Source organism: Paenarthrobacter sp. NPDC091669, from assembly GCF_044756725.1.
Classification (GTDB): Bacteria; Actinomycetota; Actinomycetes; order Actinomycetales; family Micrococcaceae; genus Arthrobacter; species Arthrobacter bambusae_C.
Genome location: NZ_JBIVTK010000002.1, coordinates 287,295 through 343,668, shown reverse-complemented (window position 1 = coordinate 343,668; position 56,374 = coordinate 287,295). Strand labels below are relative to the sequence as shown.

Annotated in this window: 52 protein-coding genes and 2 tRNA genes (2 of these 54 only partly in view); 24 read left to right on the top strand and 30 right to left on the bottom strand. The window is 63.5% G+C overall.

The annotated features are described in order from the left end of the window. The 6 genes from ACIQLI_RS04520 to ACIQLI_RS04495 all read right to left on the bottom strand — a co-directional run. Positions 1 to 534, bottom strand: partial view of a PadR family transcriptional regulator gene (locus tag ACIQLI_RS04520; RefSeq protein ID WP_400385477.1) — the 5' portion only. 96 nt of this gene lie to the left of the window's left edge; only the first 534 of its 630 coding nucleotides appear in the window; it begins with the start codon at positions 532 to 534; the stop codon falls past the left edge of the window. A gap of 114 nt (positions 535 to 648) precedes the next feature. Further along, complete coding sequence (locus tag ACIQLI_RS04515) at positions 649 to 1,077, bottom strand: ankyrin repeat domain-containing protein (protein ID WP_400385475.1); 429 nt, start codon at positions 1,075 to 1,077, stop codon at positions 649 to 651. After that, positions 1,074 to 2,159 carry a YgfZ/GcvT domain-containing protein gene (locus ACIQLI_RS04510; RefSeq protein ID WP_400385473.1) on the bottom strand — a complete coding sequence of 362 codons (1,086 nt, stop codon included), beginning with the start codon at positions 2,157 to 2,159 and terminating at the stop codon, positions 1,074 to 1,076. The genes ACIQLI_RS04515 and ACIQLI_RS04510 overlap by 4 nt, the downstream gene beginning before the upstream one ends. A 55-nt stretch (positions 2,160 to 2,214) precedes the next feature. After that, a complete protein-coding gene (locus tag ACIQLI_RS04505) occupies positions 2,215 to 2,937 on the bottom strand; it encodes a flavodoxin family protein (RefSeq protein WP_400385470.1) in 723 nt (240 codons plus the stop codon). A gap of 51 nt (positions 2,938 to 2,988) precedes the next feature. Next, positions 2,989 to 3,588, bottom strand: a complete 600-nt coding sequence (locus ACIQLI_RS04500; RefSeq protein WP_207594258.1) for an FABP family protein — start codon at positions 3,586 to 3,588, stop codon at positions 2,989 to 2,991. Between the two features lie 166 nt (positions 3,589 to 3,754). Next, positions 3,755 to 4,489 carry a permease gene (locus ACIQLI_RS04495; protein WP_089595825.1) on the bottom strand — a complete coding sequence of 245 codons (735 nt, stop codon included), beginning with the start codon at positions 4,487 to 4,489 and terminating at the stop codon, positions 3,755 to 3,757. Between the two features lie 260 nt (positions 4,490 to 4,749). On the opposite strand from ACIQLI_RS04495, the gene ACIQLI_RS04490 reads away from it, so the two are divergent. From ACIQLI_RS04490 to asd, 10 genes are all read left to right on the top strand, one after another. After that, complete coding sequence (locus tag ACIQLI_RS04490; protein ID WP_018776718.1) at positions 4,750 to 5,448, top strand: response regulator transcription factor; 699 nt, start codon at positions 4,750 to 4,752, stop codon at positions 5,446 to 5,448. A 235-nt stretch (positions 5,449 to 5,683) separates the two neighbouring features. After that, positions 5,684 to 6,655: a mycothiol synthase gene (gene mshD / locus ACIQLI_RS04485; RefSeq protein ID WP_354230457.1), complete on the top strand. Its 972-nt coding sequence runs from the start codon at positions 5,684 to 5,686 to the stop codon at positions 6,653 to 6,655. Between the two features lie 103 nt (positions 6,656 to 6,758). After that, positions 6,759 to 9,008: an RNA degradosome polyphosphate kinase gene (locus ACIQLI_RS04480; protein ID WP_354230455.1), complete on the top strand. Its 2,250-nt coding sequence runs from the start codon at positions 6,759 to 6,761 to the stop codon at positions 9,006 to 9,008. Between the two features lie 9 nt (positions 9,009 to 9,017). Further along, positions 9,018 to 9,986, top strand: coding sequence for an NUDIX hydrolase (locus ACIQLI_RS04475; protein WP_354230453.1), 969 nt, complete (start codon positions 9,018 to 9,020; stop codon positions 9,984 to 9,986). 78 nt (positions 9,987 to 10,064) lie between these two features. Continuing rightward, a complete protein-coding gene (locus ACIQLI_RS04470) occupies positions 10,065 to 11,735 on the top strand; it encodes a hypothetical protein (RefSeq protein ID WP_400385464.1) in 1,671 nt (556 codons plus the stop codon). Then, positions 11,732 to 12,124 carry a GntR family transcriptional regulator gene (locus ACIQLI_RS04465; RefSeq protein WP_400385461.1) on the top strand — a complete coding sequence of 131 codons (393 nt, stop codon included), beginning with the start codon at positions 11,732 to 11,734 and terminating at the stop codon, positions 12,122 to 12,124. Before ACIQLI_RS04470 ends, ACIQLI_RS04465 begins: the two co-directional genes overlap by 4 nt. Further along, entirely contained in the window at positions 12,121 to 12,924 is an 804-nt protein-coding gene (locus tag ACIQLI_RS04460) for a thymidylate synthase (protein ID WP_400385459.1), read from the top strand. The genes ACIQLI_RS04465 and ACIQLI_RS04460 overlap by 4 nt, the downstream gene beginning before the upstream one ends. Further along, on the top strand, positions 12,921 to 13,538 hold the full coding sequence (locus tag ACIQLI_RS04455) for a dihydrofolate reductase (protein ID WP_400385456.1): 618 nt from the start codon (positions 12,921 to 12,923) through the stop codon (positions 13,536 to 13,538). The genes ACIQLI_RS04460 and ACIQLI_RS04455 overlap by 4 nt, the downstream gene beginning before the upstream one ends. Before the next feature lie 2 nt (positions 13,539 to 13,540). Beyond that, positions 13,541 to 13,777, top strand: coding sequence for an NF038396 family protein (locus ACIQLI_RS04450; RefSeq protein WP_400385453.1), 237 nt, complete (start codon positions 13,541 to 13,543; stop codon positions 13,775 to 13,777). 95 nt (positions 13,778 to 13,872) lie between these two features. After that, positions 13,873 to 15,015, top strand: coding sequence for an aspartate-semialdehyde dehydrogenase (gene asd, locus ACIQLI_RS04445; RefSeq protein WP_024817628.1), 1,143 nt, complete (start codon positions 13,873 to 13,875; stop codon positions 15,013 to 15,015). A gap of 112 nt (positions 15,016 to 15,127) precedes the next feature. On the opposite strand, the gene ACIQLI_RS04440 is transcribed toward asd, so the two are convergent. Then, a complete protein-coding gene (locus tag ACIQLI_RS04440) occupies positions 15,128 to 16,261 on the bottom strand; it encodes a winged helix DNA-binding domain-containing protein (protein WP_400385449.1) in 1,134 nt (377 codons plus the stop codon). 85 nt (positions 16,262 to 16,346) lie between these two features. Here ACIQLI_RS04440 and ACIQLI_RS04435 point away from each other — a divergent pair, with 85 nt between their 5' ends. Beyond that, positions 16,347 to 16,826: a hypothetical protein gene (locus tag ACIQLI_RS04435; RefSeq protein ID WP_089595836.1), complete on the top strand. Its 480-nt coding sequence runs from the start codon at positions 16,347 to 16,349 to the stop codon at positions 16,824 to 16,826. 79 nt (positions 16,827 to 16,905) lie between these two features. On the opposite strand, the gene ACIQLI_RS04430 is transcribed toward ACIQLI_RS04435, so the two are convergent. The 7 genes from ACIQLI_RS04430 to ACIQLI_RS04400 all read right to left on the bottom strand — a co-directional run bounded on the left by ACIQLI_RS04430 (position 16,906) and on the right by ACIQLI_RS04400 (position 22,478). Next, positions 16,906 to 17,973 (bottom strand): UDP-N-acetylmuramate dehydrogenase, encoded by a 1,068-nt coding sequence (locus ACIQLI_RS04430; RefSeq protein WP_400385446.1) that lies wholly within the window; start codon positions 17,971 to 17,973, stop codon positions 16,906 to 16,908. A gap of 9 nt (positions 17,974 to 17,982) precedes the next feature. Next, a complete protein-coding gene (locus ACIQLI_RS04425) occupies positions 17,983 to 19,275 on the bottom strand; it encodes an MFS transporter (protein WP_400385443.1) in 1,293 nt (430 codons plus the stop codon). A gap of 41 nt (positions 19,276 to 19,316) precedes the next feature. Further along, positions 19,317 to 19,754 (bottom strand): MaoC family dehydratase, encoded by a 438-nt coding sequence (locus tag ACIQLI_RS04420; RefSeq protein WP_400385440.1) that lies wholly within the window; start codon positions 19,752 to 19,754, stop codon positions 19,317 to 19,319. Positions 19,755 to 19,756: 2 nt separating this feature from the next. Further along, the gene (locus ACIQLI_RS04415) at positions 19,757 to 20,206 is read right to left on the bottom strand and encodes a MaoC family dehydratase N-terminal domain-containing protein (protein ID WP_400385438.1); all 450 of its coding nucleotides are present in this window, start codon (positions 20,204 to 20,206) and stop codon (positions 19,757 to 19,759) included. Positions 20,207 to 20,262: 56 nt separating this feature from the next. Further along, entirely contained in the window at positions 20,263 to 20,487 is a 225-nt protein-coding gene (locus ACIQLI_RS04410) for a DUF3188 domain-containing protein (RefSeq protein ID WP_354230432.1), read from the bottom strand. A gap of 207 nt (positions 20,488 to 20,694) precedes the next feature. After that, complete coding sequence (locus ACIQLI_RS04405) at positions 20,695 to 21,612, bottom strand: DUF2797 domain-containing protein (RefSeq protein ID WP_400385435.1); 918 nt, start codon at positions 21,610 to 21,612, stop codon at positions 20,695 to 20,697. Between the two features lie 2 nt (positions 21,613 to 21,614). Beyond that, positions 21,615 to 22,478, bottom strand: coding sequence for a CoA ester lyase (locus ACIQLI_RS04400; RefSeq protein ID WP_089595840.1), 864 nt, complete (start codon positions 22,476 to 22,478; stop codon positions 21,615 to 21,617). A 377-nt stretch (positions 22,479 to 22,855) separates the two neighbouring features. Between ACIQLI_RS04400 and ACIQLI_RS04395 the strand changes: the two genes are divergently transcribed. The 4 genes from ACIQLI_RS04395 (at position 22,856) to ACIQLI_RS04380 (ending at position 26,707) form a co-directional block, all read left to right on the top strand. Next, on the top strand, positions 22,856 to 23,881 hold the full coding sequence (locus tag ACIQLI_RS04395) for an ABC transporter substrate-binding protein (RefSeq protein WP_400385432.1): 1,026 nt from the start codon (positions 22,856 to 22,858) through the stop codon (positions 23,879 to 23,881). A 2-nt stretch (positions 23,882 to 23,883) separates the two neighbouring features. Further along, a complete protein-coding gene (locus tag ACIQLI_RS04390; protein ID WP_089595842.1) occupies positions 23,884 to 24,774 on the top strand; it encodes an ABC transporter ATP-binding protein in 891 nt (296 codons plus the stop codon). Further along, positions 24,774 to 25,688 carry an ABC transporter permease gene (locus ACIQLI_RS04385; RefSeq protein ID WP_400385430.1) on the top strand — a complete coding sequence of 305 codons (915 nt, stop codon included), beginning with the start codon at positions 24,774 to 24,776 and terminating at the stop codon, positions 25,686 to 25,688. The genes ACIQLI_RS04390 and ACIQLI_RS04385 overlap by 1 nt, the downstream gene beginning before the upstream one ends. A gap of 86 nt (positions 25,689 to 25,774) precedes the next feature. Then, positions 25,775 to 26,707, top strand: a complete 933-nt coding sequence (locus tag ACIQLI_RS04380) for a TauD/TfdA dioxygenase family protein (protein ID WP_400385427.1) — start codon at positions 25,775 to 25,777, stop codon at positions 26,705 to 26,707. Between the two features lie 104 nt (positions 26,708 to 26,811). Here the strand turns inward: ACIQLI_RS04380 and ACIQLI_RS04375 are convergent, their stop codons facing one another. From ACIQLI_RS04375 to ACIQLI_RS04355, 5 genes are all read right to left on the bottom strand, one after another. Beyond that, the gene (locus ACIQLI_RS04375) at positions 26,812 to 27,771 is read right to left on the bottom strand and encodes an aldo/keto reductase family oxidoreductase (RefSeq protein WP_400385424.1); all 960 of its coding nucleotides are present in this window, start codon (positions 27,769 to 27,771) and stop codon (positions 26,812 to 26,814) included. A 42-nt stretch (positions 27,772 to 27,813) separates the two neighbouring features. Continuing rightward, a complete protein-coding gene (locus ACIQLI_RS04370; RefSeq protein WP_400385421.1) occupies positions 27,814 to 29,568 on the bottom strand; it encodes a glycoside hydrolase family 13 protein in 1,755 nt (584 codons plus the stop codon). Positions 29,569 to 29,644: 76 nt separating this feature from the next. Continuing rightward, a complete protein-coding gene (locus ACIQLI_RS04365) occupies positions 29,645 to 30,547 on the bottom strand; it encodes a carbohydrate ABC transporter permease (protein WP_354230416.1) in 903 nt (300 codons plus the stop codon). Continuing rightward, positions 30,547 to 31,491, bottom strand: coding sequence for a sugar ABC transporter permease (locus tag ACIQLI_RS04360; protein WP_354230414.1), 945 nt, complete (start codon positions 31,489 to 31,491; stop codon positions 30,547 to 30,549). The genes ACIQLI_RS04365 and ACIQLI_RS04360 overlap by 1 nt, the downstream gene beginning before the upstream one ends. Positions 31,492 to 31,514: 23 nt before the next feature. Further along, the gene (locus ACIQLI_RS04355) at positions 31,515 to 32,780 is read right to left on the bottom strand and encodes an ABC transporter substrate-binding protein (protein ID WP_400385416.1); all 1,266 of its coding nucleotides are present in this window, start codon (positions 32,778 to 32,780) and stop codon (positions 31,515 to 31,517) included. Positions 32,781 to 33,022: 242 nt separating this feature from the next. Between ACIQLI_RS04355 and ACIQLI_RS04350 the strand changes: the two genes are divergently transcribed. After that, positions 33,023 to 34,246, top strand: a complete 1,224-nt coding sequence (locus tag ACIQLI_RS04350; protein ID WP_400385413.1) for an ROK family protein — start codon at positions 33,023 to 33,025, stop codon at positions 34,244 to 34,246. A gap of 80 nt (positions 34,247 to 34,326) precedes the next feature. Here the strand turns inward: ACIQLI_RS04350 and ACIQLI_RS04345 are convergent, their stop codons facing one another. From ACIQLI_RS04345 to ACIQLI_RS04305, 9 genes are all read right to left on the bottom strand, one after another. Then, the gene (locus tag ACIQLI_RS04345) at positions 34,327 to 35,898 is read right to left on the bottom strand and encodes a Na+/H+ antiporter (protein ID WP_400385410.1); all 1,572 of its coding nucleotides are present in this window, start codon (positions 35,896 to 35,898) and stop codon (positions 34,327 to 34,329) included. A 139-nt stretch (positions 35,899 to 36,037) separates the two neighbouring features. Then, positions 36,038 to 36,694: an NAD(P)-binding oxidoreductase gene (locus ACIQLI_RS04340; RefSeq protein WP_354230406.1), complete on the bottom strand. Its 657-nt coding sequence runs from the start codon at positions 36,692 to 36,694 to the stop codon at positions 36,038 to 36,040. Positions 36,695 to 36,759: 65 nt separating this feature from the next. Next, a tRNA-Met gene (locus ACIQLI_RS04335) sits at positions 36,760 to 36,833 on the bottom strand. 61 nt (positions 36,834 to 36,894) lie between these two features. Next, a tRNA-Thr gene (locus ACIQLI_RS04330) sits at positions 36,895 to 36,966 on the bottom strand. Positions 36,967 to 37,096: 130 nt separating this feature from the next. After that, positions 37,097 to 37,642 carry a LysM peptidoglycan-binding domain-containing protein gene (locus ACIQLI_RS04325; protein WP_400385407.1) on the bottom strand — a complete coding sequence of 182 codons (546 nt, stop codon included), beginning with the start codon at positions 37,640 to 37,642 and terminating at the stop codon, positions 37,097 to 37,099. Between the two features lie 234 nt (positions 37,643 to 37,876). Then, the gene (locus ACIQLI_RS04320) at positions 37,877 to 40,102 is read right to left on the bottom strand and encodes a DEAD/DEAH box helicase (RefSeq protein WP_400385404.1); all 2,226 of its coding nucleotides are present in this window, start codon (positions 40,100 to 40,102) and stop codon (positions 37,877 to 37,879) included. Positions 40,103 to 40,492: 390 nt separating this feature from the next. Further along, on the bottom strand, positions 40,493 to 41,146 hold the full coding sequence (locus ACIQLI_RS04315) for an MOSC domain-containing protein (RefSeq protein ID WP_400385402.1): 654 nt from the start codon (positions 41,144 to 41,146) through the stop codon (positions 40,493 to 40,495). 63 nt (positions 41,147 to 41,209) lie between these two features. After that, on the bottom strand, positions 41,210 to 41,884 hold the full coding sequence (locus tag ACIQLI_RS04310) for a response regulator (RefSeq protein WP_400385399.1): 675 nt from the start codon (positions 41,882 to 41,884) through the stop codon (positions 41,210 to 41,212). After that, positions 41,881 to 43,395, bottom strand: a complete 1,515-nt coding sequence (locus ACIQLI_RS04305) for an ATP-binding protein (RefSeq protein WP_400385397.1) — start codon at positions 43,393 to 43,395, stop codon at positions 41,881 to 41,883. The genes ACIQLI_RS04310 and ACIQLI_RS04305 overlap by 4 nt, the downstream gene beginning before the upstream one ends. 152 nt (positions 43,396 to 43,547) lie before the next feature. On the opposite strand from ACIQLI_RS04305, the gene ACIQLI_RS04300 reads away from it, so the two are divergent. From ACIQLI_RS04300 to ACIQLI_RS04290, 3 genes are read left to right on the top strand one after another with little or no spacing between them, the layout of a single operon-like run. Then, the gene (locus tag ACIQLI_RS04300) at positions 43,548 to 44,249 is read left to right on the top strand and encodes a Tat pathway signal protein (RefSeq protein ID WP_400385394.1); all 702 of its coding nucleotides are present in this window, start codon (positions 43,548 to 43,550) and stop codon (positions 44,247 to 44,249) included. A 2-nt stretch (positions 44,250 to 44,251) separates the two neighbouring features. Beyond that, the gene (locus ACIQLI_RS04295; protein WP_400385391.1) at positions 44,252 to 45,457 is read left to right on the top strand and encodes a glutathionylspermidine synthase family protein; all 1,206 of its coding nucleotides are present in this window, start codon (positions 44,252 to 44,254) and stop codon (positions 45,455 to 45,457) included. Next, complete coding sequence (locus ACIQLI_RS04290; protein ID WP_354230387.1) at positions 45,454 to 46,980, top strand: APC family permease; 1,527 nt, start codon at positions 45,454 to 45,456, stop codon at positions 46,978 to 46,980. The genes ACIQLI_RS04295 and ACIQLI_RS04290 overlap by 4 nt, the downstream gene beginning before the upstream one ends. A 14-nt stretch (positions 46,981 to 46,994) precedes the next feature. On the opposite strand, the gene ACIQLI_RS04285 is transcribed toward ACIQLI_RS04290, so the two are convergent. After that, on the bottom strand, positions 46,995 to 48,356 hold the full coding sequence (locus ACIQLI_RS04285) for a glycosyltransferase 87 family protein (protein WP_400385388.1): 1,362 nt from the start codon (positions 48,354 to 48,356) through the stop codon (positions 46,995 to 46,997). Between the two features lie 133 nt (positions 48,357 to 48,489). On the opposite strand from ACIQLI_RS04285, the gene ACIQLI_RS04280 reads away from it, so the two are divergent. Next, positions 48,490 to 49,665: an acyl-CoA dehydrogenase family protein gene (locus ACIQLI_RS04280; protein ID WP_400385385.1), complete on the top strand. Its 1,176-nt coding sequence runs from the start codon at positions 48,490 to 48,492 to the stop codon at positions 49,663 to 49,665. On the opposite strand, the gene ACIQLI_RS04275 is transcribed toward ACIQLI_RS04280, so the two are convergent. After that, positions 49,662 to 50,273 (bottom strand): TetR/AcrR family transcriptional regulator, encoded by a 612-nt coding sequence (locus ACIQLI_RS04275; RefSeq protein ID WP_354230381.1) that lies wholly within the window; start codon positions 50,271 to 50,273, stop codon positions 49,662 to 49,664. The genes ACIQLI_RS04280 and ACIQLI_RS04275 overlap by 4 nt on opposite strands. Before the next feature lie 149 nt (positions 50,274 to 50,422). Here ACIQLI_RS04275 and ACIQLI_RS04270 point away from each other — a divergent pair, with 149 nt between their 5' ends. The 4 genes in view from ACIQLI_RS04270 to ACIQLI_RS04255 are tightly spaced (each overlapping or abutting the next) and all read left to right on the top strand, a layout consistent with a single transcriptional unit that may run on beyond the window. Then, positions 50,423 to 51,757: an ABC transporter substrate-binding protein gene (locus ACIQLI_RS04270; RefSeq protein WP_400385382.1), complete on the top strand. Its 1,335-nt coding sequence runs from the start codon at positions 50,423 to 50,425 to the stop codon at positions 51,755 to 51,757. Next, positions 51,754 to 52,713, top strand: coding sequence for a carbohydrate ABC transporter permease (locus ACIQLI_RS04265; protein ID WP_400385379.1), 960 nt, complete (start codon positions 51,754 to 51,756; stop codon positions 52,711 to 52,713). The genes ACIQLI_RS04270 and ACIQLI_RS04265 overlap by 4 nt, the downstream gene beginning before the upstream one ends. Beyond that, positions 52,710 to 53,624: a carbohydrate ABC transporter permease gene (locus tag ACIQLI_RS04260; protein WP_354230375.1), complete on the top strand. Its 915-nt coding sequence runs from the start codon at positions 52,710 to 52,712 to the stop codon at positions 53,622 to 53,624. Before ACIQLI_RS04265 ends, ACIQLI_RS04260 begins: the two co-directional genes overlap by 4 nt. Then, positions 53,624 to 56,374, top strand: partial view of a glycoside hydrolase family 2 TIM barrel-domain containing protein gene (locus ACIQLI_RS04255; RefSeq protein WP_400385376.1) — the 5' portion only. Its footprint extends 345 nt past the window's final position; 2,751 of the gene's 3,096 nt are visible here — the first part of the coding sequence; the start codon lies at positions 53,624 to 53,626; its stop codon lies off the right edge, out of view. Before ACIQLI_RS04260 ends, ACIQLI_RS04255 begins: the two co-directional genes overlap by 1 nt.

The following is a 56,374-nucleotide window of genomic DNA, read 5'->3' as shown; positions in this document are numbered from 1 at the left end:
CTCGAGGAGGCTGCGGATCCACGCGATCTCCGTTCGGCGCATTGCTTGTTGATACGTCATGTCAATCCAATACTTGCGGGCGAGTCCCTTGGCCGTCACGGTGGCCTCCGCCCGGACCAGGAAGTCGAGATCGGCGGTAAGCGCCTCGACCCGCTGCTCCAGGAGTTCCTTCACCACGGAAGCAGGCAGATGATGCGCCTCGGCAATGGCATGCGGAAACAGCGGGTACTCGTTGACGGGAGTGGAGAGCATGGCCTGGAGCCGGGCGTCGAGGGCCTGGTGTCCGGCATCCGTGATCCGGTAAGTGGTCCGTTCGGGCCGGTTGCCTTCCCGTCCGGTTCCCGTGGCCTCCACGAGTCCGTTTTCCTCAAGCCTGCCCACGGCGTGGTAAAGCGTCCCCGGACGTACCTTGACCAGCCTGTCTTCGTGGCGCGCCATCAGCAGTTGATACATCTCGTACGGATGCATGGGTTCCTCTGCCAACAGGGCCAGGGATGCGACGCCCAAGGGCGTCAGATCGGAAATTCTGGGCATGGTCGGCCCCTTTCCGTGACGTATATTCCACCACAACTATTCCACGTGGAATATATGGGCCGCAAGTAAGCCCGGCCGCTGGAGCGACCGGGCTGCCTGGAGGGTAGGGGTGACTCAGCCCAGAAGGGCCAGGATCTCAGCCCGGGCGAACATGGCCGCAGCCTCGCGCGCGGTGGGGGTTCCGGCGTCGGGGTCTGCTCCTGCGTCCAACAGGATCCGCGCCACGCCCGTGTACCCCTTGAAAACCGCGCCTGCGAGGGGCGTCTGGCCGCGATCGTTGGCGGCATTGACGTCAGCGCCGTGGTGGAGGATCAATTGCACAGCTTCCTCGTGGCCATGATAGGCGGCCAACATCAGCAAGGAATCCCCGGCGGCGTTGGTCAGCGTGGACGGAGCGCCGGCGGACAAGTAGCCACGCAACAGTTCCGTATTGCCCTCGCGGGCGGCATCGAACAGGGCGTGGGCAAGCGCCAACGTCTCGTCGTCGGCGCCTGCATCCGGGCCTGCGGGCTCGGAAGCTGCGGGCTGGCTCAGGTGGCTCATCGGTGGGGTCCCTTCAGGAATCCGGTCTGGCGCCCGACGACCTGGCCGGCGTCGGGGGCGACGATCACTTCCTGGGCAGCGACGTACGGCTCCTCGCCATCCATCACCGTCAGGGTTTCCTCCGCTGAAACGGACCGCTTCACCACGGCCAAAGCCACGGGTCCCATTTCGAAGTGCTGCGCCACAGATGTCAGAGTACCCACCTTGCGTTCTCCGGCAAAGACAACACTGCCAACAGCGGGGAGCGTGTGCTGGGAACCGTCCAACTGCAGGAAGACGAGGCGACGGGGTGGGTGGCCGAGATTGTGGACACGTGCGATGGTTTCCTGGCCCTTGTAGCACCCTTTGTTCAGGTGGACCGATGTCCGCAGGAGGTCCAGTTCATGGGGAATCGTCTTCTCGTCCGTCTCGGCTCCAAGGCGGGGACGCCACGCAGCGATCCGCAGGGCATCGGCAGCCAAAGCCCCTGCCAAGGGAAGGCCTTCAACGGCGCTTTCCAGCCCTGCCGCCTGGACGAGGTACTCGAACCAAGGACGCTCCAGCCCGGGATGGGATTCCTCGGGAACGATGCTGTACGCATAGCCGCCCGGGCTGACATGCGGCCACGGATCCTCCCACACCAAGTGCGAGGACAGTTGCTCCACCGGTTTTGTGGAGCCCAGCACGGCCCACTGCTCCGAGACGTCCGTAATCTCGACGCGGAGCATGAATTTCATCTTGTTCAGCCACTCGGCCAAAGGCGCGGCTTCTGCAGACTCCACAATCAACCAGGTAGTATCGCCGTCGTCAATCACCCTGGCATCGAATTCGATGCGACCCTGGACACTCAGCAGCAAGAGCTCGCTGGCAACGCCGGGCTGCAGATTGGTGAGTTGCTGCGAGGACAACGTGTTGAGCCAGCTCAGCCGGTCCGGTCCGGACACGGTCACCACCCCGCGGTGCGAGAGATCGACGACGGCGGTGCCGGCTGCCAAGGCACGCTGCTCACGCAGCGGCTCGCCATAGTGGGCAGCGACGCCGGCGTCCAGGCCAGTGTCCTCGACGGCGCCGGGGCGCGACAACAGAGGGCTCGTGTAAGTCATATGTAGTAGAAGTCCTTGCAACTCAGCAGTATTCCGTGGATGGCAATATTTCAGGTCAGCGGTATTCCGGATTGTCGAAGTCGAACCGGGTACCCGCTTTCCATTCCTCCGGCAGGTTGCCGTAAGCCGGGATGCCCCCGGCATCCCTGAGGATTTTGGCCATATGGAGCAGGTTCCAGGTCATGAACGTGGTGTTCCTGTTGGTGAAATCACTCTCCGGCCCACCCGAACCTTCGTCCAGATAGCTGGGGCCCGGACCCACAGGACCGATCCACCCGGCGTCCGCCTGGGGTGGGATGGTGAAGCCGACGTGCTGGAGGCTGTACAGCACATTCATGGAACAGTGCTTGATGCCGTCCTCGTTGCCCGTAATGAGGCAGCCGCCCACCTTGGGATAGAACGCCCATTGGCCGTTGCTGTTCAGCTCGCCCGAGTGCGCGTACAGCCGCTCGATAAGTTTCTTGGTTTGGGAGGAGTTGTCACCCAACCAGATGGGCCCGGCCACCACCACGATGTGGGCGTCGCGGACATCAGGGTAGATAGCGGGCCACTCGTCCGTCTTCCAGCCATGCTGGCGCATATCGGGATAGACACCGCTGGCGATGTCATGGTCAACGGTCCGGACAAGTTTGGTAGTGACACCCTGCTTCTCCATGATGTCCCGGCTGATCTTGATCAGCCCGTCCGTGTTGCTGGGTTGCGGCGAAGGTTTCAACGTGCCATTGAAGAACACGGCTTTGAGGCCCTCGTAGCCTTCCGGCTTGGGGTGGGTGTTCACTTTCTGCTCCTTCCGCTGGCTGCTTGCTGGAACGTCCGGTGAAGCCCCGGGTCAGGACACCTTGTGCAGGAATGCCGAGGCGTGGGCTTCGAGTGCTTTGCCGCTGGCAGCAACATCCCAACGCCACAGGAGGTTCCCGTCCACCAGGCCGAAGATCCGGGTGGCTGCGGTGTATTCCTTGGAGTGGCTCCCGCGCATCACCATGTCGGTGCTCAGCTGGATCTGGGGTCCCTTGATCTGACCGTAGTACAGCTCGGTGATGCCGCCGGGGTGCGCAATCGACACCGAAATGTCGAAGCCGCCGTCCTTGTTGCGGCGCTCTTCCACGTCATCGGCGGTCTTGAGGACCGGGACGATGTCCGCCGGAATCAGGCCGGGTCCGCCGTCGCCTTCCTGGAGCTTCCGCTCCAAGGCCCAGAACCCGGTCTCGACGGTCAACGGACGCAACTTTGCGCCGTCGTCGTCACTGAGCCAGGTCTCGGCCCTGTACTGCAGGTACGGCAAGCCGTTATGGGTGAAGGAAACGTGCTGGACGAAATGCTCGGAATCCTCGTCACCGCTGCCGAGCCGGCCGCGGCCTTCCCACTCACCAATGAGCCAGGAAAGGGGGACGAGTTCAGGCGTCAGATCGGTTGGGATCTCAATAGGCACAACGACTACCTCTGTTGGAGAGCAGGATCAGAGAGTTTACTTCTGGCCCTTGAAAAGGCGGTATACGACAAAACCTGCAAACCATGCCATGGCGACGCTGGCCAGGCCAAGGAGAACGAGGAAGAAGATTTCAAATGCGAGTACAGACATGATGCCATCCTAACCGTTAGTAGATGAGTAGTTTGTCTATGAAGTACACCAAGGCCCCCACTGCCCAGACCGGGGCAACGCCCATTCCCACGGCTGCCGGAATGTTCAGGCGGCCGCGCCGAAGGGTGGTCATCCGCCGGAAGGACACCAGGACGGAGCCGACCACCACGCCAACCAACGCTGCGGGAAGTACTGCAATATCTGAGAATACAAGACCAGCGAGAGGACCCATGAGTCCGGCCATGACCACACCCAGCGGAGCCACGATGCGGTCAGGCCACCGGATGATTCCCACCATCAGGGCCACTGCCGCGCTCAGGCCGGCCACCAGGACCATCTCCTTCACACCGTTGAACCGCGCGCCGGCAATCCACCCTGCGCCAAGGCAATTCAACAGCACGCCGGCGCAGCATCCGAGGGTTGATTCCAGTCGCTGCGCCTGCCCCGTTCCACGGACGAGCTGGACCACGAAGACCGCCATCACGCCCACGGCAATGAATGCCGGCGTTCCTTCCAGGAATCCAGGAGCCGGAAGGTAGGCCGCGGTCACGGCTGATCCCGCACCGGCCAACCCGATCACCGCCGCCAGGGTTTTCTTGGCAGGGACGCCCAGGAAATGCGGCCAGCCAATCCCTACGGCCGCGGAGGCAGCAATGCCGACGCCCACCATGGCTTCCCGGGAAACGAAGGTGCTGGCCACGATGGCGATGAGCGCCACGAGTCCAAATACCCCGATGCTCCAAGACTTCACTGTGTGCCGACCTCAATCCGATGCGCCTTACGACCTCTCGACAATCCTGCCTTAACCCTGCCCAATATGTCGTAATTCCGGTGTCCGCCCGTCACGAATCCATGTGTCGCAGGGCACTGATGGGTATACTCAGACTTCAACGGCGCACTGTATTGGCCTTGATCCCGTTACAACGGGCAGAGGCTGCCAATGCGCTGTGACCGGCCGGGAATCTCCGGTTTCGACGCCCGATGATGCGCGTACAGCCCATTGGAGGAACTATGTCGCACATCCTGCTCCTGACGAACAGCACCGGCTCATCGGTGGACATTTTGCCTGCCTTGGAGTTGCTGAACCACCGCGTACACATCCTCCCGGCAGAACCCACGGCCCTGCTTGAGACCGACCCCACGGACATCGTTTTCCTCGATGCCCGCAAGGATCTGGTGGGGGCCCGCTCGTTGACCCAACTGCTGAAAGCAACCGGGCTCAGCGCTCCGCTCATGCTCATCCTCACGGAGGGCGGCATGGCTGCCGTCTCCTCGGCCTGGGCAGTGGATGACATTGTGCTTGACTCCGCCGGACCGGCCGAGGTGGAAGCCCGTATTCGCCTCGCCATGGCAAGGGCGGTTCCCGGTGAAGAGGAAACCCAGACGGAGATCCGCGCTGCCGGCGTCGTGATTGACGAAGCGAGCTATACCGCCCGCGTCAGTGGCCAGCCCCTGAACCTGACGTTCAAGGAATTTGAACTCCTGAAGTACCTGGCACAGCACCCGGGGCGGGTATTCACGCGCCAACAACTGCTGACCGAGGTTTGGGGCTATGACTACTACGGTGGCACCCGCACCGTGGACGTCCACATCAGGCGGCTTCGCGCCAAGCTCGGAGTGGATCACGAGAACCTGATCAGCACGGTCCGCAACGTTGGCTACCGGCTCACCCTGGTGCGACTCCCGGATGACGAACTCTCAGAGGCCTGAGCGGCCCCGGCACCATCCACAAGACCCGGCGACACATGAAAGAGGCCGGAATCCCTGCGGATTCCGGCCTCTTTCATGTTCTTGGTGGAGGACATACGGGTCGAACGTATCGAGGCCACCCCACTGGTGGATCCCCCCTGCGCTGGCTTACAAAGCCGAACGAGATAACGAGACTACCTCCGTTCCAGCGGGACTTCAAATCACGGGCCTTGCCCCGGACGTATAGCCTTGCATCATGAGTCACGCGCACCCCGAAAACTGGCCCGTCCTGATCATCGCCGGCGCCTTGGACCCCGATCTCCTCAAGGACGTCAAGACCCTCGCCGCCGCAGCTGAGGAGTCCGACGGGAATCCGCCTTTTTCGGAGCAGACGCTGGTGATGCTGCGCGGCGTCGATTCCGGAGACCACTCGGTCTTGTCCTTGGCCCTTTACGCACCCGACGAAGATTCCGATCCGGCCACGGGTGAAGACCTGGCGGGCATCGCCGTCGTCGTTGAAGCGCCCGACTCAAGCGGCGTGCTGGAGCTGGCCGTCCACCCGAGCTACCGCAACCAGGGTGTGGCCGGAAGGCTGCTGGGCGCCTTGCAGGGCAAGCGGAGCCTCGACGGACTCAGTGCGTGGTCGCACGGGAACCACGAGGCCGCCGCCGAGCTCGCCGCCCGTTTCGGATACGGGCCGGTCCGTGAGCTGTGGAAGATGCGGCTCATGTCCTCCGCTTCAGCACTGCCCGACGCCGGCCTGCCGGACGGAGTCTCCCTCCGCGCCTTCGTGCCCGGCCAGGACGAGCAAGCATGGCTGGCGGCCAACCGCGCCGCGTTTTCCCACCACCCCGAGCAGGGTTCGATGACCCTGGCCGACCTCGAAGCCCGGAAGGCTGAGGACTGGTTCGATCCCGCGGGGTTCCTTTTGGCCGTCAACACCGACGGGGAGCTCCTGGGTTTCCACTGGACCAAAGTCCATCCCCGGCAGGGTCCGCACCCGGCCATCGGCGAGGTGTATGTGGTGGGCGTTACTCCGGCGGCACAAGGCCTGGGTCTGGGCAAGGCCCTGACGGTCGCTGGAATCCAGCACCTCCAGGAAAAAGGACTGCATGCGGTCATGCTGTACGTGGACGCCGACAACCAGGCTGCGGTAGCCCTATATCAGAAACTCGGCTTCGTTCGCTGGGACACCGATGTGATGTATGGACCTTTAACCAAAAATTAACCGGGTGTGATTGCCGGACGGAAAGGCGATGACATCTATGATTCGGGCAGCCCAATTGCTTGTAATGTGGGAGGAAACCCCGTCCTGAGCTTAGGAGAACCCCATGCAGCCGGACCCCGTCGGCACCGCCGGATCCACCTCGAAGGGCGCAACCTTGCCCCCACGCTTCGGATCTTCGGAAGTGCCGGCCTCGCGTGCCACCCAGGACCGCATTGATATTCCGGAATTCGCACCGAGCCTGGAGCCGGAAGGCGACATCTCCCCGGACCGGTTCCTGGACCGCGAGCTGAGTTGGCTGGCCTTCAACTCCCGCGTGCTGGAACTGGCCGAAGATCCTGAACTTTTCCTGCTGGAACGTGTCAGTTTCCTGTCGATTTTTGCCTCCAACCTGGACGAGTTCTTCATGGTCCGCGTTGCCGGCCTCAAGAGGCGTATCGCCACAGGCCTGGCTGTGCCTTCTCCGGCCGGACTAAGCCCCATTGAGGTGCTGGAACAGATCAGCGAAGAGGCCCACAGGCTTCAGGAGCGTCACGCAAGGGTCTTCGCTGAGCAGATCCGACCGGCGCTGGCTTACGAGCACATCCACATCATGCACTGGCATGAACTGGATGAGGATGCCCGCCACCGGATCAGCATCATGTTCCAGGAGAAGGTCTTCCCCATCCTGACGCCGCTTGCCGTAGACCCTGCGCACCCCTTCCCCTACATCTCCGGCCTCTCCCTCAACCTTGCCGTGATCGTCAGCAACCCGATCAGCGACAAAGAGCTCTTCGCACGCGTCAAGGTTCCGGACCAGCTCCCCCGCCTCATCTCCGTGGACGGACCGCGCGCAGGTGCCATCCCGGGCCGCGTAGCCCGGTTCATCGCGCTGGAAGAAGTCATTGCCGTCCACCTGGACAAGCTCTTCCCCGGCATGGAAGTCCTGGAACACCACACCTTCCGCGTCACCCGCAATGAGGACCTGGAAGTTGAAGAGGACGACGCCGAGAACCTCCTGCAGGCCTTGGAGAAGGAACTCCTGCGTCGCCGCTTCGGCCCGCCGGTACGGCTGGAAGTCACCACGGACATCAACCCGAACATCAAGGCCCTGCTGATCCGTGAACTCGGCGTTGAAGAGTCCGAGGTCTACTCCGTTCCCGCGCCGTTGGACCTCCGCGGACTCTCAGCCATCAGCGCCATTGACCGCGCTGACCTGCACTATCCCAAGCATGTCCCGCACACTTCCCGCTACCTCAACGAGTCCGAGACCTCGAAGGCCGCCAACGTCTTTGCCGCCATGCGCCGCAGGGACATCCTGCTCCACCACCCCTACGACTCGTTCTCCACCTCGGTCCAGGCATTCCTGGAACAAGCGGCCGCGGATCCGAAGGTGCAGGCCATCAAGCAGACCCTTTACCGGACGTCGGGTGACTCCCCCATCGTTGACGCCCTCATCGATGCGGCCGAGGCAGGCAAACAGGTCCTGGCCCTCGTTGAAATCAAGGCCCGCTTTGATGAGCAGGCCAACATCTCCTGGGCGCGCAAGCTGGAACAGGCAGGCGTCCACGTGGTGTACGGCATCGTTGGCCTGAAAACCCATTGCAAGCTGTCCCTGGTGGTTCGACAGGAAGTGGACGGCCTCCGCCGCTATTGCCACATCGGCACCGGCAACTACCACCCCCGCACGGCCCGCTACTACGAAGACCTTGGCCTTCTGACAGCCAACGAGCAAGTGGGCGAGGACTTGTCCAAGCTGTTCAACCAGCTCTCCGGCTACGCGCCGAAGTCCACGTTCAAGAGGTTGCTCGTTGCACCGCGATCCGTTCGGGCCGGCTTGATGGACAGGATTGAAACCGAAATCCGCAACGCCCAGGCAGGCGTGCCCGGATTGGTACAGATCAAGGTCAACTCGATGGTGGATGAAGCCATCATCGACGCCCTCTACCGGGCCTCGCAGGCCGGTGTGAAGGTTGACGTCGTGGTACGCGGCATCTGCTCCCTGCGCCCTGGCGTGCCGGGACTCAGCGAGAACATCAGGGTCCGTTCCGTCCTGGGTCGCTTCCTGGAACACTCACGCGTCTTTGCTTTTGGCAACGGCGGCGAGCCCGTGGTGTACATCGGCTCCGCCGACATGATGCACCGCAACCTGGACCGCCGCGTAGAGGCGCTGGTGCAACTGGCCAGCAAGGAAGACACAGCTACTGTCATGGACCTGCTGCGTCGCTATGTTGACGACGGGACAGCCAGCTGGCACTTGGACGATCACGGACACTGGACCAGGCACCACTTGGACCAGGACGGCAAGGCATTGCTGGATATGCAGTCCTGGCTCCTGGCCTCCCGTTCGCGCCAGCGGGCATCGGCACGGCGGTAGAGGAACCACTTGAACAGCGATACCCCCGTGGCGGATCAGACTGACCACCCCGGCGAGTCGGTGGCTGTTGTAGCAGCCGGCGCCATTCCGTGGCGGATCAACAAGGGTGCCCTTGAGGTTCTCCTCATCCATCGGCCGCGGTACGACGATTGGTCCTGGCCCAAAGGAAAGCTCGACGCCGGGGAAACAGTTCCTGAGTGCGCAGCACGTGAAGTGTGGGAAGAGATTGGCCTCCAGGCTCCCTTGGGCATACCGCTTCCCGCCATTCACTACCATGTGTCTGCGGGTTTGAAGGTGGTCCGGTACTGGGCTGTCCGGGTCAACGGAGCCCAGCTCAGGCCCGACGGCAAGGAAGTGGACAGCGTCATGTGGTGCAGCCCTGACAGGGCGGCCGCATTCCTGAGCAACCCCACCGATACGGAGCCGCTCGAATACCTGGAGAAGGCGCACATCCGCGGTGAGCTGGACACCTGGCCGCTGGTGCTGATCCGCCATGCCAAGGCCAAGCCGCGGTCCTCCTGGACCAAGGCCGAGGGCGACCGTCCGTTGGCAGCGACGGGCCAGCGGCAGGCTGTTGCCGTTCAGCGCCTCCTGGAGGTGTGGAAGCCGCAGCGGGTGGTTACCAGCCCCTGGGCACGGTGTGTTGCCACGATCGCCCCCTACGCCAAGGCCAGCGGGGCCAAGGTGAAACTGGTGGAGGCGCTCACCGAGCACAGCCACCAGCGCTCCCCCAAGAAAACTGCTGCAGCGGTGGAGGCCTTGTTCGACAAACAGGTTCCGATCGCCGTCTGCACCCACCGCCCTGCGCTTCCTACTGCCCTGAAACAGCTGGGACAACACATGTCGCAAAGCTTGAAAGCCCTCCTTCCGACATCAGACCCATACCTGACGCCCGGCGAAGTGATTGTCTGCCAGGTGGCCCGTGGATCTGAACGGAAGATAGTTTCCGTGGAACAGGTCAAGCCTTTCGACGACTAGTACCACCCGTTTCCGGTGCTTGACCCCCAGGCTTTTGTATCAAATACTTAGTACATTGATACAAAAGACTGGGGGGTCTTGTCCGTGTATGTAAACCTGCCGCCCTTGCTTTTCCTTGGGCCTGCAGTTGGCGCCGTGATCGTTTACCTGTTCCTTCGCCTGCAGGTGTGGTCCAAGCCCGACGCGCAATCCATTGCCTCGCATGGGCTATGGGTGGGAATCATCGGGTGGATGGCCAGTTCCCTGCAGGGAGCCATGAACACGGGGATCCTTCGCGTCAATCCCGTCGGAGCAAGCGCACCTTCCACTCCCGAGCAGATCGCCGGCGCACTCGGCTGGCCCATTCTCGCCTGCCTCGCCGTCCATGCGTTGGGTCAACTGAGCTACCCTGCACCCAAGGCGCCCCGCAGGTACGCAGAACTGACCGTCCGCAGAATCAGGGACTTCCTTCCCCGCAAACTTGCCTGGACCACGGCCGCAATTTTCGCGGGTTCGGCGCTGGTCATCGCATGGATCGCCACGCTCCCGGGCCACACGCCGGTGCTGCCTACGCCTCCAGGCCAGGCGCCGCCTCTGGGCAGCGTGTATCCGGACAACGGGTATATGGGCCAAGGACAGGAAGGCCGGATTCCCGGGTGGGAGTTGGCCTCCTGGTTGGGCGGGGCGCTGCTGGTCCTCGCGGTTGGAACGTGCCTGGTATTGTTCCTGATCGCCCGCCGCCGCCAGCTCGAAACGCTCGACGGCGAGGACAACCGCACCATCAGGGCCATCGCCACCAACCGTTTGCTCCGGACGGTAGCGACCATCGCCGCAGGGCTGGCAGCCATTGCTGGAAACTTTGCAGCGCAACCGTCCCCGGGGGCACTGTGGCAGTCCTCGTGGTTCAACGTCCTGGGCCTGTTCAACATGGCGGTCCTCCTCATGATGTGGTGGTGGCGGGTTCCTGAGCTGCCGTCGCTGCTCAGGGTGGCCAAGACCACCAGTGCCGCCTCGCTCCGCGCCGATCCCCGAACCCACCGGGCTGCGCGGCTCAGCCTTTCGATCGGAGCGGCCCTGGGCATCGTGGGCGGGCTGGCGCTGGTGGCGGGCTACACCGGGATCGTGCTGCCTGCGCAATCACTTTCACCTTGGGCCTTCCCCGTCCTGACCGGCGTGGTGGTTCTATTACTCCTGGCCGCCATCGCTGCGGGCGACCTCCTCATCGCCCGCAACTACGGGACATCCGACGCGCCGATTCACTGGCCGCGGCAACCCGTTTCCAGGGGCCTGCTCTCCTTTGCGATCGGCAGCGCTCTGGTGCTGGCCGTGGCGGTTGCTTTCGCTGTAGCCGGTGAGGTGCAGCCGTTTGGGCCCAAGGCCTGGCCGGCAGCGGTTCTCGTCTCCGTGGTGGTGGCGCTGGTCGGCGCCGGAGCAATCCTGGCCGTGCGCCGGCGTCGTGGTATCCCCGAAACAGGCGGCAACGCCGGGCTGGATGCCGCCCTTCGCGCCATCAGTATGTACAGGATCGTCCGGACTCTGGCAGCGTATTGCCTGGGGCAGGCGGCCACGCTGCTGATCAGCACCGGCAACGCCTGGTACGGAGTGTTCCCGTCCGCACCCGGACCGGATCCACTCGGCCCCAGCCCTGCGATCCCCATCGGCATTGTCCTTGCCATCATGGCGCTCCTCGTCGCCGTGACGCCGGTGCGGAGCCTGTTCCGGACCATTCCGCGGGGTCGCGCCGCCAAGCAAGGAGAGCACGCACAATGACCCCCGGGATCACGGTGGACCTGTCGGATCCCGTCCCGCCGTTCGAGCAGATCCGCCGGCAGCTCAGCTCACTTATCACGGTAGGGATCCTGGAGCCCGGGAACCGCCTGCCCACAGTCCGCAGCCTGGCCGCCGACCTCGGCATCGCGGCGGGAACCGTGGCCCGCGCCTATAAGGAACTTGAGCAGGCCGGACTGATTGAATCACGACGACGGAACGGGACTGTCGTCGTCGGCCCGCCTCAGGCGCCCCACGGCGCTGTCTGGGCCAACGCCGCGGTGATGGCCGCCGTCGACGGTTTGATCCGGACGGCCCGCGACGCGGGCATTCGTGACGACACTCTCATAGATCTGGTTCGAGGCAGGCTGACCAGTAAGCTGGAGCCGTGAGCATCCCCACCCCGTATGAAGACCTTCTGCGCGACGTCATGGCCAACGGCACACACAAGTCGGACCGCACCGGAACCGGAACGCGCAGCGTCTTCGGCCGTCAGTTGAGGTTCGACCTCGCCGAGAGCTTCCCGCTCATCACCACCAAGCGGGTCCACTTCAAGTCCGTGGCCGTGGAACTGTTGTGGTTCCTCCGCGGGGACTCCAACGTGAAGTGGATGCAGGACCAAGGCGTCTCCATCTGGGACGAGTGGGCTGACGCCGATGGCGAGCTCGGCCCTGTCTACGGCGTCCAGTGGCGCAGCTGGCCGACCCCCGATGGCGGGCACATTGACCAGATCTCCGAGCTCATGACCAACCTCGCCGCCAACCCTGATTCACGGCGGCACATCGTGTCAGCATGGAATGTGTCCGAGCTCAAGGACATGGCATTGCCCCCATGCCACGCGTTCTTCCAGTTCTACGTGGCCGACGGCAAACTATCCTGCCAGCTGTACCAGCGCTCTGCGGACACGTTCCTGGGAGTCCCCTTCAACATTGCCTCCTATGCACTGCTGACCCGCATGGTGGCGCAGCAACTGGATCTCCAGCCTGGCGAATTCGTCTGGACCGGCGGTGACGTCCACGTCTACGACAACCACGTGGACCAGGTTGCCGAGCAGCTCAGCCGTGAGCCCTTCGACTACCCGCAGCTCAAGATCCTGCGGAGGCCGGACTCGATCTTCGACTACACGCTGGACGACTTTGAGGTTGTGGACTACCGCCACCACCCCACCATCAAGGCACCGATCGCCGTATGAGCGCTCCTTCCCCCGAGACCCCTTCCCAGCTTCCCGGCGTGATCTTCACCCAGGAAACCGCAGCCCGCATGACGGGCATCGGCATGGTGTGGGCCCAGACCACGTCCGGCGTGATCGGCAAGGACGGCTCCATGCCGTGGAGCCTTCCCGAAGACCTGAAACACTTCAGCCAGCTCACCACCGGCCACCCCGTCATCATGGGCCGCAAGACGTGGCTGTCATTCCCCGCCAAATACCGTCCGCTGCCGGGCCGTACCAACATCGTAGTGACCCGCAACGCGGAGTGGGCTTCCACACCCGAGGCGGAGGGCGCCGTCGTGGTTTCCTCCCTTGATGCTGCCCTGCTGGAGTCTCAGTTCGCACCCGGCGGCCAGAAGGTGTGGATCGTCGGCGGCGGCGAGATTTATCGACAGTCCATGGGCATCGCCAATCTGGCGGTCATCACCATCATCGATACCGAGGTGGAGGGCGACACCTACGCCCCCGAGCTCGGCGATGAGTGGACCTTCGACGCCGTAGCCCCCTCCGAGGGCTGGCTCACCGCCAAGAACGGCACCAACTACCGGTTCACCACGTGGCGCCGGAACACAAACCCGGAAAGCCAGGAACGCTGAGCATGCTGAAGAAACCTGAAACCCTCTTTGTACTGGGCTATATGCTGCTGCCGCTCTTCGCCCTGATCTCCGCCATCGTGGGACTGACCATGATCCTTGGCGGGAACCGGATTGCCGGCATCATCGTGCTGATCGTCGTCACCCAGGTATTCACCTTTGGTGCCTTCTTCGCCCTGCGTAAGCGCAAGGCCCTGTTGCTGCACGAGCACGACGCCGGCAACCTCCAGCCACCGCGCTAAGCCCACCGGGGCACCTGGGCGGGTGCCGTCGTCGTGCAGTGCGTGCGTGACGTAACCAACAGCGGCTCTGCGCTGCGAAAGTTTAGACTGGGTGAATGACTACAGCAGCTAATCCGTCCGTTGGACTGGTCGGTTGGCGTGGCATGGTCGGCTCCGTCCTGATGCAGCGCATGCAGGACGAGAACGACTTCGCCAACATCAACCCGGTATTTTTCTCCACCTCGAACGCAGGAGGTGCCGCCCCGTCGTTCGCTGAAGGGGCTGGCAAGCTCGAGGATGCGTTCGATATTGAGACGCTGGCCAAGCTGCCGATTATTGTCACCGCCCAGGGTGGGGACTACACCAAGCAAGTCCACGGCGAACTCCGCAACCGCGGCTGGGACGGCCTGTGGATCGATGCTGCTTCCACCCTGCGCATGAACGACGATTCGATCATTGTGCTGGACCCCATCAACCGCGACGTGATCGACGCCGGACTGTCCGGTGGCGTGAAGGACTTCATCGGCGGCAACTGTACGGTCTCCTGCATGCTGATGGGCCTCGGCGGCCTGTTCAAGAACAACCTGGTGGAGTGGGGAACCTCCATGACGTACCAGGCAGCCTCAGGTGGCGGCGCACGCCATATGCGCGAGCTTCTCAACCAGTTCGGCACCCTCAACAACGAGGTCAGCAGCGAACTGGACGATCCGGCGTCGGCCATTCTCGAAATCGACCATAAGGTCCTCGCTGCACAGCGCACCGGCGTTGACGCCACCCAGTTCGGCGTGCCGCTGGCCGGGTCGCTGATCCCTTGGATCGATGCCGACCTCGGCAACGGCCAGTCCAAGGAAGAATGGAAGGCCGGGGTGGAGACCAACAAGATCCTCGGCACCGGAAACGGCACCGCCGGCAAGGACCACATCGCCATGGACGGCCTGTGCATCCGCATCGGAGCCATGCGTTCACATTCCCAGGCCCTCACGCTCAAGCTGCGCGAAGACCTGTCCGTGACCGAAATCGAGAACCTCCTGGCCAAGGACAACGAGTGGGCCAAGGTTGTTCCCAACACCAAGGAAGCCTCCATGGCTGACCTGACCCCCGTGGCCGCGTCCGGAACGCTGGACATCCCCGTGGGCCGTATCCGGAAGCTCGAAATGGGTCCGGAATACATCAGCGCCTTCACCGTAGGCGACCAGCTCCTCTGGGGTGCAGCCGAGCCGCTGCGCCGCATGCTCAACATTGTGACGGGCAAGCTCTAGGCATCACGCCCCGGCTTGTTGACAACCCGCTGTTCCGCTGCTGCCCAGCAACGGAACAGCGGGTTCTCTACGTCTCAGGGTGTGTTCAGCCGGCGGGATCGGCCACCATCCTTCAGCCGGCCATGAACTTCAGGTACGCCCTCCCCTGAGCCTCGAACGAACGTCCGGCGGCTGTCCCCAACTGCCCCTCGAACGGCTCCGGCGCCACGCCCACGGACTTCCCGCTCACGGTTCTGGCCCACGTTCCCACCACTTCCCCGCCGGAGACGATGATGCGCTTGAAAACCCCGTTCTTGCCCGGCACTACCCGTTCGGCGTACTCGGGCGCGAGTACCAGGCTCCGGTCCTGGTAACCGAGAAGGTACTCATCGAACCCGGGAAGAGCCAGCAACGAGCGTGAGCCGGGGACGCCGTCGTCGAGCAGTGCCGCCGTCTCAGGTGACAACCAATAACTGGTGCCGTCCAGCGACACCTCAACCAGACGGTCATGCAGGGTGGTGAGGGCCGCGCGCGCCTCAGTGAGCGGCACTTGGCTCCACCACGAAAAGTCCTTGATGGTGGCCGGGCCGTGGCTCCTGAGATAGCGGAACAGCAGCTCGGCGATGCCTTCTTCACGGCCAACGTCCCTGGACTCAGGTATCCACTCCTCAAAGGGCACAAACAGTTGCTGCACGCCCGCCTTCCCGCTGGATGCGGCCATCGGCCCCTGCACCAGCCAAGCGCGCTGGCACAAGCTCCCCAGCAAGTGGATCCCGCGCTGGGCTGTGGTGCTCTGGCCAGCTTCCTCAAACGCTTGGAAGAGCTGCTCCCGGGTTGCGCCGTGTGCGCCCTCCGTTGCTTTCAGCACCTCCGTGGTTTTGACCGCGATGTCCCGGCAATGGCTGATGTCGTCCTGGGTAATGCCGAGTTCACGATGCCGTCCGGCCACCATGGACATGAGGCGGTCACTGGTGATACCCAGGATCCACCGGAGATCCTCGGGGGCGAGAAGATGCAAGGTCCCGCGCATGGGCCACGAGCGGACCACCGTCCCGGCGTCGAGGGCAGCCCTGACGTCCGAGGCCCGGGTGCCGGGCACGCGCTGCCCCACGGCCCACAACGCATGGCCAAGGTCCTGGGCCTGCATGGCCGTCATCCAACGAACCGCATCAGCAACCGAGGGAAAGCCCCCGGCCAACAGGCCTTGGCTGGCAAGCCGCAAACGGCCCATGACGCGCGGACTGGGATTTTTGAGGGCTGCAGGCATGCTTCATCCTAAAAGGACCCGCATGCACAGGGAACCTTGCCGCGCCTCCCAGCCCTCACCCAGCAGCGGATTCTAGGATGGATTCATGCTTTTTGGAGATCTTGCACCGTTTGTGCGGCCGATGAGCCGGTGGTTGGCTACCGCCGGCTGGTTCTGCACTCTGGTGGGACTTGGCGCCGGACTGATCGTCGCCGTGGGAACGGGTGTCAGCCTCTCCCCGTCAATGCGGGCCATCCAGACAGCCAGCCTCGTAGCGACCGCCGCGGCCGCGCTCCTCATCGGAACCGCCGCAGCCAGCCAGCCCGTGTCAGACCGCGACGACGACGCCCCCGAACCCTGGTTCTACCCGGCGGCCGCCGCACAGGTCCGCAGCTTCCTGCTGGGAGCCATCGTCATGCTCCTGGGCTTGGTGGGCTTCGCCGCTGCCAGCCTGTACATGCCCAGCGGACCATCGCCGCAGAGTATTGCGTTCAGCCAGATCTTCCTGCTGGGCTCGGTCAGTTGCGGGCTGACGTTCCTGTTGCTCAACAAGATCCTGCCGATTGCAGAGCGGCGTACACGCTAGGTTTCCGTCCCGGCGCTTCGCCGAGGGGTTGGATCTCGACCGAAAAATCCATGTCATACCCTCATGAGCTGTGAATGAACTAAAGCGAAACGCCGATCAGCAACGGTTCCGGGTGCAGTTCAATGCCAAAACGTTCGACGACGCCGGCCCTCACCTCGCGCGCGATGGCCACCATGTCCGCTGCCGAGGCTGTTCCCCGGTTGGTGATGGCGAGGGTGTGCTTCGTGGAAAGGGAAGCCCTGCCGCCAGAGACGCTCGATTCCTCCAGCCCAAAGCCCTTGCCGAACCCGGCGTGGTCGATCAACCAGGCAGCGGAAAGCTTCACGAGCCCGTCCTCGCCGGCGGGATACTTGGGTGCGTTATCCGGCAACTCTGCAGCGCGTTCTGCCTCCACGATCGGGTTGGTGAAGAAGGAACCCGTTGAATAGGTGTCCCGGTCTGCTGCATCCAGAACCATGCCCTTGGATGCGCGGAGCCGGAGGACCTCCCTCCGGACATCGTTGGAGTAGGCACGCTTGCCTGCCTCCACGCCCAGCACGCGGGCCAACTCGGCGTAGCGGATGGGGGCGCTCATCCGTCCCAGCGGCAACTGGAATTCCACAGTCAGCACCACGTAGCGGGGCGAGCCCTCAACCGTGGTCTGTTTCAGGATGGAGTCGCGGTACCCGAACTTCAGTTCGGAGTTGGTAAACGTCTGAACTGCGTTGCGTTCACGATCCCAGGTCCGCACGGCGGCAATGGTTTGTGAAACGTCCGAACCGTAGGCGCCCACGTTCTGCACAGGAGTGGCTCCCGTGGCACCCGGAATACCGGAGAGTGCTTCCAGCCCGGACCAGGCGTGCAGCACGGAATGTTCAACCAATGCGTCCCAGTTGTGGCCCGCCTGTACCACCACCGACACACCGCCACAGCTGTCCTCGGAGTTCACCGTGAAGCCCTGGGAGGCAATCTTCAGCACAGTCCCTGGGTAGCCTTCGTCCGAGATCAGGAGGTTGGACCCGCCGCCGATGATCAGGAGTTTCCGGCCCGCAACGTCAGCCGAACGGACGGCGTCGATAATCTCTGCCTCGGTACGGGCCTCAACATAGTTGCCCGCGGGGCCGCCGACAGCAGCAGTGGTCAGTTCAGAAAGCAGTGTTTGGGTCACCCATTAAGCCTAACGGGCTTCGTTGGGCTGGATGGACTTGTCGTTCTGCTGCCCGGAAAGCGGGGCCAGGAAGAAACTGACCACCAAGAGCACCAACGGCGCCAACAAAGAGTGCAGGATGCCGAAGTGTTCGGCCAACAGGCCCAACAGTGGAGGCCCGCACAGGAAGGCCCCGTAGCCGATGGTGGAGACCACCGAAACCCGGGCAGCGGCGTGGACGGGGTCATCGGCAGCGGCGGACATCCCCACCGGGAAACCAAGCGAGGCACCAAGGCCCCAGATAGCCAGCGCTACAAACGCCAGCCATGGAACAGGCGAAAAGACAAAGAGCGCAAGACCCACGACGGCGGTCGCCGAGCACCAGCGCATCACCACCACACGGCCAAACCGGTCGAGGATGGACGTGCCGGCGAAACGACCGATGGTCATGAAGGTGACGAACAGTCCGTAACCAACTGCGCCTGCGGCATCGGACTGCCCGTGGCCGTCGGCAAGCGCCAATGCCACCCAGTCCCCCGCAGCTCCCTCGGCCAACGCCAGGCCGAGGACCAGGACGCCGATCAGGAGGGTTCTGCGGTCACGCCATGCAAGGGCCACGAGCCGCTTGTTGTCGAGTGGGGCAGCGGCTTTGCCTGGTTCGGGTCGCGTCTCCGGGGACCCGGTGATGATGGGCAACGGACCGGTGGAGGGGTCCTGGAAAGTGTCCGTTTCATCCGGCCGGTAAGTGTGCGTAGCAGCAGCTGTCTTTTCCGCGCGGAACCAGAAACCGGCGGTCACCACGGAGGTGGTGACCACAACGCCGGAGATCAGGAAATGCCAGAAGACCGGCATGTGCACCGCAGCCGCCCAGGCACCAAAACCGGCTGCGGCCACAGTGCCGAGACTGAATGCTCCATGGAGGTGCGGCATGATGTGCCGGTCCAACGCGCGTTCCAGCGCAGCTCCCTCAACATTGGAGGCGGTGTTCCAACTTGCCGTGCCCAGACCGAGCACCACTAAACCTGCTGCCACCACCAGGGGACTTGCCGCGATGGACGCGCCAAAGCCCACGGTGACCAAGCCGGCGCCCACCATGCAGCTGCCGATCCTCGTGGTGAGTTTCGGCCCCATCCTGAGCACGATCAGTCCCGAGGCCGAGATGGAGATGAAGGAGGCCACGGTCATGCACATCAGCAGCAGGCCGATGCCGCCCGGTGTGAGGTTCAGTCCGTCACGGATGGCGGGCAGGCGGGAGACCCACGTTGCGAAAGCAATGCCGCTGGCGGCGTAGGAAGCAAGAACAGCGGCGCGCCACCGCGACATTTCAGTCGGTGTGGCGCGCCGTTGAGTGGTGTTCAGGTGATTCAAGAGACCTTCACGACCGCCTGGGATTTCATGAGGACCTTCAGTCCTGCTGCCACAACGGTGAGGTCAATGCGGGCGGTGCGGGCATCGGCGTCGAGCGCTCCCACCACACCGGTGACGTCGATGACCGCGCCGGCCTCATCGGTTCCGGTCGTATCGGTGACCAGCACCGGCTTGGTGAAACGGGTCTGGTAATCGACGACGGCGGCCGGGTCGCCTGCCCAGTCGCTCACCAACTGCACGGCGGCACCCATGGTGAACATGCCGTGGGCGATAACGCCCGGCAACTCTACCGAGGTTGCGAATGCTTCGTTCCAGTGGATGGGGTTGAAGTCGCCGGAGGCACCCGCATACTTGACCAGGTCCTGGCGGGAGACCTCGATGCTGCGGGTGCCGATTTCCTGGCCGACCGTCAGTTCTTCGAATGTGGGGCTCATGGTTATTGTCCCTCTCCGCGGACCAGGATGGATGAGGTGGTGGTGGCAACTTTCTCGCCTGCCACGGTGGAAATCTCGGAGCGGGTGGTGATCATGGCTCCCCCGCCCATGGCACGGACGCCGTCCACATGAAGTTCGGCCACCAACTGGTCACCGGCGACGATGGGGCGGTGGTGCGTGAACCGCTGGTCTGCGTGGACCACGCGCGAGAAGTCGATCCCCGATTCCGGGTCCTCCACCAGCTGGGCATCAGCACGCTGGGCAACGATGATGGCGAACGTTGGCGGTGCTACGAGGTCGCTGTGTCCCAGGGCCTTGGCGGCCTCAACCTCGAAATGTGCGGGATTGTTGGCTTTCACAGCCTTGGCAAACTCGCGGATCTTTTCGCGGCCGACGTCATATACCTCTGCGGCAGGGTAGCTTCGGCCCTGCAGGTCCGGATTGATACTCATGCTCCAACCCTATCGGGCTGCGAGGGCTTGGAGGCAGCGCCTTCTTTGGGTGGCCGTTACTTCTTGTAGCTCTTACGGATCTTCTGGCCTCGGATGACCAGCCCCGTGACATGCAGCAGCAGCCCGACGCCAATGACGGGCAGCGACGCCATGGCCAGCCCTTGGTTGCCGGACGTGTTCCCCACGATGGACAGGATAAGCCCGACGGCGATCAACCCCATGGCGCCGAAAACCAGCACTTTGTAGGAGGTGGAGGCGGTGGCCCAGAATTCGTTCAGCACCGTCCAAGTCTACCGGGGCGTTGCGGCCGGGGCGTTGTGAGGCCCGCTCTGCGCCCTCAGAGCGCGAAATACCCCGCACAGCGGGCCCCACAACGGGGAGGCCTTGCCGAGGGGTTGGATTTCAACTGAAAGGGGGGCTCTTTTCTGCCGAGATGTCGCCCCTCGCCGATTAGAGACGTCGCCCCTCGCCGTACCCAGAAAAGGGCGTTAGAAAAGGGAATCCTGCAGCGCCGGGATTTCCGTGAGGTACGGGCCGAACTCGATCTTGCGGCCTTTCAACGCGCCCAGGTCCGCCACGAAGCTGCCCTCCACCTCTACACCTGAAGCGTCGGGAAGACCTGCCAGGGCGATGGCCCCGGACAGGGCGTGGACCCGCAGGCCGTGCCCGCCGGCGTCGAACGCTACCGGGTATGGGTGGCGACGCCCGTCGTCGGCGGCATCACAAAGCCGGTCTGCCAGCGCGGGCCGGTCCCACTCTTCCTCCACAACGGAATTGCCGGTCATCGCGAGCCCGCCCAGCAACTCACGCACCCGCCCGGCGTGCTGACGGTTCAACGCCAAAAGCTCGACGCCGGCGCGCGGCTCCACGAGGCCGGCGGCCTTGGAGGCGGAACGGATTTGCTGGACGAGGCCGAGTTCGCGCGTGACCATGTCCTCGAGAATGCGAACAACACGGCCGTCCTCGGCGTGGGCCACGTAGGAAGCGTGCACCGCCCCCTGCTCGGCCAGCCGGTTCCATTTGCGCTGTGCTGAGGCCGTACCCACTTTGGTGGCACCGTTCGCAAAAGTGGCCACGTAGAGCCAGTGCGGCTGCATCAGATAGGCCCGCAGGCCTGTGGGCACCGAGGTGCCGCGATGGAAGTCGTGCATGAGCCGGGAGTCGTCGCGGGCAAAGCAGGCCCCGCATTGCTTGCCACGCTCCGCCGGGGAACTGCCGCGGCACGGAACATGCGTGCGGTCCCCCGGACCGTGGACCTTGGTATGGCCCAGGCACCACAGACCGGGGATAACGCGCAGGCCCAGGGCTGAGCCCCGGGCCAACGCGATGTCAGTGAACTCCGCGTCCGGCGAGAACAATCTCAACGCCGGGGAAGCAGAGTCCCAAACGACTCCGTGAACCAGCATGCTTACAAGGAAGGCTGGACTCCGAAGGCCACTGCGAGCTTCATGATTTTCTCGGCACGGCCCAAACGCGGGAGGTCCGAACCGTCGCGGATGACGCGGCCGTTGGCTTCGAAGTCGTTCATGAAGTCGGTGGCCCAGGCGACGTCGGACGGCGTAGGGCTGATGACCTCGTTGATCACGGTGGTCTGGTCGATGGCCAGGCACAGCTTGCCTGTCATGCCCATGGTCACGGTGATGCCGGTCTGCTCGCGCAGGATGGGGTGGTTGGTGCCGACAGTGGGGCCGTCGATGGGGCCCGGCAAGTTGCCCACGCGGCTGGCGACAACCAGCTTGGCGCGCGGGTAGGCCATGGCTTCCGGGGTTGCCGCCATGCCGGTGTCGCGGCGGAAATCGCCGGAGCCGAAAGCAAGGCGGAAGGCACCCTGGGCACGGGCAATGTGGTTGGCTTCCTCGATGCCGAGGGCGGACTCAACCAGTGCGATCACGGGAGTCTTGCCGTCCATGCGGTGGTAGGACTCGGTGACCTGGTCAGCGGATTCGGTCTTGGCCAGCATCACGCCGAGCAGGCCAGGGGTGCCGCGGAGCCCGGCGAGGTCGTCGGCCCAGAACGGGCTGGTGGCGTCATTGATTCGAACCCAGGCCTGGCCACCGGCGGTCAGCCAGTTAACGACATTCTCGCGGGCCATGTCCTTCTGTGAGGGATCCACGGCGTCTTCGATGTCCAGGATGATGGCGTCGGCCCGTGAACCCGCAGATTCGTCAAAAAGCTCCGTTTTCATGGCGTTCACAAGGAGCCACGAACGGGCGATATCAGCGGGAATGTTGCGGGTAGGCCGAATGGACTCGGCGGCGATGCTAGACGTCATGTATCTACCGTATCCGTCAGGCGGGCCGCACGGCGAAGAAATACGCCCGGTTGTGAGGATCAATACGAACTAAACCCCATATGACTGTGGGGTCCAACAGTATGACGTCCGACGGCGGGACGCGCCAGTCATGTCCGGCCCGCCTGTCGCTGTTGTTCATCAGGCTCAACGCGGCGTCTTTGTGTCCTCGGGTTGCCGGGAATGGCCCAGGATTTCGCCCTGTTTCCGGCTGTTTCGCAGCGTTTCCAGGCGTTACCCCATCACTTCCCACGCAGCACCGAAATGGGCTTTCATCGTTCCCAAGCCGTTGCACGGGTTCCCAAGCCTTTGCGTCAGCCGGCTACCCAACACCTTCCAACCCATCGAAAGTAGCTCCCATGAAACTGCATCTGCCCCTGCTGAGCGTCGCGGCCGCCGTCGTACTAGCGCTGACGGTGAGCGGCTGCGGCGGCGCTGCCGAAGCCGGACAAACAGGCCAAGCCGGAAACGAGGTCAAAGAACTCCGGTACCAGGGATCGGCCAACAATGTGACCTTTCCGGAACTGGCCGCAGACCTCGGATATCTGGGTGACCTGAAGCTGAACTGGGTAGGGAACACCACCAGCGGTCCGCAGGACATCCAATCCGCAGCGACCAACCAAACGGACGTCGGCGGGGCGTTCTCCGGAGCGGTGGTCAAGCTCATTGAAGCCGGCGCACCGGTCAAGGCTGTGACCAACTACTACGGCTCCGACGAGAAGACCTTCAGCGGGTATTACGTCAAGGCGGAAAGCACCATCAAGGAACCGCGCGACCTGATTGGCAAGAAGATCGCGGTGAACACCCTTGGCGCCCACCACGAAGCCGTCATCAACACGTGGCTGACCAAGAACGGCCTCAGCCAGGACGAGATCAAACAGGTCCAGCTGGTCCCGCTGGCACCGAACGACACCGAGGAAGCGATTCGTCGTGGACAGGTGGACGCCGGAACGCTCGGCGGCGTCCTGCAGGACCGGGCCATTGAAGCCGGCGGACTGCGCTCGCTTTTCAGTGACGTGGAGCTGTTCGGTACCTTCGCCGGCGGCCAGATCGTGCTCCGGAACGACTTCATCGAAAAGAACCCGAACACCACCCGCACCTTCACCACTGGAGTTGCCAAAGCGATCAAATGGGCAGCGGAAACGCCTCGCGACGAGGTCATTGCCCGCTTCACCAAGATCATCGAGAGCCGCGGCCGCAACGAGAGCACGGCCAACCTGAAGTTCTGGAAGAGCCCCGGGGTCCCGGACTCAGGGGTGATCAAGGACGAGGATTTCACCCGCTGGGAGGCCTGGCTTAACGCGTCGGGAATCGTCAAGGACAAGCTGGCGCCGTCCAAGTACTACACGAACGGGTTCAACGAGCTCGCCGGGAAGAAGGGATAGCCATGACCGCGAAAATCAGCCTCCGGAACGTCACCAAAGAGTTCACGGTCCGGGCCACCAAGACCACCAGCGCCACCCGCCTCACTGCCATCGATTCCCTGAGCCTGGACGTCCGCGACGGCGAGTTCCTCACCTTGGTGGGGCCCAGCGGTTCGGGCAAGACCACGCTGCTGGACCTCTTGGCCGGACTTTCCACGCCGACGTCCGGTGAAGTCCTCGTGGATGGCAAACCGGTCACCGGGCCCGGCAAGGACCGGGCCGTCGTGTTCCAGCAGTATGCGTTATTCCCGTGGCGGACAGCATCTGCCAACGTCTCCATCGGGCTTGAAGGAGTGGGCCCGGACGGCAGGAAACTGAACCGCCGCGAGCGGGCAGCGAAAGCCAGCGAATACTTGGCTTTGGTGGGGCTGGCGGGCTTCGAGGACCGCTATCCGCATGAGCTCTCCGGCGGCATGAAGCAGCGGGTGGCCATCGCCCGAAGCCTGGCCTACGAGCCGGACGTGTTGCTGATGGACGAGCCCTTCGCCGCCTTGGATGCCCAGACACGCGAGCAGCTCCAGGACGAGCTCCTCAGGATCTGGAAGGCCACCGGAAAGACCATCGTGTTCATCACCCACGGCATTGACGAGGCCGTGTACCTCGGCGAGCGCGTCGCTGTCCTGAGCGCGCGTCCGGGGCGGCTCAAGGAAATCGTGGACATCACCATTCCGGACCGTGACGGCGACGAAGACATCCGTTCCAACCCTGCCTTCGTTGAACACCGACACCAGGTCTGGACGCTCCTGCACGATGAAGTCCGTCGCGCCCAGGACGCCGGCCACCGCAAGATTCTGCCGGACGGCAGCGCACCGGACGAACCCGCAACCATCACCAAGGAAAGGAGCGCGGCCTGATGACCACCACGCTCATTCATACAGAAGCCGCACCCACGGCGGGCTCCGCGGCCAACCCAACTGCCGCCGTCGAGCGTTCCCCGCAGGCTCCTGCAGAAGGCACGACGCCGGCACCCGGCAGAGTGCGACGCGTCACCGCGGCGGCCGGTTCAATTCTCTGGAAGTCCACGGCCATCCTGGCGTTCCTGGCGCTCTGGGAGCTGGGGCCGACGTACTTGGCCAGCCCCTCCACACGGGTGTTCCTTCCGCCGCTGCACGAAGTACTCCTGGCGTGGGGAAAGCTCTTCGAAGCCGGCACCATCCAAGGCCACATCGCTGCCAGCCTCACCCGTTCCGTGGCAGGCTTCGGCGCCGCACTGGTGGCTGGTGTGTCGCTGGGATTGCTCATTGCCTGGTACGGGCGGTTGAACTCGGTCCTGAACCCGCTGCTGGAGTTGTTCCGCAACACCGCTGCATTGGCTTTGCTGCCGGTGTTTACGCTGTTGCTGGGCATTGGCGAGGAGTCAAAGATCAGCATTGTTGCTTACGCCGCGTTCTTCCCGGTCCTCCTGAACACCATTGCCGGGGTGAAGACCGTGGACCCGCTCCTGATCAGGGCGGCGCGCTCGCTGGGGCTCAACAGCTTCCGGCTCTTCCAGAAAGTCATTCTCCCGTCCGCCGTGCCCACCATTTTCACGGGTATCCGTATGGCCGGCACCGCATCAATCCTGGTGCTGATCGCCGCCGAAATGGTGGGAGCCAAGGCCGGCCTGGGGTATCTGATCGTGAACGCGCAGAGCAGCTTCCTGATCCCGGACATGTACGCCGGCATTCTTACGGTGTCCTTGTTGGGGCTCGGCGTGAACTTCCTCTTGGTAGCCCTTGAACGGCACTTCTCCCGCTGGCGTACCGCTGTTGGTGCCGACGCTTCCTAGAACCAAACCGCTTCCCGGAACAACCAGCTTCCTGGAACCATCCCGCGGCACCTGCCGCAACCATCACAACAAGTAAGGAACTCATCATGACCGTCATTACCGAAACCAAACTAGAGTTCGCCAAGCTGGGCTCCCGCATCGGCGCCGAAATCCGCGGGCTGGATATCAGCGGAGACCTCAGCGAGGACACAGCGGCCCAAATCAGGGCAGCTCTCAACGAGCACAAAGCCTTGGTGTTCCGCGAGGCCAACATCCTCACTGACGAAGCCCAGGTGAAGTTCGCCTCGCACTTTGGCCCCCTTACCAAAGCGCATCCCACGGTTGCCTCCGTAGACGGCGAAGAGAACGTCCTGCCCGTGGACAGCGAGAACGGCTCGGCCAACAATTGGCACACCGACGTCACGTTCGTAGTGAACCCGCCGCAGGCTTCAACGCTGCGCAGCATTGACCTTCCGGCGTACGGTGGCGAAACGCTGATTGCCTCCTCTGCCGGTGCCTACCAGGACCTCCCGGACGAGTTGCGCAGCTTCGCGGACAACCTCTGGGCCATCCACACCAATGACTACGACTACTCGGTGCCCAAGAACCTGGAGCACTCCAACGCCGAAGAGCGGCGCAAGGAGTTCACCCGCCTGAAGTTCGAAACCGCCCACCCCGTAGTACGGGTCCACCCTTTGACCGGCGAGCGCGGATTGTTCATTGGGGGCTTCGCGCAGCGGCTGCGGATTGTGGGCCTGTCCAACACCGAATCCAAGGACATCATCCGCCTGCTGCAGGCCTACGTGACGCGTCCGGAGAACGTAGTCCGGGTGAATTGGGAGCCGAACCAGGTAGTCCTTTTCGACAACCGCATCACCCAGCACTACGCCCCGGACAACTACGATGGCCAGCCGCGCAAGCTCAATCGCGTGACCATCGCCGGCGACATTCCGGTGAGCATCGACGGCAAGCCCAGCCAAGCCTTGCAGGGTGACTCGAGCACCTACTCGGTGGTGGCTCCGATCAGCCACGCATCGTAGGCGTACTCCATGTGTTGCTGTCCGCACCCAACTGGCTCGCATTAGTGGTCCTTCCCAGGCTTGGGAACAGCCACAAATGCGAGCCAGTTGGGTTAAACCCGGGGTTAGGGGATGTTGTTTCCCCGGGCAGTCACCCACAGACCGTACCACTGGGCACGTGTCATCTCCTTCGCGACAGCTGCGGCATCGGCGCATGCCGCAATCCGGGTGGGATGAGTGGTTCCCACTACCGGCGAGATCCTGGCCGGGTGCTTCATCAGCCAACCCAGCAACACTGATTCCGGCGTGGTGTTCTTCTCCTCCGCCAGTTGTTCCAGCATCTCCGTTACAGCCGACTCCGCCGGTGAGAACTCATCCGACGTCGCCCCTGTGTAACGCCCTTGCGCCAAGGAACCATACGCCTGAAGTTCAATTCCCTGGGCCATGCAGTGCTCCAGGGTTCCGTGCGGGAAGCTGTATCCCGCCCCTTCTGCGTGGTTGACCAGCACGGTGCTCTCCAGCCAGTCCCGGCGCAGCAGGCTCATTTCCAACTGGTTCGCCACCACAGGCGTCTCCAACTGGTCCTGCAGGAACGCGATCTGCGCACCGGACATGTTAGACACGCCCAAGTGCCGCACCTTGCCTTCCGCCATCAATTGCCCGACGGCGTCCGCCACCTCGCGCGGGTCCATCAACGGATCGGGCCGGTGCAGGAGCAGCACGTCCACGTAATCTGTCTGGAGCCGTTTGAGGCTCCCGTTGACCCGCTCAAGGATGGCGTCACGGCTGAGGTCGTAATGCGTCTGGAGTCCGCGCTCCCCCAGCCTGATGCCGCACTTGGTCTGCAGCTGGATCCTCTCGCGCAGACCCTGCGAACGGGCGAGGACTTCACCAAACACGGCCTCGGACTTTCCGCTGCGATAGATATCCGCATGGTCGAAAAGTTCAATGCCAATCCCCCGGGCAGCTTCAACCACCGCAGCGGCCTGATCGATCTCAGCGGCCCCGTAAGATGTACCATCCCACGGGCCGCCGAGTCCCATGCAGCCATAGATGAGGCGTCCCCGCCCGTTCGTATTCGTCATGACTTCAGTATTCTGCCCCGGCGTCCGTCTTGTCCTCAGCGCTTACGCGTTGCTAACAACCCAGGCAGTGGTGTCGGACGGCAGCTTGCCATCCTCCAGTGGAGCGCTGGCTACCACCACGTCACCTTCAGGCAACTCAACAGGTTCGCCGCCAAAGTTGGTGACGATGTGCCAGCCACCGGGGCGGCTGAAGTGCAGCACGTCCTGATTGCCGGTTTCCACCCACTCAAGTTCCTCAGCCGTCTGGAGTTCGCTGCGAAGGCCCAATGCCGTGCGGTAGAGCTCCAGCGTGGAACCGGCCACGCCGTCCTGGGTGGATACTGCGTAATCCTTGAACCACTCCGGCTGCGGAAGGTGCGCCTTGCCCGCACCGAAGCCAAAGGACGGGCCTTCCACGGTCCACGGCAGCGGCACGCGGCAGCCGTCGCGCCCGATCTCCACGCCCGGGTTGCGGAAGAAGGACGGGTCCTGGCGTTCCGAGTCAGGGATTTCCGAGACTTCACGCAAGCCGAGCTCTTCACCTTGGTAGAGGTAGGCCGAGCCAGGGAGCGCAAGCAGCAGCAGCGTCGCGGCGCGGGCACGACGCAAGCCAAGTTCGACGTCGAGCTCTTCAGCCGGTGCGCCGGCCAGCAGCCAGCCTTTGCCATCCTGGCCCTTGGGCTCGCCGCCGGTAATGTCCTGTGCCGCATTGGTTCCCTGCGCAACGGAGCCGCCCTTGGGCAGGCCGTACCGCGTGGCGTGCCGAACCACATCGTGGTTGGAGAAAACCCACGTGGATGAAGCACCGGATTCCTTGGCTGCCACCAAGTTGTCCGTGATGATTTTCCGGAACGATGCAGCATCGAAGTCGGACTGCAGGAGATCGAAATTGAACGCCTGCCCCAGTCCTTCGGGGCTGGCATAACGGGCGCGGCGGGACTCGTGGACCCAGGCCTCAGCGACAGCCGTACGGGGCGGGTTGTACTCGTTGAAGAGCTTGCGCCACTCCGCATAGACCTCGTGGACCTCATCGCGGTCCCAGAACGGGTGGGAACCATCGGTGAAGCCATCGGTTCCGTGGGCCTTGGCTTCGAGGTCGGCCTTCATGGGCAGCGGCTCGGACAGATCTTTGGCCATGCCGTGGGCAACGTCGATCCTGAAACCATCAACGCCGCGGTCCGACCAGAAGCGCAGGGTCTTCAGGAAGTCCTCACGGATTTCCGGGTTGTCCCAGTTGAAGTCCGGCTGCTCCTTGGCAAAAATGTGCAGGTACCACTGGCCGGGGGTGCCATCCGGCTCGGTGATGCGATCCCAGATGGGACCGCCAAAGACAGAATCCCAGTCCGACGGCGGCAGCTCACCGTTTTCGCCCCGGCCATCACGGAAGATGTAACGCTCGCGGGCGGCGGAGCCCTTGGGCGAAGCCAAGGCTTCCTTGAACCACTCATGGCGGTCGGAGGAATGGTTGGGGACGATGTCCGCCACGATCTTGATTCCGGCGGCGTGCAGGGCTTCAACCATCTCGTCGAAGTCCTCAAGTGTGCCCAGCTTCGGATCCACATTGCGGTAGTCATCCACGTCGTAGCCGCCGTCAGCGAGCGCAGAAGGGTAGAAGGGGCTCAGCCAGACGGCGTCGATCCCCAATTCCTTGAGGTAAGGAACTTTGGCGGTGATGCCCTTGATGTCCCCCAGTCCGTCGCCGTTGGCGTCGTGGAAGCTGCGGGGATAGATCTGGTAGACAGCCGCCTGGCGCCACCAGTTGGGGTCGGCCATGCGATCTACATCGGTACGGTGTGCTTGAGTAGCGGAAGTGCTCACGAAACTCCTTTGATTTAGTATCTAAATTTATATCCCGAACCAGTATGAAACGGCCGGACGTCGCAGGTCAACAGGCCTAGCCCTTGACAGCCCCCTGGGTAACCCCCGCCATGACCCACCGTTGCGTGAACAGGTAGGCGACAATCGCCGGGGCCATAGCCATCAGGTAGGACGCGAAGGACACGTGGTAGTTGTTGCTGAACTGGGTCTGGAACAGGTTTTGCCGCACCGGAAGCGTCTGCAGGGACGGGTCGGAGATGATCAGCGAGGGCATCATGAAGTCATTCCATGCATAGAGGAAGGCGAAGATTCCCACGGTTGCGCTCATTGGCGCCAGCAGCGGGAAGATGAGCTTCCAGAAGGTCTGCCAGGTGGTAGCGCCGTCGATCCTTGCACTCTCTTCCAACTCCATGGGGATGGAGCGGAGGAAGGCGGTGAAGAGCAGCACGCTGAAGCTCAACTGGAACATGGTGGCCAGCAGGATCACCCCGAAAGGGTTGTCCAGTCCCAAGCGGCCCGTGAGCTGGATTTGCGGCAGCGCCACCACCGGGAAGGGAATGAACATGGCCCCCAGCAGGTAGAAGAACGAGTACCGGAACAACCGGCGCTCCCAGTTGCGAACGATCGCATAAGAAGCAAAGGCCGCCAGAATAATGGTGGCCACCACTGTCCCAGCGGTTACCAGCAACGACATCGCGGCGCCCACCGGGAAGTTGGTCAACGTCCAGGCTTGGACAAAGCCCTCGAAACTGAAGGGAGCAGGGAAGGAGAAGGCATTGCCGTCCACCGCCTGCCCCTGGGTCTTCAGCGCCATGGAGATGGTGACGTACAGCGGCAGGAGCACGGTGACAGCGCACAGGACCAAGATCGTGGTCGCTGGCCAGTTCACCCGCTCAACGGCGGATTCGGACCGGCGTCGGCTCTTTCCAGCGGGCTGGGTGGTGGGCTCGACGATGGCGAGGGTGGCTTGATTGGTCATCAGAGTGCATTCCGTCCGCGAGTCAGCGAAAGCTGTACGAGAGAGATAACAATGGCGACCACGAAGAAGATCGTGGCGTTGGCCATCTGGTAGGCGTAGTCGCCGCCGTTGAAGCCCGAGATGACGGTCATCGCGATGCTTCGGGTTGAGGTGCCCGGGCCACCGTTGGTCAGGCCAACGATGATGTCGTAGGCGTTCAGGAAGCCCTTGAACCCCAGGATGATGTTGATGACCACGTAGCCCGAAACCAGCGGAAGCGTGATCTTTACCAGTTGCTGGAACTTGCTGGCGCCGTCGATCTCCGCAGCTTCATAGACGTCCCCCGGCACTGCCACCAGGCCTGCGATGTAGATCAGCAGGGCACCCGGCACAGCCTGCCAGGCCGTGACCACAACAATGGCTACCCAGGCGAGGTCCGGGTTTGCCAGCAGGCTGCTCTCCAGCCAGGGGATCCCGGCCGCGGCACCCAAGGATGGCAGAGAGTTCGAGAACAGGAAGTTGAAGACATAGGCGATGATGATGCCTGAGACCACCATGGGAATGACGAAGATGGTCCGCAATGCCGATTTCATCCGGATGCGCGACGTCAGCCCGACGGCGAGGAGGAACGCCACCACGTTGACCGCAATCACCGTCACGATGGAAAACCCGAAGGTAAACAGGTAGCTCTGCAGGATCGCGGGATCACTGAAGATAGCTATGTAGTTGGTCAGGCCGACGAATTCCCAGTCGCCGATTCCGATGGAGTTGGTGAAACTGAAGAAGATGCCGATGATCCCCGGAACGGTGATGGCCAACGTGAAGAGGATAAGGCTGGGGACGAGGAAAAAATAGAAGATCGGTTCGACCCGGCGCCTGCTGCCCTGCCGCTGACGGCTTTGCTTGGGGGAAGCCTGCTTCCGGCCGTCCTGCCCGGACGTGGTGGGGGTGGTGGTGATGGACATGATGGTGACTCCCTGCTTCGGCGCTACTGGCGGAACGCCAGGCGCGCCCAATCTGCGTCGAGGGTGCTAAGGGTGGAGGTTGGGCTGGCGCCGAAAACGAGGGCCTGCGTGTAGTTCATAATCGGGATGGTCTTTGGCACCAGCACCGAGGGACCCTGGTAGACCTGGGATTGCTCGTAGTACCGCACCATTCCTTCGATCCGGGGATCGGGAACCACGGCAGAATCCTTGGTGGGGGTGAAGCCCAACTGCGATTTGTTGTAGGCATCGATCACTTCGGGCCGGTAAAGGTACTCAAGGAAGTCCCGTGCGGCTTCCTTATGCTTGGAGGCCTCAGGAATCCAGGCGGCAAGGTCCACGTTCACCCGGACGCGCAGGTCCTGGGGATCATCGGTCATCGGCAGTGGGAAGGTTCCGAGTTTCAGGTCCGGGGCGGTCTTCGCGATCTCGCTGAAGGCCCACGGCCCCTGCAGGTACATGGCGGCCTTGCCCTGTGAGAACGCCAGGTTGCCGTCACCGTAGGCCCGGCTGGCTGCATCCTTGTTCACGTACTTCGAGGCCAATTCCAGCATCTTGCCAACAGGCTTTTCAAAGTCCTTCTGGAAGGACACTGCAGATTTTGGCCCCACGTTGGTGCCTGCCGCGGAAAGCTTGTCGAAGAAGTCCAGCGTGTCCACCTGGCCGCCCACGGAATAGTCGAACCAGCCTTGGGCGATGGTCCAGTCGTCCTTCCACGTGGCGTAGAACGGCGTCACTCCAGCAGCTTTGAGTTGATCGCATGCTGCGGTCAACTCACTCCAGGTGGTGGGCACCTTGATGTTGTTGGCTGCGAAGATTTCCTTGTTGTAGATGACCGAGGAGGCCATGATCGAATACGGCAGCGCGCTGGTGCGGTCCGGATAGGTCCCGTACTGGTCCATCAACGGCTGGAGATCTTCCCGGATCCTTGACGCCGCATCCGTACCGGACAGATCGCTCAACGCACCGCGCTGAACAAAGCGGGACGTTTCCATGTTGTAGTTCGCGAGGGCAATGTCCGGCGGATTTCCACGAACGAAGCTGGCGGACACAACGTCCACGCCTGAGGTGTCCAGGACAACCTCGGTGTCGTTCTGGGAAGCGTTGTAGTCGGCAACGAGCTTGGTCATGAAGCCGATGGCTTCACGTTTGCTGAACGTAAACCGGATGGTTTCTTTGCCTTGATCCCCGGTGCACCCTGTGAGGAGGCCAGCCAGCAAGGCCAGCCCCAGGGTCACCGCCGCCAGGCGATTCTTGCGCGTAGGTTTCACAGACTCCGTGGTCCTTTCGTCGTGCGGACCTCAGTGGCCGCCGTGCCATCGGAAGGGGGTCACTGACCACCAGCTCCGATGTTTAGATAGGAGATAAATTTATGACCTATCGCAAGTTTGAGTGACCGGCGCCACAGGGTCAAGCTTTTGACGAAATCCGTCGTCATCTAAATTTATGTACTAAATTTAGAGAGATCGTTCTATCATTCCCGGCTGACAGCCCCAAGAGTTCGGAGTACCCCATGCTGACTGGGACTGCACCATCAACACAGCTGGTCCGCCGGGTCAATGCCAGCGCAATGCTCAAGGCAATGCGTGGCGCCGGCGTCCTCACCGGGACGGAACTCATGGATTCCACCGGTCTCTCGCGTGCCACGGTCATATCGATCTGCGACGAACTGGTCCGCCTCGGATGGCTGCAGGAACTTGAAAACCAGCGCGGCACGGGTGAATACGTCAAAGGCAGGCCCGCACGCCGCTTTGTTTTCGACGACGGCGCGGCCAGTGTGCTCGGAATCGACATCGGCGCCACCAAGATCACCACGATCGTGGCCAATATGGCCGGAACAGCGTTGTCCCAGGTCACCATGCCGTTCCGCACCTACAACGTCCCGGCTGACGAACGCGCCGACGTCTTGGACAGGATCGCCGCAGAGGCCCTGAAGAAGGCCGGCGTGGCTGCGGATTCCGTTCTCGCAGTGTCCGTCGGAGTGGCCGCCCCGGTCAGCCGCGACGGCGAGGTACTCAGGGCCCAGGAATTCTGGAAATCCTTCGATGTCCGCCGGATAGTGTCCGAGCGGCACGGCTGGCACGTCCTGCTCGAAAACGATGCCAACCTCGCAGCCCTCGCTGAACGGTGGCAAGGTACCGCGCAGGGAGTGGACAATCTTGTGGTCATGCTGGCCGGTGACCGGTTGGGCTCAGGCATCATGGAATCCGGCCGCCTGCTCCACGGGCAACTGGGTGGCTTTGGTGAATTGGGATATCTCGATCATGTGGATGGGGTGGGCGACACCTACGGCATTGCCCACTACGCCGCGCTGTGGGGACGTGAAGCCATGGAAAGCAATCCGGCCACTACGCTGCGGACGCTGTGCGGCGGGAATCCTGAAGCCTTGACCGCTGAGATGGTTTTCACCGCAGCCGCGGACGGAGACGGCCCCGCCCGTACGGCCTTGGATCGCCTGACCCAGCGCATGGCCCGGGTCATCGGCTCAGTCAGTACGTTGGTGAACCCGGACCTGGTGGTCATAGCCGGGGCCGTGGCGGCCTCTGCCCAAGCACTGATTCCGGGCATTGAGGAAAAGATGACAGAGTTCACCTTCACTCCCCCGCGCCTGGCAACCTCGCCCCTCGGGGACGGCATTGTCTCCCTCGGCGCGATCCGGCACGCACTGGATTATGTCGAAGAGCACGCTTTGGACCTCTACCCCGCTTCACTGCCGAAACAAGAGGCTGCCGGCTGACCACTTCTTGCCAGCCGGCTACTTCCGGCCGGCCGGCCCGGCAGGCGGCCATTCCAGACTTCGTCCACCCCGGACTTCGGTTAGTCCGGCATCGACATGGTGCGCAGGTCCAGTTGCCTCAGCACCCGGTCTGCCACTTCCGGGTCAGTACCCAGCTCGTTCCGGGCCGCCACCACTTCCTGCCGTGCAGCATCCAGCGCGATGGTCTGCACCGCGATGGACAACTCCCGTCCACGCTTGCGCTTTTCAGCAACCGACTCGTTCCGCAGTGTGCCATCGAGCAGTTCCGCATGCAGCCGGCGCATCTTTTCCTTGACCAGCGCCACCTTCTCCGCCGGGAGTTCCTTCATCAGGTCGTGGTCCTTCAAGGCGGCCACCGCAGCAGACTGGGCGCGTTTGGCCAGGACCTTGGCGGCATCTTGCTCGTGCGTTCCGTCCTCGGTGGCCTTCAGCACCCGCATAAGCCACGGCAGGGTGAGGCCGGGAAGCACCAGGGTTGCCAGGAGGACGGCGCAGGCAATCACCAGGATCTCGTGCCGCGCCGGGAAGTCACTGCCATCCGGCAGGGTCAAGGGAAGCGCCAACGCCAGGGCCAACGTAGCCAGGCCGCGCATGCCGCACCACGTCAGGATCAGCACTTCCTTGGGTGAGGTGGGCTGCAGCAGGTTCCTGCGCCTCCGGGCCGTCAGGGCAAGCAGGCCCAGCCACAAGAACCGGACGACGAACACCAGGATGCAGATGACCACGGCCATGCCGATCATCCCGAAGATCGCAGTCCCCTCGTCCCGGATCACGTGGCGGATTTCGAGCCCCACCAGGCCGAACGCCAGGCCCGTGGCAAGCAACTCCACCACATCCCAGAACGCCGTCCGTGTGATGCGTTCAGCGGCATCCTGCGGCCGCGTATGGCGCTGCAATTCCAAGGCGGTGACGACGACGGCCACCACACCTGAGGCGTGCAACTCTTCCGCGAGGATGTAGGCGGCGAACGGAACCACCAGAGTGACGGCGCTGCGGGCCACCATGGACGTGACCAGCTTGGTGATGAACTTGGTCAGCCACCCCATGGCGATGCCGATCACCACGGCCAGGGCGGCTCCGATGACGAACTGCGGAATGACTTCCGGGCCCACTTCCTTGCCGGACATGGTGGCCGCCACGGCAGCCTGGAAGATGACGATGGCAGCGGCGTCGTTGAAAAGCCCTTCGCTTTGCAAGACCGTGATGAGGCGGCGCGGCATGTGGACGCGGCCGGCTACCGATTCAACGGCAACGGGGTCCGGCGGGGCCACCATGGCACCCAAAGCGATGGCCGCCGGGATTCCGATGCCCGGGATCATGAGCCAGGCAGCACCGGCCACTACAGCCGTTGACACCACCACCAGGGCTACGGCCAGGAGCAGGAGCGTCCGCCACCGCACTCTGAAGACAGCCCAGGAACTCTTCTGGGCAGTGGCAAACAGGAGCGGCGGAAGGAAGATCGGCAGGATCAGCTCAGGCGAGATCTCAAACTCGGGGAAGCCCGGGATGAAGGTCAGTGCCACAGCCAGGAGCAGCATCAGGACCGGGTATGGGAGCCGGAGCCGGTCCCCCAGGCCAACTGCCACCACCGTCGCTAACAGCAACCCGACAATGAGCGCCAACTGATCCATGTTCCTGCTTCCCCAGACGTTGTAAGGCCCTCCCCCGGGCGAAGCCGAAAAAGTTCCCTACCAACATATCCCGGAGTGCAGGCACCCCACGCGGAGTGACGGTGAGTGCGGAGTAACAGCCAGCGCCTCCGCTTCCGGGTCAGTCCTCCGTGAGCGCATCCACCACGTCCGCGGTGCCATCCTTGAACGCAATGGTCCGGTGGATGGTGCCGGGCAGTTCCAGGACAGCGGCCGTGACCAACGCGACGTTGGCCCGCGACGTCTGTGTGCCGCTGCCGGGGTTTTCGGGATCGGTCTGGATCAATCCCGTAGCGGGCTCGTCGGTCAAGGTTCCGGGGCCCAGGACGGTCCAGTCGAGGTCGGTGGCACGCAGGTAGTCGTCAGCCGCTGCTTTGGCCTCCGCGTAGGCGAAGAATGGATTGTCAGCAGGCACCCCGTGGTCCTTCGCCGCACCGATATAGGAGACCATGACATACCGCTTGGCGCCGGCCTCGGCGGCGGCGTCCATCGAGCGGATGGCGGCGTCGCGGTCCACGGCATAGGTTCGGTCCGGATTGCCCCCACCAGCCCCCGCGGACCACACCACGGCGTCGTGGCCGTCGAGTGCCTGGGCGAGTTCCGCCGTCGTCGAGTTTTCCACATCCAGGACCTGCGCGTTGGCGCCGGTTTCGGTGACATCTGCCACATGATCGGGATTTCGGATGAAAGAAGTGACGTCGTGACCTTCGTCACTGAGAATGCGGGACAGATGCAGGGCCACTTTCCCGTGGCCGCCAATGATTGCGATTCGGCTCATGAACCCATTCTGTCCCACAGAACGAAAAAAGACCCCGCAGGCTGAAGCTGCGGGGTCTTGCTCTGTAGCGGTGGGGAGGCTCGATCTCCCGACCTCACGATTATGAGTCGTGCGCTCTAACCAACTGAGCTACACCGCCACGAATGAGAAAAACCTGTGTCAAGCCGGTCAAAACCGCCTTGACACAGGCCCTCATTCAGAGCCCCCCACCGGAATCGATCCGGTGACCTCGTTCTTACCAAGAACGCGCTCTACCACTGAGCTAGGGGGGCAACGAGTAAATACTCTACCGGACGTTTTCAGAAGCTACAAATCGGCGAAAGAACGCGGAAAATCGGCGCCGACACAATTTGCGAAGACGCAGAATTATTGATCTATTTTCGGCTGTTCCGGCTCCCGGTATCAGGGCAGCCGAAGCACCTGCCCCGGGTAGATCCGATCCGGATTGGGGACGGTATCAGCGTTGGCAGCAATCAATGCACCGAGATCCACCCCGAACTGGGCTGCGATCCCACTCAGGGTGTCTCCCTGCTCCACTACAACCTCCGTGACTCTTGGGGCTACAGGTCCCGGCTGCCCGGCCCCTGCTGCAGCTTCAGCGGCCGCCTCCTGCGCCTGCGGCTGGACTTCCGGGGCATCGGGTTCCAAGCCCTCCTGACGGGCCTCCTGGGCCGCTGCGGCGTCCGCTGCCGCCTGCTGCCGGGCCGCTTGGGCTGCGGCGGCCTCAGCGGCCTCCCGGTCAGCTGCTGAAACCTCGACGGCGGCAGCATCCTCTGCGGCCTGGTTACCGGCTGCTGGAGCTACCGGTGCTGTGGCCTCGGCGGGAGCTGCGTCGCGGGCGGCGGACCCGGCATCATCCTTATGATCCTTGTCGCCGTGCAGTAGTTGATCGCCACGCCCTTTGTCACCAAGGCCCAGGTTCCTCTTCACGTTGTCCAGCAATCCCATGGAGCACCCTCCTGCGTTCTGCTTGCGTTCAGTGTTCAGCCGTGACTCGATCGTACGGCGGAGCACTGTCCCAGGGAACCCGGCCTTGTCCGATCCCCCCGCCGCAGAAAGGAGTGCCCAGCGAACAGGACCCGGAAGAGAGCGTTAAATGCCGCAGGGGGCCGGCTCGAAAGCCGACCCCCCGACGGGACCTACTGAGTGTCTAACATGGCGGTGTTTACCACCAGGAAGTGTTTACCACTTGCCCTTGCGGTTGAAATCGCGGTGTCCGCCTTCGCCGCCGCTGCGGGGCTTGCGGGCGCCGTCACCGTGGCCACCGAAACGGGAACCGCTGGCCTGGCCGCGGTCGCGGTCGCCGAAGCTGCCCGCGGTGCGCTCGGAGCGGTCGCTGTAGGAGCGGCCACCACGGTCAGCGGAGGTACGCTCGCCGCCTTCGGACTTGCGGAAGTCCTTCTTGAAGCCGCCGGCACCCTTGAAGTTTCCGCCGCCACGGTTTTCGCGGTCGCCATAGCCACCACGTCCAGCGCCGCCACCACCGGAGTAGCTGCCGCGGTCGCCGCTGGGCTTGCGTCCGTTGTCCAGTTCGAGGTGGATCAGCTCGCCACCGATGCGGGTGCGGGACAGTGCGCGCAGCTGCTCGGGGCTGAGGTCTGCCGGGAGCTCCACCAGGGAGTGGTCCGAGCGGATGTCGATGCCACCGATCTGTGCGGAGGAAATGCCGCCTTCGTTGGCAATGGCGCCGACGATGGAACCCGGCATGACGCGCTGACGGCGTCCGACGGCGATCCGGTAGGTGGCGTTGCCCTCGGTGAGCGTACGGGTGGGGCCACGGGAACCGAAGCCGTCCTTGGAGCGCTCACGCTTCTGGTACTCGGGTGCTGCAGGCAGTTCCTTGACCAGCAACGGCTGTCCACCCTGGGCCATGACGGCCAAGGCTGCAGCGATCTCGGAAGCCGGAACGTTGTGCTCTTCCTCGTAGGAGGAGATGAGGTCACGGAACGCTGCAACATCCTCGGATGCGAGGGTCTCGGTGATGCGCTCGGCGAACTTGCCAAGGCGCAGCGTGTTCACGGTCTCGGCCGTGGGCAGGTGCATCTGCTCCACCGGCTGGCGGGTTGCCTTCTCGATGGAACGCAGCAGGTACTTCTCGCGCGGGGTCATGAACAGGATCGCATCGCCGGAACGGCCTGCACGGCCCGTACGGCCAATGCGGTGCACGTAGGACTCGGTGTCGTGCGGGATGTCGTAGTTGATGACGTGGCTGATGCGCTCGACGTCAAGGCCACGGGCAGCGACGTCGGTGGCCACGAGGATGTCGATGCGGCCTTCCTTCAGTGCGTCGACGGTACGTTCGCGCTGCTGCTGCGGGATGTCGCCGTTGATGGCGGCAGCCTGGAAACCGCGGGACTTCAGCTTGTCGGCCAGGTCCTCGGTAGCCATCTTGGTGCGAACGAAGGCGATCACGCCGTCGAACTCTTCAACCTCGAGGATGCGGGTCAGGGCGTCCAGCTTGTGCGGGCCCATGACCTGGAGGTAACGCTGCTTGGTGTTGGCGCCCGTGGTGGTCTTGGACTTCACCGAGATTTCAGCAGGGTTGTTCAGGTACTGCTTGGACATGCGGCGGATCTGGCCCGGCATGGTGGCTGAGAACAGCGCAACCTGGCGGGTTTCCGGAGTCTGCTGGAAGATCTGCTCAACGTCATCGGCAAAGCCCATGCGCAGCATCTCGTCAGCTTCGTCCAAGACCAGGTACTGGAGTTCGGACAGGTCCAGGGAACCCTTGGCGATGTGGTCGATCACGCGGCCGGGGGTACCCACAACAACCTGGGCACCGCGGCGCAGGCCAGCGAGCTGCGGGCCGTAAGCCGAGCCACCGTAGACCGGGAGGACGGTGAAGTCGTCAATGTGCTTGGCGTAGGAGGTGAAAGCCTCGGCAACCTGGAGGGCCAGTTCACGCGTCGGGGCCAGGACCAGTGCCTGGGTCTTGCGTGAGGGGCCGTTGAGGTCGTGGAGTTCAGCCAGGCGGGACAGGGCGGGAACAGCGAAAGCTGCGGTCTTGCCGGTACCGGTCTGGGCGAGGCCAACGACATCGCGGCCTTCGAGGAGCAGCGGGATGGTGGCTGCCTGGATGGGTGACGGCTTCTCGTAGCCGACATCCTGCAGGGCGGCCAGAACGCGGCCGTCGATGCCAAGATCGACGAAGCGGACGCCTTCTTCTTCCTCTTCTTCTGCCTTGGGGGCAGGAGCTTCGGTTTCTTCTGCCTTGGGGGCAGCAGCTTCGGTGAAGGCAGGAGCTTCGGTGAAGGTGGGGGCTGCAGACTCGGCTGCAGCGTTCTCGACGGGGGCAGCGGCAGCAGCCGGTGCTTCAGCTTCGGCGGGCGCGGTGGTCTCTGCTGCAACAGCGGACTCAGCGGACTCAGTGGTCTGGGCGTCGAAGTTTTCGTTGAGATTTTCGGTCATAGGGTGAAATTCCTCATCCATAGGGCAGTCGGCGCGGCCCGGTTGGGCTTGGCCGCAGTACTCGTCGCGAAAACAGGCAAAGTGCCCTGCTTTCGCAAGAAGTCCGGCGCTATCGCAATCCCATGGCAGGACTTCCCGCTGCATCTCTTGGCTGCTATCCCAGCAGTCTGTACAGCGTTTTCTTTAGCCGGCTCTCCCTATGAAAATGCCCGCACACAATTGCGGGCCCCAACACTTACCAGTCCTGCCTCAAGAATTGGGCAGGATAAAGGGATTTCCGGAGTGGGGGATATTTCAAGTGTAGGGCACGGGGCGGCCTCACCGCGACTTAAGTCTCGATCGAGGGCGGTGAGCTTGTTCACACTCCGCTTCACCGCTGCCCCGGAGCCCTCAGAGGCCGTGGCGGCGGAGGACGTTCTGGAACTTTGAGTGGTACTCGTCCTGGAGCCGGATTTCTCCGTCAGCCTCTGCGTCCAGCAATACCTGAACGATATCCGGCGTCGGCTCGCTGAACCACTGGCCCACCGTGATGCCATGCTTCGGAACGAAGGTGCGGTGAATGTGGTCCCCGGGAGAAATGGTCCCTGTCCTGATGACGCGGAGGTAAGTGCCCACCCGTCCGGCCTGCGTGAACCTTTTCACCCACTGCGGCTCTTCCAGCACCCGTTGGAACGTTGCGCAAGGCACGCGTGGGGACGTCACCTCAACCTCCACGTCAAGGCCAACCTTCCACCGCTCACCAATCACGGCGCCCGTGGTTTCGATCCCGGACACCCGCAGGTTCTCACCAAAGAGACCAGCAGGCACTTCCCGCTGCAGCTCGGCCGCCCAGTAGTCGGCGTCCTCCTGTGAGTACGCGTACAGGGCTTGGTCTTCTCCGCCGTGATCGAGCCGGTTTGCCTGCACGTCCCCGTGAAGCCCAAGTTTATGGACCTTGACCGGACCTTCCACCGCACGTTTGTCCATGGCAGTGACCCCCACGTTGCCGGGATCAGGCAGCAGCTGGTGGACCCGGCAGACGGCAAGGAGGGAGGCTGTGTTCATGGGATCAGTCTACGGACGGTCCGGCGCAGATCTACAGATCTACAGATCTACACATTTACCGATCTAAGGATCAAAGCGGTAGCCCATGCCCGCTTCGGTGTGCAGATGGCGGGGCTCTGCCGGATCCCGCTCCAACTTCCGGCGCAGTTGGGCGATGTACACGCGCAGGTATTGGGTTTCCTTGGCATAGGCCTGCCCCCAGACCTGCGTGAGGATCTGCTGCTGGCTGACCAGCTTCCCCTTATTACGGACCAGCAGCTCCAGGATGTTCCACTCCGTAGGGGTCAGCCTGACCTCAGCTCCGTCCTTCACGATTTTCTTGCCTGCCAGGTCCACCATGAAGTCGGTAGTGGCCAGCGTTGGTTCCTCATGCCCGGTGACCACACGGCGCGAGGCGACCCGAAGCCGCGCAAGCAGCTCATCCAAACCGAAAGGCTTCGTCACGTAGTCGTCCGCACCGGCGTCGAGCGCCTCCACCTTGTCCTCCGACGCGTGCCGGGCAGAGAGCACAATGATGGGCATGCTGCTCCAGCCGCGAATCCGGCGGATGATCTCCACGCCGTCCATGTCCGGCAGCCCGAGGTCCAGCACCACGATCTCCACCGGTTGCTTGGCAACGGCCTGCAGGGCATCGGCGCCGTCGCCTACCGACAACGCCTGGTAGCCATGGGCCTGAAGCGTGATCTGCATGGCGCGGGCAATCCGGGCCTCGTCCTCGACGATGAGTACCAGCGTCATTGCGCGCCACCGGTCCACAGCGGCAAGGTGACCACCATGGTCAAGCCACCACCCGGCGTCGGCTCCGCGGCCAGTCTCCCGCCCATGGCCTCGCAGAACCCCTTGGCCACTGCGAGGCCCAAGCCAATCCCGCCACCGGCGGCGTGTCCGGGCGCCGGTGAATCACCGAAGCGCTGGAACGGCTGGAACATGGTGAGTACTTCCTCCCTGCCCATTCCCCTGCCATGATCCACAATCCGCAATTCGCCGGCAGGCCGGTCCCCCAAGGTGATGCCTGCACCGGCCCGGGCCGTCAGGACCACATCCGATTCCGGTGCGTACTTCACCGCGTTCTCCACGATGTTCGCCACCACACGCTCCAGCATGCCGGCATCGGCCTGCACCGGGGGAAGGTTGGGCGGCAGTTCGTTGCGGAGGTGCTCCGGCGGAAGACCGCGCAGCGCCTGCGGCAGTACCTCAGCCCAGCCGATACCGGTCAGCAGCGGATTGACCGCGTCAGCGGTGATGCGGGACATGTCCAGGAGATTGTCCACCAGATGATCCAGGCGGTCCGCATAGTCCTCGATGGTCTCCAGCAGTTCCCGCTCCACCTCGGGAGGAAAACTCACGTCCTCCTGGCGCAGGCTGCTGACAGCAAGCTTGATACCGGCCAACGGCGTCCTCAGGTCATGCGACACGGCGCGCAGAATGGATGTCCGCATCTTATTGCCCTCGGACAGCCGGACATTGTCCCGCCGGCTCTTCACCAACTGCTGCCGCTCGCGCACGGCCACCACAAAGGCGCCGAAGGCTGCAAGCAGCCGCTGGCGCTGCGGTGTCAAGGGTCCGCCGCGCAGCAGCAGCGTGTACTGGGGATCGACGACGGCGGCATGGTCGGCGGCGGCATGGGTCACCGGCGGATTGGGGCCGGCGCTCGCCAGGACCTGCGATGCGGGAGCCGCTCCGGGCGTGGCTGCCGCCCCCGGGGCAGCGGAGCCCAGCAACGTCACCGCTTCCATGCCGAGGTTGCCACGGACCTTCTCAAGGAAGGTTTCCAGGCTTCCATCCGAACTCAGGATCCGGAGAGCCAGCTCACTCAGGGCAGTGGCTTCCGCTTCGGATCGCGCTGCTTCCTGGGCCCGCCGGCTGGCCAGGCCCACCGCGAGCGCCACACCGCAGGCCACAGCCAGGAACACCACCAAGGTGAAAAGCGTGGTGGGGTCGGCAATGGAAAGCGAGCCCACCGGATCGGCCGAAAAGTAGTTCAGCAGGAAGCTGCCCAAAACCGCGGCCACCACTGCAGGCCACAACCCGCCGATCGCGGCGACCGCAGCCGCCACGGCCAACTGCAGCAGCATGATCATGGCGAAGTTGCGGAAGTTGAGGAACGTCACCAAAAGTTCGACGGCGGGCGGCAGCATGAGTGCCAGTACCAGACCGGTGACCACACGCCCCCGGCCGATGCCTCGAACCGGCGGGAGCCGGAGCAGCACGCCGTCGTCGCCGTTGCTGTAAGTCTCTGGTGCCGCCATGGCTACATCCTTACACGCTTCCCGCGGTGGGGAGTTCTCCCCATTTACCTCCGTCATCCGTGCCTGCACGGCGCGCAAGGACTAGGCTTGCTCTGAGCATTCCGGTCCGGTGTACAGCCGGACACTTCAACGGTCTATCCAGGGGGATATACATGGGCCCGAAAGACAGCCCTGACGCAGCCGGCAACAACGGCAGCAGCAGGGACAACAACAGCGACTTCGGAGCGGGCAACAATCCGCCCAAACCCCCACCGTGGCAGGTGCCCAAGCCGGAACTCCACCCTGAGCTGTTCACTCCTGTTCAGGAGAACCCGCAACAGGACAAACCGACGCGGAAGAGCAGGAAAGCGCCTGCAGGCGCTGCTCCCAGCGCGACCGGAGCTCCTCAACCAGGGCAGCCCCTCCCCGTGGTGGATCCGTTCGCCAAGGAACGCGAACGCGGCGAGGCTGAGGCAGCAAAGAAGAAGAAGCGGTTGCAGCGCCGCACCGTCGTCGTCGGCCTTGGCGTGACCGCACTGTTGGCTGGAACCATTACCGCGATCGTGGCCAGCAACGAGCAGGAGGCTGACTACGCCCAGGTCTGTTTCAATGAGGAAACCGGCGAGCGCGTTGATGACAACGAGTGCAACAACAGCAGCTCGGCCGGCCGAAGCTCCGGTGTCTACGCCTGGTACTTCTACTCCCGCGGCGCCAGCGTGCCTGCTGTGGGGCAAAACCGCACCGCCTACCCGAGCTACACCAAGAACGTCCCAACAGGAGCCAAGTCCTCCACGGGCTACAGCACCAAGGGCGGCACGGTCAGCCGCGGCGGCTTTGGCAGCAGCTCCAAAAGCGGCGGAAGCTCGGGAGGCTAGGCGTGCGTCGACTGCCCTCCGAGCCCAGGCCGGACTGGAAGCAAAAGATCGAAGAACAGGGCCTGGTTTTTTCCACCACCACCATGCCCGATGGCCGCAAAATCGAATATTGGAACGAATCGGCGTACTACGAATTCACCGAGGACGAGGTGGAGACCCTCGAGAAAACCGCGGAAGACATGCACATCATGTGCCTGGAGGCCGCCAAGTACCTGGCAACCGGAGCCATGGGCGATCTCGGCATTGGGCAGCAAGCCCTGGAGCTGGCCGGCGAGTCACTGCTGGCCGCGGATGTGGACGTCTATGGCCGTTTCGACTTCATCTATGACGGCAAGGGCGGCCCGGCCAAGATGCTGGAGTACAACGCCGATACCCCTACCGGGCTGATCGAAGCCTCCGTGGCCCAGTGGTTCTGGCTTCAGGATGTTTTCCCGGAGAAGGACCAGTGGAACGGAATCCATGAAGCCCTGATCCGGCAGTGGAAGAAGCTGCAGTTCCGCACCGGCATGAGCACGCTCCACGTGGCCCATTCCGAAGCGGAGGAATCCGGCGAGGACTGGATGACGGCGGCCTACATGAGGGACGTCGCGAGCCAGGGTGGCTGGACCACCATCGGTATCAACATGTCCGACATCGGCTGGGACCCCAACCTGAACCGGTTCGTGGACCTGGACAACTTCATGATCAGCACCATGTTCAAGCTGTATCCATGGGAGCTGATGATGAAGGAGCCGTTCGGGCAGCGCCTCCTGCAGCGCGCCCACAATCCGCGCTGGGTTGAGCCGGCGTGGAAGATGCTGCTGTCCAACAAAGCACTGCTGGCGGCCTTGTGGCATCTGTACCCCCACCACGAAAACCTGTTGCCGGCCTACCTCGGTGATCCCGGTCCCCTCAAGGAATGGGTGGCCAAACCGCTGCATGGACGCGAAGGCGACAACATCCGCATCCACGCCCCCGGCATTGAGATCCAGCAGCCCGGCGGCTACGGCCGCGAAGGCTGGTGCTTCCAGCAGTACCACTCCCTGCCTGACTTCGATGGCAACCATCCGGTCCTGGGTCTGTGGGTGGTGGATGGCGAATCCGTCGGTTGCGGCATCCGCGAATCCGACGGCCCCATCACTGACTACTTCTGCCGCTTTGTCCCGAATACCATCGACGCCCCGGCGCCCATCGCGCCCCCTGCTACTTCCTACGGAGCTGCACTATGAGCACTGAAACCTCGACGCCGGGTGGCGGCTCAGCGGGCGGCGACCCTGCCGCCGTCGTACCTTCCAAAGGCCTTCACGCCGGGATCCTTGACCTTGGCGACTCCGTCATGCTGGGCTTGGCATCCACCGCGCCCGTCTATTCGCTGGCGGCCACGCTGGGGCTCATTGTTGCGGTCAACGGCAACTACACGCCGCTGATCCTGATCCTCGGCTTCCTCCCGGTCCTGTTCATTGCCTACGCCTTCCGTGAGCTCAACAGCGCCATGCCTGACTGCGGCACCACGTTCTTCTGGGCCCGCAAAGCCTTCGGCCCGTGGGCCGGCTGGCTGGGCGGCTGGGGCGTGGCCCTTGCCGGAATCGTGGTTTTGGCCAACCTGGCGCAGATTGCCGGCAAGTACCTCTGGCTCCTGATCGGTGATGGTTCCCTGGCCGATAACACGTGGCTGGTGACGGCCACCGGCGTGCTGTTCATCGTGTTCATGACGTACGTGAACCACCGCGGCATCCGGCTGGGCGAGCACGTCCAGCGCACCCTGACCTATATCCAGTACATCTCGCTGGGGATCTTCGCGGTGGCCATTGTCTTCCGCATCGCCGGCGGAGCGCCTGAAGGACAGGCCTTCGACTTCGAATGGTTCAACCCGGCCGGCGCATTCGCCGACCCCGGCGCTGTAGTCCATGGCGTACTGCTGGCGTTGTTCATCTACTGGGGCTGGGACACGTGCCTGGCCCTCAATGAGGAAACCGAAAACCCTGCCAAGACCCCCGGCCGTGGCGCCGTCATCTCAGCCTCCGTGCTGGTTGCCATCTACGTTTCCGTTGCACTGCTGGTGATGATGTACGCCACGATCGGTACCGACGGCATCGGCCTGGGTAACGAAGCCAACCAGGATGACGTTTTCCTGGCCATGAAGGACGTAGTGCTGGGTCCCTGGGGCTGGCTGATCATCGTAGCTGTCCTGGCGTCCGTCCTGTCCTCCACGCAGACCACCATCCTGCCCACCGCGCGCGGAACACTGTCCATGGGCGTTCACGGCGCGCTCCCCGCCCGGTTCGGCAAGGTCCACGAGCGCTTCATGACCCCGGGCTTCTCCACACAGGTCATGGGTGCGGTGGCCGTGGTGTACTACGTCGCCATGAGTTTCCTCAGCGAGAACCTGCTGTCCGATTCCATCAGCGCCATCAGCTTGTTCATCGCGTTCTACTACGCCCTGACCGGGTTCTCCTGTGTGTGGTTCTTCCGCTCTACGCTCAAGGATTCTGCCCGCAACCTATGGTTCCGCGGCATCCTGCCGTTGCTCGGTGCGCTGTCCCTGACGGCGGCGTTCTTCATCTCGGCCGTGCAGATGTGGGACCCTGCGTACGGGGACACACAGATCTTCGGCATCGGCGGGGCGTTCGTGAGCGGCGTGCTGCTGCTGGCTCTGGGCGTTGTGCTGGCCATCGTGTGCCGGTTCGCACCGTCCACCCGCGGCTACTTCACCGGCGAGCGGGCCGAGGCCGGGGTGGTACGCGGCGAGTAGGGCCCGGGAGGAGCTTAGGCTTGCCGTTGCCTTGCGGCCCACTGACGCAGGCGGGTCGGCACATCCGGAATGTCCTCAATCCGGACTGAATGGCGCCGGAGGGCAACGAGCCAGCAGACGAGGATGGCCACGGCACAGAAAACGCCTGCACTGGACGCCATGATCCAGAGACCGGGCGTCTGGACATTCAAGTCAGGCGAACCCAGGGCGGTGCCGATGGTCTTGGGCGAGAAAAAGAACACCAGTGTTGAAACAGCCAGCAGGGCACTCATCACTACCCGTTGGGCCTTGTAACGTGCCGGTGTTTCCTTGATGGTCCAGGCGAACGCCGGCAGGATGACGGTCATCCAGACCCAGTGGTGGGACCACGAAACCGGGCTGATGAGCAGCATGGCAAGTGCCGTCGTCGAAAGGGCAATGACGCGTGCGCCTTGGGCGCTGGCCTCCCTGACAAGCAGAGCCGCCAGGACGACGGTGGCCAGGCTCAATGCGATCCAGGGCAGGGTGACGGCGTCGTGCGGGACGCCGAAGTGCAGGAGGGCGCCCTTGAGGGAGAGGTTGTCCACATAGCCGGCGCCGCCGATCCTGGACGTATCTGGAAGGATCTCCAGCCAGAACTGAAGGGATTCCGCGGGCCGAAGCAACCAGCCAAGCAGCACCGTGCCGGCAAAGCCGATGGACATGTTCGCCAGCCCACGCCAGTCCTTGCGCATCAGGAAGTACAGGCCAAACACCAAAGGCGTCAGCTTGATGCCAGCGGCAACACCCACCAGGAAGCCCGTGCCCCGGAAGCCCCGCCGCTTGGACAGACCACCCAGGAGGTCGATGACCATCAGGCCCATGAGGATGATGTTGATCTGCCCGAACGCCAGCGTTTCGCGCCACGGCCCCAGGAACAGCACGGCAAGGAACAACGCAGCCGCTATCCAGCAGTTCCTGGTGGAGGACAGCGCACTCCGAAGATCCGGCTTCGATGACCAGTACCGGACGATCGTGACAGACACCCAGGCCGCCAGGGCAACGCCTGCAACGTTGAACAGCATGAGCGCCGACAATTGTGGCAGCCGCGCCAGTAAACCAAAGACGAGGGCCGCAAACGGCGGGTACGTAAACGGGAGCTGCGGCCCACCGGCTGAAGCGACAGTGGGGCCGTACAAGTCCGACGGCGACGTGCCGGACTGGTTCAGGATGCTTCCGCCAAACCAGTAGACGCTGAAGTCCAGGCCTTGCTTGGCCCAGTCGGCGAGCATCATCCATACCGGAACCGCCACCACGGCCAGCGGCAGCAGGCGAAGGAACACTGTGGATGCTTGTACCGGCGTGCGCGGTGGTATGGCCTCCGCCTTGGCCCTTAAATCGACGTCAGGCAGTGCCATGCAAAATCCCCCAAGTTAACCAAAAGCGCAACGGGGGAAGTGTGCGACCCCCGCCTCCATACTACTGAAGGGGATTCGCATGACCGGCGGCACGCAATGGTTGCCGGGCTGGTCGGCACCCTAGGATGCTGGAATGAGCGATTCAACGACGAACACCTCCGACGTCCTGGCCCTCGATTCCCTGCTGACGGTGGACGAGCTGGCTCTCCGCGAGAAGGTCCGTGATTTCACGGCCCAGCGCATCCGTCCGAAGATCGCACAATGGTACGAGGACGCTCATTTCCCGCGGGAGATCGTTCCTGAGTTGGGCGAGCTCGGGGTTCTGGGGATGCATCTTGAGGGGTACGGCTGTCCCGGCAGGTCCGCCGTCGAGTATGGCTTGGCAGCCATGGAACTGGAGGCCGGAGACTCCGGGATCCGCACGTTCGTCTCGGTGCAGGGTTCCCTCGCCATGACGGCGATTCACCGCTGGGGCTCCGAGGCGCAGAAGGAGCAGTGGCTTCCGCGGATGGCGGCCGGCGAGCTGATCGGATGCTTCGCGCTGACGGAACCCAGCGCGGGTTCGGATCCATCCTCCATGACCACGTTCGCCCGTGAAACCGCCGATGGCTGGGTCCTGGATGGCGCCAAGCGCTGGATTGGACTCGCATCCATTGCGGACATCATGGTGGTGTGGGCCAACACTGAGGATGGAATCCGGGGCTTCCTTGTTCCCACCGGAACATCCGGAGTAACCGCGACGCCGATCGAGCCGAAGCTCTCCATGCGCGCCTCAGTTCAGTGCGATGTAACGTTCGACGACGTGCGGCTGGGTCCGGAGGCCATCCTCCCGGGTGCCGCTGGACTTCGCGGACCGTTCACTTGCCTCAACGAGGCCCGTTATGGCATCGCCTGGGGTGCCATGGGAGCTGCGCGCGACTCGTACGAAGCTGCGCTGGAGTACGCGGGCACCAGGCTCCAGTTCGGCCGCCCCCTGGCCGGTTACCAATTGACGCAGGAGAAGCTGGTGAACATGCTGGTGGAGATCCAGAAGGGCACCATGCTTGCCCTCCACCTGGGCCGTTTGAAGGACGCCGGCCATCTTGCGCCCCAGCAGATTTCCCTGGGCAAGCTGAACAACGTCCGCGAGGCCATCAAGATCGCCCGGGAGGCCCGCACCATCCTGGGCGGGAACGGCGTCACCCTGGACTATTCACCCCTGCGGCATGCCAACAACCTTGAATCCGTGCGGACCTACGAGGGCACGGATGAGGTTCACACCCTGATCCTGGGCCAGCACATCACGGGCATCGGGGCCTTCCGCGGCTAGGGCTCTGGGAGGACCACCAGGTTGAAGTAGCCGCGCAGGCCCTTCACCACGTCCACCTCGTCGGGGGCCAGCAGCCACTGCGTCTGCAGGCCGTCCCACAGGGCAACCAGGGACATGGCCGCTTCATCAGGATCAACTCCGGGCCGGAGCCTGCCCTGGGCGGCCAGCTCGGCAAAGCGCAGCGCGTAGCTCTTCCGCAGGCGCTCAAAGCGCTCGGTGAAGTAGACCCGCCCGGGGTGGGAATCGGTCACCGACTCTGCGCACAATACGATGTACAGCTCAACCACGCCCGGAATGTTCTCGTTGAAGAGCGCCGTCCGGATCACCGAATCGACCAGGCCTTCTTCCATGTCGTCTGGAAAGGCATCGCCGGTGATTTCGTCGCGCCGTTCCAGGACTGCCATCAGGAGATCGCGTTTGGACGGGAAATAGTGCAGCAGGCTGGTTTGGCTCAGTCCCACCCGGTCAGCAACATCCTGCAGCGATCCGCCACGGTACCCGTGGGCAGCAAACACCTCGTGGGCAGCATCCAGAATGGTCCGGCGCCGTTCTTCGGATTTCGCGTAGGGGCCCCGCCTCGCTGCGCGGCCCACGTCCTTTGTGGTCATGGCTAGCCAGTGTACATGCGCGTTACAGCCTTCAAATGAAATTCGAGTGGTTACTCGAATTTTCTGTTACCGTGGTCACACTTGCCTCGGCGGGACCCACAAATCCCAGAGCGCGGCATCGTCAACCTGACACGAAGAGGTGAAGGCTTATGACCCGATTCACGCGAAGACAACTCCTGGGCGCTGGCCTGGGAACAGCAGCCATGGGGCTGCTGACCGGGTGCGCAACTCCTGGAATGCAGTCCGTCAACGCTGCCCCCACCATTCCCGCCGCCGGTGAGCCAGTGCGGCTCACCTATTGGGCTTGGCTGAAGGACTTCCAGAACGTTGCGGACGTCTGGAATGCTGCCCACCCCACCGTCCAGGTGGACGTGGTGTGGATCCCGGGCGGCAACTCCGGCGGATACCAAAAGCTCTACTCGGCCTTGGCAGCAGGAGGCGGGCCGGACCTGGCACAAGTTGAATTCCGGTCCATTCCGGAATTCATGCTGGTGAATGGACTGGTGGACCTCTCGCGCTACGGCGCCAACGATCACGCCCACCTGTACGATCCCACCCTGTGGAAGCAGGTCAGCTACACCGGAGGCATCTACGGTATCCCCCAGGACGCGGGCCCCATGGGCATCTTCTACCAGCCGGCCGTTCTGGACAAAGTAGGTGGCAGCATCCCGAAAACCTGGGACGAGTGGGCTGAGCTGGCCGCCGAACTCCGCTCCGTGGACAGCTACCTGGACTGCTTCCCCATCAGTGACGCCTCTCCGTTTGCCTCTTTCGCCGGCCAGGCCGGTGCCCAGTGGCTGCGCCCGGAGGAGGATGGCTGGGTCATCAACATGACCGACGACGCCACGCTCAACACCGCGCGTTTCTTCGACAAAGCGATCGACGACGACCTCGTCACCACCGCGTACGGCGCCTTCTCCCCGGGCTGGTTCGCGGCTGCCGGCAAGGGCGGGATTGCCTCGACCATCACCGGCAGCTGGGGTGATGCCCTGGTTCAGGGTGTCAGCGGTTCCGAAGGAAAATGGCGCGCGGCGCCAATGCCCACGTGGGGTGACACAGGCTTCGGCTCAAGCTACCTCGGCGGTTCCACGGCTGCCGTCCTGGCCAACAGCAAGCACCCTCAGGAAGCACTCGAGTTCGCGGTGTGGCTGACCACGTCCACAGAGGGTATCGACGCCCAGATCAAGCACAGTGGCATCGGATGGTCACCCAACCCTGACTTCATTGGCACGGCCCGCCAACAGCCGTCGGCGTTCTTCGGCGGCCAGCGATACAACCAGGAAGTCTTCGTCCCGGCCACCCAACAGCAGAACCCGGACTGGTCCTGGTGGCCGGTGACCCAGCAGTCCTTCAACATCCTCAGCGACGGTTTCCGCAAGAAAGCCTTCGGGACGTCGCTGGTGGATTCCCTCGCCGCTTCGGAGCAGCAGATCATCACCGTTTTCAAGAACAAGGGCCTCACCATCCGGAAGGAAACGGCATGACGACCATCCGCACCGAACCCACAGTGCAGCGTCCCGCCGCCCCAAGCCGGTCCGGCAAACAGGCCAGCAAGCGGAACGGCGCTGCCGCACGCGCCCCCTGGCTGCTGCTTGCACCATTCCTGGCTCTTTTCGTCCTCACCTTCCTGCTGCCCATAGTGGTGGCCATCATGTCCAGCTTCACCAAAGTGACCCGCAGCGGACTGTTCGGTGAGGCAGGCGTGAGGAGTGAGTTCGCCGGTTTCAGCAACTACGCCCAGGCCTTGGCCGACGGCAGCTTCGTTGCGTCCATCGGCAGGATGCTGCTGTTCGGCGTCGTCCAAGTGCCCGTCATGATCGTCCTGTGCACGGTATTGGCCCTCATGCTCGAATCAGCCTCGGCAAAGTGGCCGGGCTTCTTCCGCGCCGCCTACTTCCTGCCCTATGGCGTTCCCGGCGTGATCGCCACCATCCTCTGGTCCTTCTTGTATGTCCCCGGACTGAGCCCCTTGTTCGACGCCGCGAAGATCGTGGGCCTCACCCCCGACTTCCTCGGCGCCAACAGCGTGCTCTGGTCCATCGCGAACATCGTGACGTGGAGCTACACGGGCTACAACATGCTGATCATCGTGGCGCAGCTCAAAGCCATCCCGGTGGAACTCTATGAGGCAGCGAAGGTGGACGGTGCTTCCACCTGGCGCGTGGCCCGGAGCATCCAACTGCCCTTGATTCGTCCGGCCCTCATGCTCACCACGGTGTTCTCCATCATCGGAACCCTGCAGCTCTTTGCCGAAGCACAGGTCCTCAAGACCGTCGCCCCCGCCATCGACAGCCAGTACACCCCCAACCTCAGCGCCTATACGACGGCCTTCGCGTACAACGACTACAACGTCGCCGCAGCCCAGTCGGTCATCATCGCCGTGGCCGCGTTCGCCCTTTCCTTCGCCTTCCTCGCACTGACGAACAGGAAGTCCTCATGACCGCCACAGCAACCAAACAACCCACCGCCCCCGTCCGCAGCACCCCATCCGCGGGTCCGGACCGCTCAGCCGGACGACGGCGGTCGTCCACCATCATTGTCACCGCCCTTTTGGTGGTGGTGGCCCTGTACTTCCTGATTCCCGTGTACTGGGTTGTCGTGGCCTCCACCAAGTCAACGGCCGATCTCTTCTCCACCAACGGATTCTGGTTCGCCCCAACGTTCTCCCTGTGGGAAAACATCGGCCGTGTGCTCAGCTACGACAACGGCATTTTTGGCCGGTGGTTCCTGAACTCCGCGATCTACGCCGGCGTCGGAGCCCTGCTGGCCACGTACTTTGCCGCGGCCGGGGGCTATGCCTTGGCCAAGTACCAGTTCCGTGGCCGGAACCTGGTGTTCGGCACCATCCTGGGCGGCGTGCTGGTTCCCGGCACGGCCACTGCCCTGCCGCTCTTCCTGCTGTTCAGCCAGATGGGCCTGGCGAACACCTACTGGAGCGTACTGCTGCCATCGCTGGTCTCCCCGTTCGGCCTGTTCCTTTGCAGGATCTATGCCCAGGCCACAGTGGACACCTCGCTGATCGAGGCCGCCAGGATCGACGGTGCCGGTGAGCTCCGGATCTTCCACACCATCGGCCTGAAGGTACTGACGCCGGCTCTGGTCACCGTGTTCCTGTTCCAGTTGGTAGGCATTTGGAACAACTACTTCCTGCCGCTGGTCATGTTGTCCGACTCGGAGCTCTACCCCATCACGCTCGGCCTGAACAACTGGCTGAGCCAGGTGGACCGTCTGCCCGAATTCTACGAACTGACCACCGGTGGAGTACTGCTCTCCATCATTCCGCTCAGCATTGCCATGGTTGTCCTGCAGCGTTTCTGGCGCGGCGGGCTGACAGAAGGAGCCGTTAAGTAATGACCCCCTCACCCGACGTCAACTACATCACCGACACCGGCCCCGGTACCGGCAAGAGAGTCCCGGCCCGGTCCTGGCTGCACACCGACGCCCCCACGCTGTCCCTTAACGGCCAGTGGCGGTTCCGGCTTCTCCCTGGCGCTCCCGGCACGCCGGGTGGACGTGGAGTCCTTCCTCCCGGGGAGGACACCGAAGGTATTGCTGATGAAGCGTTGAACGATTCCGGCTGGGACACCATCCCGGTTCCAGCCCACTGGGTCTTGGAGGGTGAGGGCAGCTACGGGCGCCCCATCTACACCAACGTCCAGTTTCCCTTCCCTGCCAATGCGCCGCACGTCCCGGATGAGAACCCGACGGGCGACTACCGCCGTACGTTCGAGGTCCCGGCAACGTGGGACGGCGCAGGGAAGACGGTACTGAGGTTCGACGGCGTCGAGTCCCGCTACAAGGTGTGGCTCAACGGCGTCGAAATCGGCGTTGGGACGGGCAGCCGGCTGGCACAGGAATTTGAGGTGACCGAAGCACTCCGCCCTGGACGCAATGTGCTGGCTGTCCGCGTCCATCAATGGTCGGCCTCGAGCTATGTGGAGGACCAGGACCAGTGGTGGATGCCGGGCATTTTCCGCGATGTCAGCATCCAGGCCCGTCCTCGGAAGGGCATCGACGACGTCTGGTTGCGGACGTCCTATACCGCGGGCTCAGGCGTCATTGACCCGGAAATCACCGCAGACAACTCCGCCTACCCGGTTCGGCTGACAGTTCCGGAACTTGACGTCGACGTCGTCTGGGACTCCCCCGCCGACGTCGCCCCGGTGGCTATCACCGCCGTCGAACCCTGGTCCGCAGAGGTTCCGCGCCTGTACAACGCAACGGTGAAAAGCGAAGGCGAGACCATCTCGCTGCGCCTGGGTTTCCGTACCGTGGAGATCAAGGGTGACCAGTTCCTGGTGAACGGCCGGCGCGTGGTGTTCCACGGAGTCAACCGGCACGAGACGCACCCGGACCGCGGCAGGGTCTTCGATGAGGACTTCGCCAGGGCCGATCTTGCCCTGATGAAGCAGTTCAACGTGAACGCGATCCGGACCAGCCACTACCCGCCGCACCCGCGCTTGCTGGACATCGCGGACGAGATGGGTTTCTGGGTGATCCTCGAATGCGATCTGGAGACCCACGGCTTTGAACGGCACGGCTGGGTGGGCAATCCCAGCGACGATCCCGCGTGGCGTGAAGCCTATGTGGACCGGATGGAACGCACGGTGGAACGGGACAAGAACCACCCCTCAATCGTCATGTGGTCCCTCGGCAACGAGTCCGGCACGGGCTCCAACCTGGCGGCAATGTCGGCGTGGACCCATGCCCGGGACAGCAGCAGGCCCGTCCACTACGAAGGCGACTACACCGGCGCTTACACGGACGTCTACTCGCGGATGTACTCCTCGGTTCCCGAAACTGAAGCGATTGGCCGCGACGATTCCGGCTCGCTCCTGCTGGGCTGCTCCGCGGCGGAGTCCGCCCGGCAGCGGAGCAAACCGTTCATCCTGTGCGAGTACGTGCACGCGATGGGCAACGGTCCGGGCGCGATCGACCAGTATGAGGACCTGGTGGACCGTTTCCCCCGGCTGCATGGCGGCTTCGTCTGGGAATGGCGGGATCACGGCATCCGTACCACCAGCGCCGAGGGCACGGAGTTCTTCGCCTATGGCGGCGACTTCGGCGAGGTTGTGCACGACGCCAACTTCGTGATGGACGGCATGGTGCTTTCCGACTCCACGCCCAGCCCTGGCCTCTTCGAGTACAAGCAGATTGTCTCTCCCCTGCGCTTGGGCTTCTCCACGGAAGCGTCCGACGGCGGCACGCGCCGTTACGTCTCCATCACCAATCTGCGGCACACAGCGGACGCGTCCGACGTCGTGCTGCGTTGGCGCACCGAGCTGGATGGCGTCCTTGCTGATTCCGGTGAGCTGGACATCCTCACTCCGGCCGGCGGGCAGCTCGCTGGTGGGGACACTGCACGCCTCGCCCTGCCGGAGCCCGCATCCGTGGGAACCGGTGAGCACTGGCTGACGGCGGAGGTTGTCCTCCGCAAGGACACCTCGTGGGCTGAGGCCGGCCATGTGATCTCTGCAGCACAGCTCGATCTGACCCAAGCCCGTCCCCTCCTGGGCGCCCCGCGCCCTGCGGCATCCTCCGCACGTGCGGCTGACGTTGCCACGGGAACACTTTCGTTGGGCCCTGCCACGTTTGAGGACGGCCGCCTGGTATCCCTTGCCGGATTGCCGGTCTCCGGTCCGCGGCTGGAGTTGTGGCGTGCGCCCACGGACAACGACTCCGGTGCGGGCCGTGGCAGCTACGACCACGCCGATCCTTGGCTCAACAACGGCAACGGCACCCCTGCCCCCTCCATGGAAGCGGTGTGGCGCGCTGCTGGCTTGGACCGGCTCACCGCCCGGGTGGAGAAGGTTTCTGCCGACGATTCCGGGGTTGTGGTCCGGACCCGTTACGCCGCTGCAGATGCTGCCCAGTGGGTTTCCGTAGAGGAAAACTGGCAGCTTTCCGGTGGCGGACTGTTCCTGCGCGTGGACATTGTTCCGAGCACTGGCTGGGACATCATCTGGCCAAGGGTGGGTGTCCGATTCGACCTTCCCGGCTCCGTGGACCAGGCGTCGTGGTTCGGTGCCGGTCCACGGGAATCCTACCCGGACAGCATGCACGCCACGCTGGTGGGACGGTACGAGGCAGGCATCGATGAC

What these genes read in the sequence shown, in the direction of transcription:
- ACIQLI_RS04275 (WP_354230381.1), bottom strand. Translation starts at nt 50,273, where the DNA reads ATGACCACAAAGGACGTGGGCCGCGCAGCGAGGCGGGGCCCCTACGCG.
- ACIQLI_RS04325 (WP_400385407.1), bottom strand. Translation starts at nt 37,642, where the DNA reads ATGGGATTGCTGGACAACGTGAAGAGGAACCTGGGCCTTGGTGACAAA.
- ACIQLI_RS04280 (WP_400385385.1), top strand. Translation starts at nt 48,490, where the DNA reads ATGAGCGATTCAACGACGAACACCTCCGACGTCCTGGCCCTCGATTCC.
- ACIQLI_RS04420 (WP_400385440.1), bottom strand. Translation starts at nt 19,754, where the DNA reads ATGAGCCCCACATTCGAAGAACTGACGGTCGGCCAGGAAATCGGCACC.
- ACIQLI_RS04365 (WP_354230416.1), bottom strand. Translation starts at nt 30,547, where the DNA reads ATGACCAATCAAGCCACCCTCGCCATCGTCGAGCCCACCACCCAGCCC.
- ACIQLI_RS04440 (WP_400385449.1), bottom strand. Translation starts at nt 16,261, where the DNA reads ATGCCTGCAGCCCTCAAAAATCCCAGTCCGCGCGTCATGGGCCGTTTG.
- mshD (WP_354230457.1), top strand. Translation starts at nt 5,684, where the DNA reads ATGAGTCACGCGCACCCCGAAAACTGGCCCGTCCTGATCATCGCCGGC.
- ACIQLI_RS04515 (WP_400385475.1), bottom strand. Translation starts at nt 1,077, where the DNA reads ATGAGCCACCTGAGCCAGCCCGCAGCTTCCGAGCCCGCAGGCCCGGAT.
- ACIQLI_RS04395 (WP_400385432.1), top strand. Translation starts at nt 22,856, where the DNA reads ATGAAACTGCATCTGCCCCTGCTGAGCGTCGCGGCCGCCGTCGTACTA.
- ACIQLI_RS04350 (WP_400385413.1), top strand. Translation starts at nt 33,023, where the DNA reads ATGCTGACTGGGACTGCACCATCAACACAGCTGGTCCGCCGGGTCAAT.
- ACIQLI_RS04340 (WP_354230406.1), bottom strand. Translation starts at nt 36,694, where the DNA reads ATGAGCCGAATCGCAATCATTGGCGGCCACGGGAAAGTGGCCCTGCAT.
- ACIQLI_RS04490 (WP_018776718.1), top strand. Translation starts at nt 4,750, where the DNA reads ATGTCGCACATCCTGCTCCTGACGAACAGCACCGGCTCATCGGTGGAC.
- ACIQLI_RS04320 (WP_400385404.1), bottom strand. Translation starts at nt 40,102, where the DNA reads ATGACCGAAAATCTCAACGAAAACTTCGACGCCCAGACCACTGAGTCC.
- ACIQLI_RS04400 (WP_089595840.1), bottom strand. Translation starts at nt 22,478, where the DNA reads ATGACGTCTAGCATCGCCGCCGAGTCCATTCGGCCTACCCGCAACATT.
- ACIQLI_RS04265 (WP_400385379.1), top strand. Translation starts at nt 51,754, where the DNA reads ATGACGACCATCCGCACCGAACCCACAGTGCAGCGTCCCGCCGCCCCA.
- ACIQLI_RS04480 (WP_354230455.1), top strand. Translation starts at nt 6,759, where the DNA reads ATGCAGCCGGACCCCGTCGGCACCGCCGGATCCACCTCGAAGGGCGCA.
- ACIQLI_RS04405 (WP_400385435.1), bottom strand. Translation starts at nt 21,612, where the DNA reads ATGCTGGTTCACGGAGTCGTTTGGGACTCTGCTTCCCCGGCGTTGAGA.
- ACIQLI_RS04305 (WP_400385397.1), bottom strand. Translation starts at nt 43,395, where the DNA reads ATGGCGGCACCAGAGACTTACAGCAACGGCGACGACGGCGTGCTGCTC.
- ACIQLI_RS04315 (WP_400385402.1), bottom strand. Translation starts at nt 41,146, where the DNA reads ATGAACACAGCCTCCCTCCTTGCCGTCTGCCGGGTCCACCAGCTGCTG.
- ACIQLI_RS04380 (WP_400385427.1), top strand. Translation starts at nt 25,775, where the DNA reads ATGACCGTCATTACCGAAACCAAACTAGAGTTCGCCAAGCTGGGCTCC.
- ACIQLI_RS04415 (WP_400385438.1), bottom strand. Translation starts at nt 20,206, where the DNA reads ATGAGTATCAATCCGGACCTGCAGGGCCGAAGCTACCCTGCCGCAGAG.
- ACIQLI_RS04390 (WP_089595842.1), top strand. Translation starts at nt 23,884, where the DNA reads ATGACCGCGAAAATCAGCCTCCGGAACGTCACCAAAGAGTTCACGGTC.
- ACIQLI_RS04425 (WP_400385443.1), bottom strand. Translation starts at nt 19,275, where the DNA reads ATGTCGCGGTGGCGCGCCGCTGTTCTTGCTTCCTACGCCGCCAGCGGC.
- ACIQLI_RS04260 (WP_354230375.1), top strand. Translation starts at nt 52,710, where the DNA reads ATGACCGCCACAGCAACCAAACAACCCACCGCCCCCGTCCGCAGCACC.
- ACIQLI_RS04385 (WP_400385430.1), top strand. Translation starts at nt 24,774, where the DNA reads ATGACCACCACGCTCATTCATACAGAAGCCGCACCCACGGCGGGCTCC.
- ACIQLI_RS04455 (WP_400385456.1), top strand. Translation starts at nt 12,921, where the DNA reads ATGAGCGCTCCTTCCCCCGAGACCCCTTCCCAGCTTCCCGGCGTGATC.
- asd (WP_024817628.1), top strand. Translation starts at nt 13,873, where the DNA reads ATGACTACAGCAGCTAATCCGTCCGTTGGACTGGTCGGTTGGCGTGGC.
- ACIQLI_RS04510 (WP_400385473.1), bottom strand. Translation starts at nt 2,159, where the DNA reads ATGACTTACACGAGCCCTCTGTTGTCGCGCCCCGGCGCCGTCGAGGAC.
- ACIQLI_RS04300 (WP_400385394.1), top strand. Translation starts at nt 43,548, where the DNA reads ATGGGCCCGAAAGACAGCCCTGACGCAGCCGGCAACAACGGCAGCAGC.
- ACIQLI_RS04345 (WP_400385410.1), bottom strand. Translation starts at nt 35,898, where the DNA reads ATGGATCAGTTGGCGCTCATTGTCGGGTTGCTGTTAGCGACGGTGGTG.
- ACIQLI_RS04285 (WP_400385388.1), bottom strand. Translation starts at nt 48,356, where the DNA reads ATGGCACTGCCTGACGTCGATTTAAGGGCCAAGGCGGAGGCCATACCA.
- ACIQLI_RS04270 (WP_400385382.1), top strand. Translation starts at nt 50,423, where the DNA reads ATGACCCGATTCACGCGAAGACAACTCCTGGGCGCTGGCCTGGGAACA.
- ACIQLI_RS04435 (WP_089595836.1), top strand. Translation starts at nt 16,347, where the DNA reads ATGCTTTTTGGAGATCTTGCACCGTTTGTGCGGCCGATGAGCCGGTGG.
- ACIQLI_RS04290 (WP_354230387.1), top strand. Translation starts at nt 45,454, where the DNA reads ATGAGCACTGAAACCTCGACGCCGGGTGGCGGCTCAGCGGGCGGCGAC.
- ACIQLI_RS04375 (WP_400385424.1), bottom strand. Translation starts at nt 27,771, where the DNA reads ATGACGAATACGAACGGGCGGGGACGCCTCATCTATGGCTGCATGGGA.
- ACIQLI_RS04310 (WP_400385399.1), bottom strand. Translation starts at nt 41,884, where the DNA reads ATGACGCTGGTACTCATCGTCGAGGACGAGGCCCGGATTGCCCGCGCC.
- ACIQLI_RS04360 (WP_354230414.1), bottom strand. Translation starts at nt 31,491, where the DNA reads ATGTCCATCACCACCACCCCCACCACGTCCGGGCAGGACGGCCGGAAG.
- ACIQLI_RS04450 (WP_400385453.1), top strand. Translation starts at nt 13,541, where the DNA reads ATGCTGAAGAAACCTGAAACCCTCTTTGTACTGGGCTATATGCTGCTG.
- ACIQLI_RS04465 (WP_400385461.1), top strand. Translation starts at nt 11,732, where the DNA reads ATGACCCCCGGGATCACGGTGGACCTGTCGGATCCCGTCCCGCCGTTC.